This is a genomic window from Brachybacterium sp. NPDC056505, assembly GCF_042794925.1.
GTDB lineage: Bacteria > Actinomycetota > Actinomycetes > Actinomycetales > Dermabacteraceae > Brachybacterium > Brachybacterium kimchii.
The window spans coordinates 56323-113563 of record NZ_JBHTSV010000003.1; the positions used below are offsets into that span (position 1 = coordinate 56323).

The window sequence follows — 57241 nt, forward strand, 5'->3', positions numbered from 1 at the left end:
CGGTGATGCGGCCGCGTGTCCCTGCGAGCTCCTCGGAGCTGGGCAGGTGGGCGAGCTCGCGGTCCGCCGCGTCCTCGAGGACGGGGATGCCGGACGTGATGGTGGGGACCGCGCCGGTGATGGTCGGCACGTCGCCGGTGAGCGTGGGCAGGCCGCCGGTGGCGGTGCACGTGTATTCGGGGTCGCCGGGGCGCGAGGACACGGAGGGCCTTTCGAAGGGCATGCGGAGACGGGGAGGGGAAGGAGTCTGCGACCGCTCATCCCACGTGGGAGTGTCCGAGAAGCCTAGTCGCGCCGTTCCCCGCGCGCACCCTCCGTGCGGCGCCGTCTCATCGCTCGAGCACCGAGCAGCGCGGCGAGGGCTGCGATCGCCGCATACAGGGTCCCGAGCCCCGCCGCCGCGAGCCATCCGCTGTGCTCGTAGCCGACGGAGCCCAGCGCCGATCCGGCCGTCGCCCCCACGTAGTAGGCGGTGAGATAGAGGGCCGACGCGGTCGAGCGGGACGAGGCCGGGGCGAGGCGGGCGACCGTCGCCGAGGCGCTCGAGTGGCCGAGGAAGAACAGTGCCGTCATCAGGCCGAGGCCGACGACGACCCACAGCAGCTGGGAGGGCAGGGCGATCCAGTAGCCGGCGGCCACCGCGACCGCGGTGAGCAGCAGGGCGGGCACCAGCCCGATCCGGCCGACGATCCCGCCGGCCCGGGCCGAGGTGAGCGTCCCGAGCAGGTAGAGCAGGAACACGGCGTTCGCCGCGGCGGGGCCCAGCCCGAGCTCGGGCCCCTGGAGCCGGAAGCCGACGACGGTGTACGCGCTGTTGAACGCCGCCATCAGCGCGGCCCCGATCACGCACGCCGCGAGCACCCCGGGGATCGACAGCGACTCCCGGGCGGCGCGGAGCGTGCGGGCGACGGCCCGCTCCCCCGTCGCCTGCTCCCCTGCTGCCTGCTCCCCCGTCGCCGGCCGCCCCCGCGACCCGGCCGACGTCGAGCCCGCGCCCGCCGCCGCCCCGCGGGGACGCAGCAGCGCGACGCCCAGCCCGCACGCGAGGCACAGCACGGCCATCACGCCCATCGCCCAGCGCCAGGACGCGAACTCGGCGACGGCGCCGGGGATCAGACGCGAGCAGAGCCCGCCCACGGTGTTGCCGGCGAGGTAGATGCCGGTCGCGGCGGTGATGGCCTCGGGAGCGATCCTCTCGCCGATCAGGGCGAGCGCGCTCGCCGGCACCAGGGACACGGCGACGCCCTGCAGGAGCCGCGCCGCCACCAGCGACCAGAGCGAGGGCATGAGCGCGCAGGCCAGGCCGATCACGCCGGAGAGGACGAGGAACACGAGCATGCGGTGGAACAGCCCGCGGCGCAGGCCGACGGTGCTCAGCGGGATCATCCCGAGCGCCATGCCGAGCGTCGTCGCGGCGACGCTCCAGCCGGTCGCCGCCTCCCCCGCGCCGAAGCCCGCGCCGATCTGCGGCAGCAGGCCCTGCGTGTCGTACATGACGAGGAAGACCGCGAAGCCCGCGAGGAACACGGCGCCCACCACGCGGCGGTAGCCGGGCGAGCCCTGCGGATACGGGGCGGACGGGACGGGAGCGGTGTCGGCCGAGGTCATGAGGCGGCTGCCAGCGCCGCCTGGTAGGTCGGGTCCACGCGCTTGAGGAAGCGGATGACCGCGGCGGTGATCGGGATGACCGCGTACTGCACGGCCACCTTGTAGACGAAGCCCAGCACCGTGTACTCGGCCCAGTCGCCCACGCTCGTGATGCCGATCGCGGCGGCCGCGATCGTGCAGAAGAGGATGGTGTCCACGAGCTCGCCGGCGCCGCTCGCGGAGAACAGGCGGCCGATGAGACCCCGCTCCCCCGCTCGTCGCTTCATGCGGCTCATGATCAGGGAGTTCACGCTCTGCCCGGCGGCGAAGCCCACGAGGCCCGCGAGGACCACGATCCACACCGGGCCGAGCGCCATCTCGATGGCCTCCTGCTTGGCCAGCCCGTAGTCGTCGGGGAACGGGGGCAGGGCGATGATCACCTGGTAGCAGATCGCGGCGAGGATGTTCACGACGAAGCCCATGATGATCGCGCGCCGCGCCGCGCGCACCCCGTAGAGCTCCGTGATGATGTCCCCGACGATGTACGCCAGGGGGAAGAGGAAGAAGCCGCCGTCGGTGATGATGTCGAAGCCGATGCCCGGGATCGTCCCGAAGAAGACGCCCTTGGCGGCGCCGATGCCCGAGAGGATCACCACCGCGCACATGATCATGGCGAGGATGTCGTAGTGCGAGGAGCCCCGGTCGGCGTAGGCCACGCCGGCCGGGCGTCCAGACCGCTCGGGGCGCTGCGGGGTCTGCGCGCTCTCGGCGCGCGGGGTCGGGGCGGTGCTCATGCGGTCCCTCCGGGGGTCGGTGCGGGGCCGACGGATCAGTCGGCCGTCCGGCATTCTCCCCCGTCGGCGCCCCCGGCGCAGACAGCGCCCGCCATGCCCTCCTCGCCCGGCTGCAGGAACGCGCGCAGCGTGCCCAGGATCGTCGTCGATGCGAGGGCGGAGACGTCCTCGCCCTCGAGCTGCTCGCGTGTGATGAGGTCGATGAACACGCCGATCAGCAGCTGGGCGAGGTCCTCGAAGCCCAGCCCCTCGCGCGGGCCGACGCCGGGGGCGGTCGAGGCGAGGACCCCGGCGACCGTCGAGCGCAGCAGGCGGCGCTGGGAGACCAGCTCGTCGCGATCGGCCTGGGAGCGCAGGGAGTGGGTGACGGCCTCGGTGTGCAGCAGGCACCACTGCCGGCCGAAGGGGCGCATCGCCTCGAACAGGTCGAGCATGAGCGCGGCCTCCTCGGTGCGCGCGCCCTCGTCGGCCCCGTCGCCGGAGGAGGCGCCGGGGACCACGGATCCGAGCGGGCCGTGCGCGGCGCGCGCCTCGTCCACGCGCTCGTGCATGATCTGGATCACCTGCTGGGTCGCGAGCGCGAAGGCCGCCCGGAACACCTCGTCCTTGCTCGAGAAGTTCGAGTAGAACGCCCCGCGCGTGAATCCCGCGGCGCGCACGAGGTCGTCGATCGTCGCCCCGTCCAGGCCCTTCTCCGCGAACACCTGCACGGAGGCGCGCACCAGCCGCGACCGGGTGTTCTCCTTGCGGCGGGTCTCGTCCCCGGCGGGCACGTTCCCCAGGAGGTCCGGCACGGGGTCGACCACTTCCGGATGTCCAGCTTCCATGAGTAGCATCCTACCGATACATTCGTGTATCGAGCGGACTCTCTGCGCACCTCACGGTCGCCGCCCGTCGGCCCAGCCCATCGACACCGCCCGTCGACACCGTCCGTCGACATTCTCCGCCGGCCCGATCCGTCGGCCCCGCCCATCCTCTCCCCGCCGCCGAACGTCAGGAGATCCCTCCGTGTCCTCCACCCTGTACCGCCTCGGACGCGCGATGGCCCATGCCCGCTGGAAGGCCGTGGGCGTCTGGGCCCTGCTGCTGGTGGTCCTCGGCGGGCTCGCCATCGGCCTCGGCGGCTCCTTCTCGAGCCAGTTCGAGATCCCCGGCACCCAGGGCCAGGAGGGGCTCGACGAGCTCGCCTACCGCTTCCCGCAGATGAGCGGCACGAGCGGCCAGCTCGTGTTCCTCAGCGAGGACGGGAGGAGCATCGACGACCACGAGGCGCAGATCGACCGGGTCATGGACAAGGCGGCCGACGTCGACGGGGTCGAGGCGGCCCCCTCCCCCTTCGACGAGAACAGCCCCGGCACCCGCAACGACGGCGACACCGCGATCATCGGCACCGTGCAGCTCTCGGGCAGTCCCGGAGGCTTCGCCGACGGCGCCCTGGAGAAGCTCCAGACGATCTCCGACGACGGGAACTCCGGCGGTCTGCGCGTCGAGCTCGGCGGACAGATCCTGCAGAGCTCGGACATCCCGATGGGCTCGAGCGAGATCATCGGCCTGCTCGCCGCGCTCATCATCCTCGCGGTGACCTTCCGCTCCGTGGTGCCCGCCTTCGTGCCCATCGTGAGCGCCGTGGTGGGCGTCGGGGTCTCGATGCTCGCGGTGATGGCGCTCTCGGCCGGGATGGAGATCCCCTCGGTCACCATCTCGCTCGGCGCGATGCTGGGCCTGGCGGTGGGCATCGACTACGCCCTGTTCATCCTCTCCCGTCACCGCGGGCAGCTGAAACGCGGCATGGACGTCGTCGAATCGATCGGCGAGGCGATCGCGACCTCCGGCAGCGCCGTGATCTTCGCGGGCCTCACCGTGGTCATCGCGCTCGTCGGGCTCTTCGTCACCCGCATCCCCTTCCTCACCATCATGGGCATCGCGGCGGCGGCGACCGTCGCGCTCTCCGTGGTCGTGGCCCTCACCCTGCTGCCGGCGATCATGGGCTTGCTGGGCGAGAACCTGCGCCCCCGCCGCGTGCGTCGCCTGATGGCCGAGAACGGCGGCGCGCTGCCGGAGCCCGAGGAGGGTGAGGAGGGCGAGGGCAAGGGCTCCGCCTCGAAGCGCGCCGGCGGCAGCCGCTGGGTCCGCATCGTCACCAAGGTCCCGGCGCTCACGATCATCCTGGTGATCCTCGTGGTCGGCTCCCTCGCGATCCCGATCAAGGATCTGCGCCTGGGCCTCCCTGACCTGGGCACGGAGAAGCCCGACACCCAGGCCCGACGGACCTACGACCTGGTCGCGGACGAGTTCGGCGCCGGCTACAACGGCCCGCTGCTGGTCACCGCCGACATCATCAACTCCGACGACCCCCTCGGGGTCGTCGACGACCTCAAGAAGCGCATCGGCGACCTGCCGGACGTCGAGGAGATCCAGCTCGCGACCCCGAACGAGGGCGCGGACATGGCCGTGGTCGTCGTGATACCCGAGGGCTCCCAGACCGACGAGTCGACCTCCGACCTCGTGCGGACCCTGCGCTCCGACTCCTCGACCTGGGAGAAGGACCTGGACATCTCCGACGTCCGCGTCACCGGGCAGACGGCCGTCGCGATCGACATCACCGACCGCCTCTCCGAGGCGCTGCTGCCGTTTGCGGTGTTCGTCGTGGGGCTCTCCCTGATCCTTCTGATGGTCGTCTTCCGCTCGATCTGGGTGCCGATCAAGGCCTCGCTCGGCTACCTGCTGAGCGTCGGCGCGGCCTTCGGCGTCGTCTCGATGGTCTTCGAGTACGGATGGGGCAACGAGGCGCTCGACATCCACGTGGTGGGCCCGGTGATCGCGTTCATGCCGATCATGTGCATGGGCGTCCTGTTCGGGCTCGCCATGGACTACGAGGTCTTCCTCGTCTCCCGCATGCGCGAGGAGTACGTGCGCACGGGCGACGCCCACGGGGCGATCGAGCGGGGCTTCTCCGCGAGCGCACCCGTGGTCATCGCCGCGGCCCTCATCATGTTCTCCGTCTTCGCGTCCTTCGTCCCCGGCGGCGCGTACATGCTGCAGCCGATCGCGGTCGCGCTCGCCGTCGGCGTGCTCGTGGACGCCTTCGTGGTGCGCATGACGCTCGTGCCCGCCGTGCTCGCCCTGCTGGGCCGCTACGCCTGGTGGCTGCCGAAATGGCTGGAGCGCCTGCTGCCCGTGGTCGACACCGAGGGCGAGGGCCTGGGCGCGGTGCTCGAGCACCGGCGCTGGACCGAGGAGCACGGCGACATGGCGCTGCGCATGGAGGACACGATCGTCCCGCTCGTCGGCGAGCCCGGGGTGCTCGGCCCGCTCACCGGAGCGGTCGACCCCGGTGCGCTGCTGGTGGCCCGCAGCGCGGACGACGCCGCCCGCGAGACCTTCCTCGACCTCGTCTCCGGGCGCATCGCGCCGACCTCGGGCGTCTTCGCCGTGCACGATCGCCTCTCCCCCGCGGACACCGGCGCGATCCAGGCGCGCGTGCACCGCATCGGCCCCGGCGAGGACGTCGCCGGGCGGATCGCGCAGATCAGCCCGCGCCGCGCCGCGCGGGAGATAGTGGTCATCGACCTCGTCACCGACCTCGCCCACGCGAGCGTGATCACCCAGGGGCGCGCGGTGCGCACGCTCGAGGAGCTCATGCGCCAGGGCATCGCCGTGGTCACGGGATCCCGCGTGGACCTGGGCCTCGAGACCTCCCAGCCCGAGCAGACCGTCGTCGACGCCCTCGAGGACCCCTCCCGGCACGTCGCCCTGCGCGTGCACCGCAGCGCCTCCCGCGCCTCCGTCTCCGCCACGTCCTCGCATTCCGATTCCACCCCCGTCGTGGAAGGAGCCCACGCATGAGAACGCTCTCCCGCCACATCCCCTCCCTGGTCATCGTCCTGCTGCTGCCCCTGCTGGTCGCCGGCATCGGCATGTGGGCCCTGACCGGCCGCGTGGACAACATCGACCGGGTGCCGGCCGCCGTGGTGAACCTCGACGAGGGCGCCACCATGAAGGTCGACGGCAAGGACCAGGAGGTGCCGCTCGGCCGCACTCTCGCGGGCGCCCTCACCCAGCCCTCGACCGCGAAGGACTCGGATCAGCAGACCGGCTTCGACTGGCAGCTGACCTCGCAGGACGACGCGAAGGACGGACTGAAGGACGGCTCCTACTCGGCGATCATCGTGATCCCGAAGGACTTCTCGAAGAACCTCGCCTCGATCGGCTCGACGGACGCGGCGAAGGCGCAGGTCCAGGTGCTCACCGACGACTCCTCCGGGATGCTCGACGGACTCATCGGGAACGCGGTCGCCACGGCCGCCTCGCAGTCGATGGGAAGCCAGTTCACCGAGCAGTACCTCGATCAGCTGTACGTCGGCTTCAACGACATGCACGACAACTTCAAGGACGTGGCCGACAGTTCGGCGGACCTCTCCGACGGCGCCGACCAGCTTGATGACGGCGTGAAGAAGTCCGCCGACGGCACCCACGACCTCGCCGACGGCGCGGGCGACCTCTCGGACGGCTCCCAGGAGCTCGCCGACTCCACGCCCGAGCTCGCCGAGGGCGCGCACGGCGTCGCCGACGGCAACAAGAGCCTCGCGACGGGACTCGGCACCCTCGCCGACGGCACGGACTCGCTGTCGAGCGGCACGAGCGATCTGGCCGACGGCCTCGACGACCTCTCGGACGGGGCCGACGGGCTCGCGGACGGCACGAAGAAGCTCTCCGGCGGCCTCGACGACCTCTCCGACGGCTCCCGGGGCGTGGCCGACGGCGTGGGCGCCCTGAAGACCGGACTGCGCGGCGACGGCACGAAGAAGAACCCCGGCCTGGTCCCCGCGGCCGACGCGATCACCCAGGGCATCGCCGGCGACGGCACGAAGGAGAACCCCGGCCTCGCCGAGGGCGCGAAGCAGCTCGCGGACGGCGCCGAGCAGGTGGGCGACGGCGCGGACAAGGCCTGGAACGGGGACGGCACGGAGCAGAACCCCGGCCTGAAGGACGCGGGCGACGGACTGAGCGAGGGATCGGCGGGCGTCTCCGAAGGCGTCACGGCGATAGACACGGTCGTCAAGGGCACGGAGGCGGACCCCGAGCAGAGCCTGGATCAGGTCTCGAAGGGCGTGCAGAAGTACTGCGTCGATCAGGTCGACGCGGAGAAGTGCGCCACCGCGTCCGCGGCGCTGCAGAAGCAGACCGAAGGACTCGACACGGCTCTGGCCGGCGATGGCACGACCGATCTGAAGTCGGCGGCACAGCAGACCTCCGACGGCATCGACCAGTACACCTCGGGCGTCTCCCAGGTCTTCGAGGGCGACGGCACCGCGAAGAACCCGGGTCTGTCGGCGGGCGCGAAGCAGGTCGCGGAGGGTGCGGACACCTTCAGCACCCAGGTGCCCGATCTCGTCGACGGACTCCAGGAGTTCGACAAGGGCCTGCACGGCTTCGCCGGCGGCGTCGACGACCTCTCCGACGGTGCGACCAAGGTCGCCGACGGCACGGCGTCGAGCGCCGGGGGCGCGTCGGACCTCTCCGACGGCGCCACGAAGCTCGCCGACGGCACCGGCAAGAGCGCGAAGGGCGCGCATTCCCTCGCGGACGGCGCCTCGGACCTCTCCGACGGCGCGCGCTCGAGCGCGGACGGCGCGGACACCCTCGCGGACGGCTCCTCGAAGCTCGCCGACGGCACCGACCAGCTGGTCACCGGCACCCAGGGCCTCGCCGACGGCGCCTCCGGGCTGGCCGACGGCACCGAGAAGCTCGCCGACGGCAACGACAAGCTCGCCGACGGCGCGGACCAGCTCTCCGACGGCACCGGGAAGCTCTCCGACGGCCTCGCGAAGGGCGCCGACCAGATCCCGAGCTACACCAAGGGCGAGCGCGAGAAGATGTCGACGATGGGCGCCCAGCCGATCTCGACGTTCTCCTCGCGCGCGAACGAGGCCTCGGGCGCGGCCACCGCGACCTTCCCGTTCGTGGTGGCGCTGGCCCTGTGGCTGGGCGCCTTCGGCGCCTTTCTGCTGATGCCCGCGCTCTCCAAGCGCCTCCTGGACGGCGCGGTGCCGATGTGGAAGGTCGTGCTGCGCTCGCTCGTGCCCGGCCTGCTGCTGGCGGTCGTGCAGACCGTCGCGGTGCTCGCGGTGATCACGGCGATCGGGATCTCCCCGGTCTCGCCGCTCGCGGTGGGGCTCGTGTGCCTGGCGGGGGCGGTGATGTTCGCGGCCTTCCACCAGGCGCTGCTGGCCCTGCTCGGGGACCGGATCGGCAGGATCCTCTCGATCGTGCTGATGGTGCTGCAGGTGGTGGTGCTCGTGGGCATCCTGCCGCTGCAGACGGCCCCGGAGCTGCTGCAGTCGGTGAGCGGGCTGATGCCGATCACGATCGTCAGCCGCGGCCTCGTGCACGCCTCGCTCGGTGGATCCCTCACCTCGACGACGGCGACGCTGCTCGCGATCGCCGCCTGGTTCGTGGTCTCGGTGCTCGTCACCCTGATCGCCTCCCGGAACGCGCGCACGGTGAAGCCCGCGAAACCGCCGAAGCACGCGCGCGGAGGCGCCCACGCGGCGGCCTGAGCCCGTCGGTCCCGGGGCCTCCCGCTCTCAGTGGAAGTCCCGGGACCTCCCGGCGCCGGCGAGCTCGAGCACCTCGACCCCGTCGGCCACGAGGTTCACCGCCCCGGTGAGGTTCTCGACGATCCCGCGGATCACCACCGAGCGCGAGGTGCGCAGCACCGCCCGGTGCCGTGACCAGAACCCCTTCGAGCAGACCACGTTGAGGATCCCGGTCTCGTCCTCGAGGCTGAGGAAGGTGATGCCGCTGGCCGTCGCGGGCCGCTGGCGGTGCGTGATCACCCCGCCCACGCGGATGCGCGTGGAGTCCTCGGCCTCGCGCGCCCCGCGGATGGAGAGCACGCCCGCCTCCTCCATCTCCTCGCGCACGAGCACCATCGGGTGGTCGGCGAGCGTGATGCCCGTGGCCCAGGAGTCGGCGGCGGCGAGCTCGGCGTCGCTGAGCCCGGGCAGCATCGGCGCGTCGGCCCCGATGGCCAGGTGCGGCAGCACGTCGGGCGACTCCTGCGCCGCAGCGCCCGCGGCCCACAGGGCCTGCCGGCGCGAGGACGCGAGGGCGTCGAGCGCCCCGGCGGTCGCGAGCGCCTCGAGCTGACGGGCGCTGAGGCGCACCCGCCGCGCGAGGTCGCTGATGGAGGCGAAGGGCCCCTCCTTCTCGCGGGCGCTCACGATCTCCTCGGCCTTGTCCTCCCCGATCCCGCGCACCTGCGCCAGCCCCAGCCGGATCACCGGCCCCCGTCGCGCCGCCTCTCCCGTGACCTGCGGTCGCGCGGCGCGCAGGGCGTCCTTCTCCGGATCCGTCCAGCCCTCCGGGCCCCGGTGCCGCGCGGCCGGGCCCAGCACGTCCTCGTTGCCGGGCAGCGTGTACGCGCGATGGCCCGTCCCGTCCCCTGCGCCTCCCGTGTCCCCCGTGCCCCCCGCGTCGGTCTCGAGCCCGGTCTGCACCTCGGAGACGGTGACGTCGACCCCGCGGGTGAGGACGCCGTGGCGGCGGGCGTCGGCCACGAGCGACTGCGGGGAGTAGAAGCCCATCGGCTGGGAGCGCAGCAGCGCCGCGGTGAACGCGGCCGGGTAGTGGCACTTGAGGTAGGCGCTCGCGTACACGATGTAGGCGAAGGAGTAGGCGTGCGACTCGGGGAAGCCGTAGTTCGCGAAGGCGAGCAGCTTGCGCTGGATCGCCTCGGCGTCCTCCCCCGTGATCCCGTGGCGCGCCATGCCCGCGAACAGCTGGTCCGAGAGCGCGAGCATCTTCTCCGTGGACCGTTTGGAGCCCATGGCGCGGCGCAGCTGGTCCGCGAGCGCCGGGGTGAAGTCGGCGACGTCGACCGCCATCTGCATGAGCTGCTCCTGGAACAGCGGCACCCCGTAGGTGCGGCCCAGGGACTTCTCGAGCAGCGGATGCAGGTAGGTGGTCTCCTCCTCCCCCGTCCGACGGCGGATGTAGGGGTGCACGGAGCCGCCCTGGATCGGGCCGGGACGGATCAGCGCGACCTCGACCACGAGGTCGTAGAAGCACACGGGACGCAGCCGCGGCAGGGTCGCGATCTGCGCGCGGGACTCGACCTGGAAGACGCCCACGCTGTCGCCCGCGCACAGCATGTCGTAGACCGCCGGGTCCTCCTGCGGGAGGGTGCGCAGGCCGTGGTGCTCCCCGTGGTGCTCGGCCACGAGGCGCAGGCAGTGGTCGATCGCGGTGAGCATCCCGAGGCCCAGCAGGTCGAACTTCACCAGGCCCGCGTCGGCGCAGTCGTCCTTGTCCCACTGCAGCACGCTGCGGTCCTCCATCGCCGCCCACTGCACGGGGCAGATCTCGATCACGGGGCGGTCGGCGAGCACCATGCCGCCGGAGTGGATGCCCAGGTGGCGCGGCGCGTCGCGCAGACGGTGGGCGAGCTCGACGACGTCGGCGGGGATGTCGGCATCCGCGAGGGAGCGGAAGGAGCGCTCGATCCGCTTAGACCACGCGTCCTGCGTGCCGACGTCGTAGCCCAGCGCCCGCGCCGCATCGCGCACCGCGAGCTTCGCCCGATAGCTGATGACGTTGGCGACCTGGGCGGCGCACTCGCGGCCGTAGCGCTCGTAGACGTGCTGGATGACCTCCTCGCGGCGGTCGGAGGCGATGTCGAGATCGATGTCCGGTGGCCCGTCCCGCTCGGGCGCGAGGAAGCGCTCGAAGAGCAGGTGATGGCCGACGGGCTCGACGGCCGTGATCCCGAGCGCGTAGCAGACGGCGCTGTTGGCGGCCGACCCCCGGCCCTGGCACAGGATCTCCTCCTTCTCGCAGAAGGCGACGATCTCGCGGACGATGAGGAAGTAGCCGGGGAAGTGCAGGCCGGAGATGACCTGCAGCTCCCGGTCGATCTGCGCCCATGCCCCGGGGACCTGCTCCTCGTCGGCCGGCGCATCGGACCTGTCCGTCCCGTCGGCCCCGTCGGACCCGGAAGCCCCGCCCTTCCTGCCCGACCCGGGCCGCGGGCCGTAGCGCTCGCGCCCGCCCTGCTCGACGAGCTCGCGCAGCCAGCTGTCCTCGGTGTGCCCCGCGGGCACGGGGAAGGGCGGCAGGTCGGGGGCGAGCAGCTGCAGGTCCAGCGCGCACTCCTCGGCCATCCGCGCCGCGGCCGCGACCGCGTCGGGATGGCGCGGGAGCAGCTGCGCCATCTCCTCGCCGCTGCGCAGGTGGCCGGGCCTCGAGGGCAGGTGCGGATCGGCCTCGGCGAGGGACGTGCCCGCGCGCAGGGCGGCGTGGACGTCCACGAGGCGCGTGTCCGCGGGGCGGGCGCAGTGCGCGTTCGTGGTCGCCACGAGCGGCAGGGTGAGCTCGTCCAGACCTGTCTCCTCGCGCACGAGGCGCGCGCCCTGGGCGAGGGCGTCGTGGATCTCGTCGTCGAGCTCGTCCCCGCCGACCATGAGCTCGACGGCGACGTTCCCGTGCCCGTACAGCTCGAGCAGCCGGGCGATCTCGCGCTGCGCCGCGCGGGCCGCGCCCTCGCGGTCGCCGTCGGCCACGAGCGGGCGCACCGCCCGCAGCACCGCTCCCTTGCGGCAGCCGGTGAGCACGAGCCAGTGCCCCTCGCGGGCGATCCGGGAGAGCTCGGCGAGGCGGTAGCGGGGCGTGGCCTTCCGCCTGCTGTCGAGGTGGGCGCGCGCGATCGCGGCCGACAGCGCGCGGTACCCCTGCTCGTCGCGCACCAGGACCAGCAGGTGCTCGCCCTCCGGGTCGGGGACGCCGGTGCGCTCGGGCGAGAGCACGGGGGTGCTGCTCGCATGCTCGCTGCCGGGCTCGCTGCCCAGGGTGAGCTCGGCGCCGAGCACGGTCGCGAGGCCCGCCTCGCGCGCGGCGCGCGAGAAGCGGACCGCGCCGGGCAGGCCGTCGTGGTCCACGAGGGCGAGCGCGCGCAGCCCCAGCCGCGCGGCCTCGGCGACCATGTCCTCGGGGCTCGAGGCGCCGTCGAGGAAGCTGAAGTGCGAGTGCGCGTGCAGCTCGGCATAGGCGATGTCGGTGCCGGGGCGCCCGTCGGACGACGGGGCCGACGGGCCGGGCTCCCCCTCCCCCGGTTCCCCCGCCGGCGCATGCTGCGGGGGCAGTGCGCGCTCGGACGGCACGGGGCGGTCCGAGAGCAGAGCCTCGAGATCGTTCCAGGAGGGCGGGCCCAGGAACCAGCGGCTCATCGGGGCTCCTCCGCCACGGATCCCCTCGTCATGGATCCCCTAGTCATGGATCCCCTCCACGCTCCAGGCGCCCTCGCGGCTGAGCAGCACGAGGGCGCGGCCGGGCTCGATGACGACGGCGAGGCGGGCGGCGCGCCGGCCGTCGGGCCGCCACCAGCGCTCGTCGAGGACCGTGGGCGCCCCGTGGGCGAGCACGCGGTGGGCCCTGCCCGCGGCGACGCCGTGGCTCACGAGCGCCTCGATCCCTTCGGCCCCCGTGCTGCCCGCCCGCGGCACCTCGAGGACCGCGGGCGGGGCGCTCAGCAGGGCGCGGGCGGTGACCACGACCTCCGCGCCCTCCGCGTCCCGCAGCACCACGAACGGCGGGGTGCGCAGCACGACCGACGGCAGCGGGCGCGGCATCGACCCCGGCCACGGCCCGGGCCGCGCCGTCGGCCGCTCGCTGCGCCAGGGCACCAGCGCCACCTGCTCGGCGAGCAGACGGCCCCCGACCTCGACGGGGACGAGCACCGCCTCCTCCCCCGCGAGCCCCTGGGCGCGGGCGAAGGCGCGGCCGGCCCGCTGCGCGGCCTCCCCCGCGCTCCCCCACAGCGCCGGTGCGCCCTCGCCCGCGGGGAGCAGCTGCACGGGCTGGAGGGCGAGCCGCGTGATCTGCCCGGTCTGCTCGCCGCGCAGTCGCGCCCGGGTGATCCAGCCGTCGCACTGCCAGCGGATGCGGTCCACGACGTCGGCCGGGGACAGGGCGCCGTCGTGGCGCCAGGTGCGCTCCATCTCCTCGCCCGAGGCGGTGAGCGCGAGGATCCGCAGGCGCGTGCAGATCAGCCCGCGCGCGACGAGCATGCCGTGCAGCTCCTCGGCCATCGGCCGCGCCGCGAAGGCCGCCTGGTCCACGCGCACGAGCGGCGGGTCCAGGCTGCGCGCGACCTCGAGGGGCTGCGTGGGATGGTGCGCCTGGGGCGGGGTGGGCTCGCCCCCGCGCGCGAGCAGGTGCAGCTGGGCGACGTCGGGCCCGAAACGTGCGGCGACGGAGGTCGCGGGCAGGTCCGCGAAGTCCCCGAGGGTGCGGATGCCCAGGCGCTCGAGCAGGTCGATGACCTCGGCGAGGTCCACGCGGCGGGTGCGGTCGGCATCGGCCGCGGGCTGGTCGCGGTGCCCCCATCCGGGGCCGACGGGCGCGTCGCGCAGGGCGGCGATCGCATGCGGGCCCAGGTAGTCCCGGCTGCGGCCGGGGCGCACGATCCTGCCCGAGCGCGCCGCCAGGAGCGCGGCGAAGGGGCCGTCGGCGATGCCGACGACGGCGTCCCAGCCGGTGAGCTCGGCGACCGCGTCGACGATCGCCTCGGCGAGGGCCTCCTCCCCGCCGCGGTGGCGGGCGGGCCCGCGTGCGGACATCAGCAGCACCCCCGGGCGCAGCACGTCCACGCCCGCGGCGACGGTGTCCACGGCGGCCGCGACCAGCTCGAACAGGGCGCTCTCGTGCTCGACGTCGGCCTCGACCACGACGGCCTCGGGACACGCGGCCTGCGCGGCGCGGCGGCGCATCCCGATCCCGACGCCCACCTCGAGGGCGGCGGCATCGGCATGGGAGACCCGGTGGCGATCCATGACCACGACGGGAGCCGGCGCCCCCTCCTCCGCGACCCCGGCCCCGCTCCCCGCCCCGGCGGCCTTCTCCCGGGCGAGCTTCTCGCGCGCGGCGAGGAGCGGCCAGGCGGGGACGACGACGGCCGCGATGCGCGTCGCGGGCGGGGTGCCGCCGTGCTCCGCCTCGTCACGGTGCTCCTCCTCATCGACCTGATCCTCCTCGCCCGCGGGCAGGACCCCGGGCAGCAGGAGCTCGCTCCCGCTCATCCCGCCCTCCGGATCACGCGCAGCGGTGCGGGAGCGGCCTGGTCGGGAACGACCCGACCGGGATCGGCCTGGTCGGGCACGGCGACCTCGGCGAGGAGGCCGTGCACCTCGGGCAGCACCACGTCCACGGCGCGGCCCTCGGGGATCCCGCGCCCGGCGGCGCTCACCCGCAGGGTGCGCCGGCGCAGACGGCCGGTGCCCCGTCCCAGTCCCTCCCACGACTCCGCCTCGGCGCGCAGGTGCAGGTCAGCGCGGGCGACGGGGGCGGCGGCGAGGACCAGGGTGTCGTGCGCCCGCGCGCGATCGGTCAGGCTGCGCCAGAGGGAGGCCGTCAACCGCAGTCGCGGTCCGAGCACGAGCACGCCGACCCCGTCCACGAGCGCGGACAGCACCTGCGGCAGCTGCGGCATCTCCTCGACGGCGGTGGCCGGGGCGATCGCGAGGCGCTCGAGATCGAGCCCGGCGTCGCGCGCGGCGCGCAGGCCGAGGTCCGGCATGCCCGCGAGCGCGCACCAGCCGTCCTCCCCCGCCGCCGCGGCGGCCATCGCGAGCATCAGGGAGACCGAGCAGGAGCCGTCGACCGCGACCGTGCTCCCCGCGCGCAGGGATCCGTAGGGAGCGAGCGGGGCGAGCGGCGGGGGCAGGGGCACACGGCTGTGCTCGTCGGCCGCCTGGACCCGCGCGGTCCCCGCACCGGCATCGGACGCCGGGGCCCGACGGGACGCTCCCCCGGGACCGGCGGAGCCGACGATCCCCGTCGGCCCGCCGAGGCCGACGGGCTCGTCGGGCTCCGTCGTCCTGACGGCGGAGAACGCGGTGCGGTCGATCCTCCCGCCATGGCGCGCGGTGGTGCGCTCGGCGGCGCCGAGCGCGGCGCGAGCGCGGGCGAGCCGCTCCTCCTGAGTGCCTCTTCCCGCCGTCCTCGGCGGCGTCCTCTCCTCGTGCGGCGCCGATGCCTTCCCCTGCGTCGGCGCCTCGTGCATCTGCAGATGCGTGCTCATGCTCCACCTCCTCCTGTCCGGCCGTCACCCAAGATCGAACACGCGTTCGAATTCTACGCCCGCCCCGATGTGCCGGGGCGGGCGCGGTGGTCGCGCGAGCCTCGCGCTGCAGGGTCGTCGAGGAGTCTTGATCACCGGACCGACATCTGAACTGGAGTGATCCCTCTGTGCAGTGAGCCATATCACACTAGAACATGCGTTCGAGCACTGGTGCTCGGGCGGGTGATGGTGTTGCATGGAGGTATGGACATTTCGGGCACGATGCGGTGCATGCCGATGAGGGGCGGCGGGGACGACCCCCGCCGCACCCCTGGTCATGCCCGTCAGCTCGTGCTGCGCGATGCGCTCACGGAGGCCGAGCACGTGTGCGAGATGGTCGCGGCGGATGCGGCGCCCGGGAATGGGCTGGAGCTCCTCGACATCGCCCACGCGCTGGGAGAGCTCGCGAAGGGTCCGGACGGCCCCTTCGGCGCCGCGGACGCCGACCTCACGGCCTTCGAGCTCTCCGACACCCTCGCCGCCTTCGAGCAGCTGCGCTCAGCCCTCGGCGCGCTCGAGATCCGCGTGACCACCGCCCTCGACGAGCGTCTGCGCGAGGAGGACTCGGCACAGGGCGTCGCCGAGCGCGATCACGGGCGCCGCACCGCCGGGGAGATCCGGATGGCGTCACGGGTCTCCCCCGCCATCGCCTCTGCGCGGCTGCACTCTGGCAGGCGGCTCGTGCGGGACATGCCGCGCATGTTCGAGGCGCTGGCCGACGGGCGCATCGGACTCGATGCCGCCCACGCGATCGGGCGCAGCAGCGGCCCGCTCCGGCCGGAGCAGCGGGGGGAGGTCGATCGGATCATCGCCTCGCGCGAGCCCGATCTCGACGGCGCCTCACCGGCTCAGTGGGGCCGGGAGGTCTCGGCCCTCGCTCAGCAGCTCGACCCCCGGGGCGAGGACGGGCGCCACGTGCGGGCGCGCATGCAGCGCGGCGTGACGGTCACGCCGGGGCCGCACGGCATGGGGCACGTCCACGCACATCTCCCGGCGCTCGACTGCGCCGCGATCCAGCGCAAGCTGACCATCGAGGCGCAATCGCTCAAGGCCCAGGGGGACACACGCGCCCACGCGCAGATCATGGCGGACCTCTTCTCCGACACCCTGCTCGGGGGCGATGAGCAGATGGACCCCGTGCACCTGGAGGTCGGCGTCGTCATCACGGAGCGCACTCTGATCGCGCCGGATCACGGCGACCCGGCGATGATCGAGGGCTACGGAGTGGTGCCGCCGCGCACCGTGCGCGACGAGATCGTCCAGCGGCTCCCCCGCCCCGAGCGCGACGCCCCGCAGAGCGCACCCGCAGAGAGCGCACCCGCACAGGACATGCCCGTCACGGCCGACGCGACGCCGGAGGACCGCCGAACGCTCACCGACGACGACCTGCTCTCGCCGCAGGAGCCCGCGGAGACCGCCGCAGCGGACCCTTTCGACGAGGAGTCCCGGCTGACGCTCCGGCGTCTGTTCACCCATCCCGCTTCCGGCGAGCTCATCGCCATGGAATCCCGCGCCCGGGCGTTCCCCGCCAGGCTCGGGTACCTCGTCCGGCTCAGGGACTTCCGCTGCGCGGGGCCCTACTGCGCGTCCTCGATCCGCCAGATCGACCACATCCAGCCCCATGCGCAGGGCGGTGCGACCAGCGCCGACGACGGGCAGGGTCTGTGCGCCCACTGCAACAGCACCAAGGAGCTCCTCGGGACGGCCGAGAGAGCCGGTGAGGAGACGGATCCGCACCGCGTGCACTGGAGATCGAGGCTCGGACGCACCGCCACGGTGTCGCCGAGCCCGCTGGCAGGGTTGCCGCCGGGCGGCCCTCCCGTCGAGGCCCCACCACCCGGCATGACCCCTCCGGGCACGCCGCCATCGGCCGTGCCCCCGACAGCCATGACCGCACCCGAGGACGATGCGTCCGACGGGGAACCGGCCCTGCTCCCGCCGATCCACCGGATCGAGGACCTGCGCTGGGAGCGCGACCGCCGACGCGCCGCGGGGATCCGCGACGAGGAGCGGCGGCCCGACATACGCAGTGCGTGAGCAGCCCGCGCACTGACGCGCGCCCGAAGCGCCCCGACCCGCCGCGCGAACGGCCCTGTCCCCGTGCCCACCCGCCCCGTAACCTGGCCGGAACCATTCCGAGGAGGAGCGAGACATGCGTGCACTGGTGCTGCAGAAGAAGGGCCGGATGGGGATCGAGGACGTCCCCTCCCCCGGCGCCCCGGGACCCGGGGAGGTCCGGATCGCGATGCACACGGTCGGGATCTGCGCCTCCGACGTCCACTACTGGACCGAAGGCCGCATCGGCCCCTTCGTCGTCGAGGCGCCGATGATCCTCGGGCATGAGGGCGCGGGCACCGTGGCAGAGCTCGGCGAGGGCGTCACGGGCTTGTCCGTCGGCGATCGTGTCGCGATGGAGCCGGGCGTCCCCGATCCCGCCTCGCGGGCGACGCTCGAGGGCCGCTACAACGTCGACCCGGCCGTGCGCTTCTGGGCGACCCCGCCGATCGACGGCTGCCTCGCCGAGGAGGTCGTCCACCCCGCCGCCTTCACCTACCGCCTGCCCGATGCCCTCAGCTTCGCCGAGGGCGCGCTCATCGAGCCCTTCGCCGTCGGCATGTTCGCCGCGACGAAGGCGCAGATCAGCCCAGGGGACGTCGTCGCCGTCATCGGCAGCGGGACGATCGGCATCATGACCGCGCTGGCCGCACGCGCCGGCGGGGCGAGCCGGGTGTACATCAGCGACGTGCAGAGCGCGAAGCTCGGACTGCTCGACGGCCTCGCTGGCATCATCCCGGTCGACGCCACCCAGGAGGACCTCGGCGAGCGGGTGCGCGCGGAGACCTCGGGATGGGGTCCGCAGGTCGTGATCGAGGCCTCGGGCGCCGCCCCCGCGTACAAGGGACTGTGGACGGTCCCCGCACCGGGCGGACGCGTGGTGCTCGTCGGCATGCCCGTCGAGCCCGTGGCCTTCGACGTCGCCACGGCGCAGAGCCGCGGGATCTCGATCGAGACGATCTTCCGCTACGCCAACGTCCACCAGAAGGCCATCGATCTCGCCGCGAGCGACGCCGTGGATCTGGGCCGCTTCGTCACCGAGACGTTCGCGTTCGAGGACTCGGAGAAGGCCTTCGAGCGCTTCCTCGAGGGGCGTCCGACGGACGTGAAGCTGCAGATCGCGTTCTGACCGGAATCGCTCCCTGACCGGAATCGCTCCGACCAGCGCCGATCCTTGTGGAGGAACGGTGGTGTGGATGACCGGGAGGGGCGCGGGGAGCACGGAGCCATGCTTGCCGCATGCTCTATCGACTCGGATTCTGGCTCGGCCCCGCCCCCTCTGATCCCATCGACGCCTGCGCCGCCCTCAACCAGCACATCTTCGCCGCCGATCACGCCTGGGGCGAGACCGGCACGGCGGTGCCGCCGGTGCCTCGGATCGCCGCCTTCGTGCGGGAGGCGCTGCGGCGATATCCCCTCGACGAGGGCGACGAGGGCGGTGAGGGCGGTGATGCCGCGGGCGGCGGGCAGGGCATCCCCATCTGGAAGTACACCGACGTCGAGGCGTGCGCCGCGGGCCAGGCATTCCATGCGAACCTCACCGGACTGGGCGCCGAGATCGCACGGGACGACCTCGCGGAGCTCGCCGCATCGCTCGACATCAACGCCTTCGACCTCGTGCAGCACAGGATCCTCCCCGACCGCCGTCCGGGTGCCGCGCCCGGCGAGCAGCACCCGCACCCGGACGTGCTGCCTCCGTTCCTCGCCCGGGAGGAGCGCGACGACGTGGGGACGGGCGGACCCCTCAGAAGCGGGACCGGAGGAGAGGCGCGGGACTTCCTCGCCCTCGAGCGCGCCGCCTACTCCCCTGGTGCTCGTGTGTGCGACGGGCCCGAGCGCGCGCAGGAGGCGCTCGGACTGTACGGCGTCGAGATCCCCCAGCGCACCGGGGCGAGGCCGCTGTTCTGAATCGGCAGCTCCCCCGGCAGACCTCGAAACGCCTGGACAGCACGCTCGACGAGTGCTTGCCTCGCTCCATGGACACGAGCGATCCCATGGGCACCTATGACCCCACGGGCACCTACGACGAGACCCGGCGCGCATGGGACGCCGCCTCCTACAAGCATGTGCGCGAGTACGAGAGCCTGCTCGTCGAGGCGCGCACGGCACGTCTGCTGCCGTGCGAGGAGCGTCTCCTCAGCGGGCTCGTCGAGCATGCCGAGGTGATCCACCCGCAGAGCGGGCACGGCATCGACGACCACGCGCTGCTGCGCCTCGGCGCCGCCTCGGTGCTGGGCGTCGACTACTCGCCGACAGCGGTGACGGCGGCGCAGCGCCGGGCCGACGAGCTGGGCGTCGCCGCGCGCTACACCGTCGCGGAGCTCCCGGACACGGGCCTCGATCCCGCGTCCGCCGACCTCGTCTACACGGGCAAGGGCGCGCTGATCTGGAACGAGGACCTCGGGGCGTGGGCGACGGAGATGCACCGGCTGCTGCGGCCCGGCGGCCACCTCTTCGTCCACGAGTCGCACCCGCTCGTGCCGCTGTGGACGTGGGACGCCGATGCGCCGCGCGTGAGGGAGGACCGCGGCTATTTCGCGTCCCGCCACGTCAACGACACCTTCCCCGCTCGCGGGGCAACCGAGCATCAGCGCACGCTCGCCGGGACCGTGATGGCGATCGTGCGGGCGGGCTTCGTCCTCGAGCAGCTCGAGGAGCATCCGGAGCCGTTCTGGCGACCCGACGACGCGGAGTCCGCGGCGGCCTGGGACGGTCGCCTCCCCAACAGCTTCAGCCTGCTCGCGCGCCGCGGCAGCTGAACAGCGGGAAGCGGGTCGAACGAGGGTCTCAGCCCGCCCTGACGGCCGCCCGTCGCTGCCAGAACACCACGGCGCTCGCGGCGGCGACGTTGAGGGAGTCGACCGCGCCGCTCATGGGGATGACCACGTGCTCGTCGACCGCCTTCAGGGTGGACGGCTCGAGGCCGTGGCCCTCGGCGCCGAGGACGAGCGCGACCTTGCGGCCGGCACCCAGGACCACCTCGTCGAGCGCCGTGGCCTGCTCGGTGAGCGCCAGGGCGAGCACGTCGAAGCCGGCGTCGTGCAGCAGGTCGACGCCGTCGTGCGCCGTGTCCTCGCCCGGGGGATGCGGCGCATGCGGCCAGGCGCCGAGCCGCGTCCACGGCACCTGGAAGACGGTGCCCATCGAGACGCGGAGGGAGCGGCGGTACAGGGGATCCGCGCAGCGCGGGGTGACGAGCACGGCGTCGACGTCGAGCGCGGCGGCCGAGCGGAACATGGCGCCCACGTTCGTGTGGTCCACGATGTTCTCGAGCACCGCGACCGTGCGCGCCGTGCTCAGCAGCTCCGCGGCGGTCGGCAGCTCGGGCCGCTGCATGGCCGCGAGCGCTCCGCGGTGCAGGTGGAACCCCGTGAGGGACTCGAGCAGGGACTCCTCGCCCACGAACACCGGCACCTCGGGGAAGCGCGTGAACAGGGGCGCGAACTGCTCCACCCAGCGGGAGGACATGAGGAAGGAGCGCGGGACGCAGCCGGCGTCCATCGCCCGCTCGATCACGTGGAAGCTCTCCGCCATGAACAGCCCGCGCTCGACCTCCATGCTCGCGCGCAGCCGCACGTCGGTCATGCGCAGGTAGTCGTCGAGCCGAGGGTCTTCGAGCGTCGTGATCGGGACGATCTGAGGGCCGGGGGCTTCGGTGGTCCCGGGGCCCTCCGGGGCCGATGCTCCCATCTCAGTCCAGCTGCACGGAGCGGGCGCTGAAGCGCTCGCCGTGGCGCTCGACCACCAGCGGCAGCCCGAAGGTGCGCGTGAGGTTCTGCGAGGTGAGGGTCTCGTCGATCGGACCGGCGGCGACAGCCTTCCCGTCGCGCAGCAGCAGGGCGTGCGTGTACCCCGGCGGGATCTCCTCGACGTGATGGGTGACCAGCACGGTCACCGGGGTCGCCGGATCCTTCGCGAGGCGCGCGAGATTCCGCACGAGTTCCTCGCGGCCGCCCAGGTCCAGACCCGAGGCGGGCTCGTCCAGGAGCAGCAGCTCGGGGTCGGTCATGAGGGCGCGCGCCGAGAGCACGCGCTTGCGCTCCCCCGTGGAGAGGGTGCCGAAGGCGCGGCCCTCGAGGTCGAGGACGCCGAAGGCGTCGAGCAGCATGCGCGCACGGTCGAGGTCGAGGTCCTCGTACACCTCGCGCCAGCGGCCGACGACCCCGTAGCCGGCGGTGACCACCACGTCGAGGACCTTCTCGTGCCCGGGGACGGTGTCGGCGAGCTCCTGGCTCGCGAGGCCGATGAGGGGCCGCAGCTCGAAGACGTCGATCCTGCCCAGGCGCTCGGCGAGCAGTTCGACCGCGCCGGAGGTGGGGTGCATGCGGGAGGCGAGCAGGCGGATCATCGTCGACTTGCCGGCCCCGTTGGGGCCCAGCACCACCCAGCGCTCACCCTCCCCGATGCTGACGGTGAGCCCATCCAGCAGGTTCCTCCCGCCACGGCGGACGACGACATCGGTGAGTGCAGCAGCCTCGGACATGGCTGAAAGCCTATCGGCTCCGGGACCGACGCCCGTGCAGCGACCCGACCCGACCCGACCCGACCCGGCCCGAACGCAGGCCCGAGCGTCGTCCCGACCCTCGATGCGTCGCGACCGTCGACGCGCCCCGACCGCCTGCCCGATCTCCGGAGAACCCGCTCGCCCCGGTGAGGGGGACGGTAGGGTGCCCGGGGCCGCGGACGCCGTGCGCGGCGCCGATCCCCTGATCCCCCAGATCCCTTCTCTCCCCCCCCCGACGCGAAGGAGCGCCACCATGGCACATCCCGACCCGGCCGCCGACCCGTCGGCCCCGATGCCCCGCCAGGAGTCGTCGACGCCGAAGCGCCGACGGGTCAGCCCGCACTTCCTCTACATCGCCGTGATCGTCGCGGTGCTCGCGGGCATCGGGTTCGGTCTCGTCGCGCCGGAGACGGCCGCCTCGTTCAAGATCCTCGGCGACCTCTTCGTCTCCCTCATCAAGATGATGATCGCGCCGATCATCTTCTGCACGATCGTGCTCGGGATCGGCTCGGTGCGGAGTGCGGCGACGGTCGGCCGCATCGGCGTCCTCGCCCTCGTCTACTTCCTCGTCATGTCCACGTTCGCCCTCGCGATCGGGCTGGTCGTCGGCAACATCCTGCAGCCCGGGCAGGGACTCACGATCCCCACGGACGGCGACGTCAGCAAGTACGTGAAGGACGCCGAGGAGGCCGGCGGGCTCGCCGACTTCGTCGCCTCCATCATCCCCGAGACCCTCGCGAGCTCCCTCACCGAGGGCTCCGTGCTGCAGGCGCTGCTCGTGGCGCTGCTCGTGGGCTTCGGCATCCAGGGCGTGGGCGGACGCACGGCCGAGGTGGCCCTCGAGGCCGTCGAGATCGCGCGACGCGTCATCTTCCGCGTGCTGATGATGATCCTCTGGCTCGCCCCGATCGGTGCGTTCGGGGCGATGTCCGCCGTGGTGGGCTCCTCGGGCGTGGGCGCCGTGTGGGAGCTCGTGAAGCTCATGATCGGCTTCTACATCACGTGCATCATCTTCGTGGTCGGCATCCTCGGCTTGGTGCTGTTCGCCGTGGCCCGCGTGAACGTGTTCTCGCTGCTGAAGTACCTGGTCCAGGAGTTCATCCTCATCGTCGCCACGAGCTCCTCGGAGTCCGCGCTGCCCACGCTGATGGCGAAGATGGAGCACATGGGCGTGAAGAAGTCGACCGTCGGCATCGTGGTGCCCACGGGCTACTCCTTCAACCTCGACGGCACCGCGATCTACCTGACGATGGCGTCGATCTTCGTGGCCGACGCCATGAAGATGCCGATGACGATCCCCCAGCAGATCGGTCTGCTGGTGTTCATGATCATCGCCTCGAAGGGCGCCGCGGGCGTCTCCGGGGCGGGCCTCGCGACGCTCGCGGGCGGTCTCGCGGCGCACCGGGCGGACCTCGTGCCGGGCGTCGCGGTGATCGTGGGCATCGACCGCTTCATGTCCGAGGCGCGTGCGATCACGAACTTCGCGGGCAACGCGATCGCGACCGTCGTGATCGGCACGCTCACCCGGACGATCGACCGGGAGCGCGTCACCGAGGTGCTCTCGGGCCGGGTCCCCTTCGTCTCGGCCGACGAGATCGAGACCGAGGACGCCCAGCACGTCGTCGCCGAGGAGGGCGGGCGCTCGTAGACTGACCGGGCCCGATCCCGGCCCTGCGAAACAGGAGGCCGCCGTGCCCCACCGTCCCGTGTCCCTGCGCGCCCCGAAGGGCTCCGTCGCCGCCTCGGAGATCGCCGCCGCGATCGACGCGCTGCTCGCCGACGCCGCGGCCGACGGCGCGCCGAACGTCGAGTTCCCCGCCGAGGTGCTCGCGGCCGCCGAGGCGGCGGCCGGCGCCTGGCGCGAGGGCGCCGACGCCCATGCGGACGCGACCGACGTCCCCTTCGTGACGCTCGACCCGGCGACCTCGACGGATCTCGACCAGGCCATGCACCTCGAGCGCACGGAGGACGGCTATCGGGTGCGCTACGCGATCGCCGACGTGCCCCTGTTCGTCGCCCTGGACTCCGTGCTCGACGCCGAGGCCCGCCGCCGCGGCGAAACCGTCTACCTCCCCGACCGCAGGATCCCCCTGCACCCGACGGCGATCTCCGAGGGCGCGGCCTCGCTGCTGCCGGACCAGGCGGCCCCCGCGTTCGTGTGGGACCTGCGCTTGGACCGGAGCGGGACGGTCACGGGGACGTCGCTCGGCCGGGCGGTCGTCCGCTCGCGCGAGAAGCTCGCCTACGACGCCGTGCAGGACGGGATCGACGCCGGCGACGGCCACCCGATGATGCTCCTGCTCCAGGAGATCGGCGCCCTGCGCACCCGGAAGGAGGCCGAGCGCGGCGGCGCGAGCCTCAACATCCCCGAGCAGGACGTCGAGGCCGACGGGGACCGCGTGCGCCTGACCTGGCGCAGCATCCTCCCCATCGAGGACGCGAACGCGCAGATCTCGCTCATGACCGGCATGGCCGCCGCCGATCTCATGATCCGCGGGGGTGCGGGCATCCTGCGCACGATGCCGCCCGCCCCCGAGGAGAACGTCGAGCGCTTCCGCCGCCAGGCCGCGGCCCTCGGCGTGCCCTGGTCCGAGGACCTCGACTACGGCGCCTTCCTGCGCACCCTGGACTGGCACGATCCCCGCCATCTCGCCCTGCTCAACCAGGCCGCGTCGCTGTTCCGCGGCGCCGCCTACGCGGCCTTCACCCACGCCGACGAGCTCCCGGAGGACGCCGAGCAGGCGGCCCTCGGCGCGCCCTACGCCCACGCGACCGCGCCCCTGCGCCGGCTCGTCGACCGCTTCGTGCTGCTGACCTGCCTGCACCATGCGCGCGGCGAGGAGGTGCCGCCCGCGCTCACGGCGGCGCTCCCCCTGATCCCCGAGATCATGCAGGCCACGGGCTCAGTGGCGGGCAGCCTCGAGCGCCGTGCCCTGGACCTCGTGGAGCGCACCGCGCTCGGCGGGCTCGTCGGCGGGACCTTCGAGGGGACGATCATCGACCGTCGCGGGGGCGAGAAGCACGACGCCGAGAAGCGCGACACCGAGAAGCAGGACGCGGGGACGTCTCCGGTCCGTGTCGAGGTGCAGCTCCTGGATCCGCCCGTCACGGCCTGGGTCGAGACCGACGGCGAGCTCGGCGGGACTCTGCGCGTCCGGCTCGAGGCGGTCGACGTGGCAGGAGCGGGAGCGCGGTTCGTGCCCGTCGGGGTCGACGGGGCCACTGCGGGCGCAGCGGGCGAGGAGTCCGCGTCATGAGCTCCCTGCCCGAGCACGACGAGACCGGTGCGCGGCCCGATCCCGAGGCTCTCGCGCTGCCGCGCGCCGCGGCGCTCGTGCTGTGGAGCGCCGCCTATCTGCGTGGGGACATCGGCCCCGACGACGCGGCGGTGCTGTCCCAGGGCAGCGGGCACCGGCAGACGACCGGTGGCGGCGAGGACCTCTTCGACTGGATGACGGGGCTGCGCCGCCTGCCGCTCGCCCAGGTCCACCTCGTGCTCCCGGTCGCAGGGCGCATCGCGGGGCTCGTCGGCCCGCCCGAGGCCGTCGCCTCCGCTCTCGAGGCCGAGCAGGCGATCGTGGTGAGCGCGGCCGGGATGGCCGACCACACGCTCGTCCCGCTCACCGACGCGCTCGGACCGGACGGCACCCGCGGGACCCTCGTCTCCTGGCGGCGGGTCCCCGCGCGCGGCGGCGCCCCCGCACCCGTGCCGAGCGCCGGAGGGGCCCGGGACCAGTTCCTGCGGTCACTGCAGCGCGCGGCCTCGGGCACCGTCGAGCTCGACCTCGTCCCCGAGGAGGCGATCGGGCTGCAGGCGCTGCCGGCGACCTGGACCTCCGTGCCACTGCCGCGGCACGTCGGCCCCGCGGCCGAGCATCTGCTGACGCTCGCCGCGCGCACCCTGCTGCTCGCCGATCAGGAGCTCGACACCGGATCCGCGCTCACCCGCGGCCTCGGCGAGGAGACCGAGCGCCGCGAGGTGCTGCGCGACCTGCGCGACGGGGCGCGCGACGCGCTCACCGAGACCATCGGCCTCGTGATCGCCGACGAGCTCGGCTGACGCGCGGGCCCATGGCCGCGGCGCGTCAGCTCCGCGCCGCGTGCTCCTGCAGCACCGTCTCGTAGACCTCGAGCGTGCGCTCGGCGATCGCCGTCCACGAGAAGTGCTCGGCGGCGCGGCGACGTGAGGCCGCACCCATCTGTCGGGCGCGCTCGGGGTCTCCGATCATGCGGGTGAGGGCGCCCGCGAGATCGGCGACGAAGCGATCGGGGTCGAGCGGGGTCCCGGTGCCGTCCTGCGCCTGTTCGAGGGGCACCAGGTACCCGGTCTCCCCGTCAACCACGACCTCGGGGATGCCGCCGGTCGCGCTCGCCACCACCGGGATCCCGCACGCCATGGCCTCGAGGTTCACGATGCCCAGCGGCTCGTAGATGCTCGGGCACACGAAGGTGGTCGCGTGGCTGAGGATCTGGGTGAGCTCGCCGCGCGGGAGCATCTCCGAGATCAGGTGCACGCCCTCGCGCGTGGACTGCAGCTCGGAGACCAGGGAATCGACCTCGGCGGCGATCTCCGGGGTGTCGGGAGCGCCCGCGCACAGCACGACCTGGGCCTCCGGCGGCAGCTCTCGCACCGCGCGCAGGAAATAGGGCAGGCCCTTCTGGCGGGTGATCCGGCCCACGAACACGATCATCGGGGCGTCGGGGTCGATCCCCCGGGAGGTCAGGGCGTCGGTCGCGGGGTTCGGCTGCCAGGTGTCGATGTCGATCCCGTTGTGCACGACATGTACCTTCTCGGGATCGACGCTCGGGTAGGAACGCAGGATGTCCGCGCGCATTCCGGCGGAGACCGCGATGACGCCGGCGGCGCCCTCGTAGGCGGTGCGCTCGACGAAGGAGCTCAGCGCGTAGCCGCCGCCCAGCTGCTCGGCCTTCCACGGGCGCAGCGGCTCCAGCGAGTGGGCGCTCAGCACGTGCGGCACGCCGTGGAGCAGGGAGGCGAGGTGTCCCGCGAAGTTCGCGTACCAGGTGTGGGAGTGCACGAGGTCGGTGCCCGCGCAGTCCGCGGCCATGGGCAGGTCCGTGCCCATGGTGCGCAGCGCCGAGTTCGCCCCCTCGAGGTCCGCGGGAGCCTCGTAGGCCGTGGTGTCCGCCTCCTCGCGGGGCGCGCCGAAGCAGCGCACCTGGACCTCGATGTGCTCGCGCAGCACCCGGGTGAGCTCGGCGGCGTGCACGCCCGCTCCCCCGTAGATCTCCGGCGGGTACTCCTTGGTCAACAGGTCGACGCGCATGGGCTCCTCCTGGTCTGCGGGGCGGGATGGTCTGCGGGGCGTGGTGGTCCGTGGGGCGTCCGGCCCGGGAGCGACGGGACGTCTCGCCTCGGGCGACGGGACGATCGGCGGTCCGGTGTGTGAGTGCCCCCACATGGGCATTATGCTCGGTTCATGTCTACCGTGCTCGCCATCGTTCTTGCCGGGGGCGAGGGCAAGCGGCTGATGCCGCTGACCCTCGATCGTGCGAAGCCGGCCGTCCCGTTCGGGGGCATCTACCGGCTCATCGATTTCGCCCTGTCCAACATCGTCAACTCCGGGTACCTGCGCATCGTCGTGCTCACCCAGTACAAGTCGCATTCGCTCGACAAGCACATCGCCTCGACCTGGCGGATGAGCTCCCTGCTGGGGAACTATGTGGCGCCGGTGCCCGCCCAGCAGCGCATGGGCAAGCACTGGTACCGCGGCAGCGCCGACGCGATCTACCAGTCCCTGAACCTCATCGAGGAGGAGAAGCCGGACTACGTGGTGGTGGTCGGCGCGGACCACGTGTACCGCATGGACTTCTCGCAGATGGTCGATGCCCACATCGCCTCCGGGAAGGCCTGCACGGTCGCCGCGATCCGCCAGCCCCTCGAGGAGTCGGACCAGTTCGGGGTGATCGAGACCGATCCGGCCTCGCCCGAGGTGATCTCCCGCTTCGTCGAGAAGCCGAAGGAGACCGCCGGGCTCGCCGACGACCCCAGCCAGGTCCTGGCCTCCATGGGCAACTACGTCTTCACGGCCGACGCCCTCGTCGAGGCCGTGACCGAGGACGCGGAGAACCCCGATTCCGCCCACGACATGGGCGGGGACATCGTCCCCTACTTCGTCGACCAGGGCGAGGCGGGCGTCTACGACTTCATCCGCAACGACGTGCCCGGCTCGACCGACCGCGACCGCGACTACTGGCGCGACGTCGGCACGCTCGACGCCTTCTACGAGGCCCACATGGACCTCATCTCGATCCACCCCGTCTTCAACCTCTACAACGAGAAGTGGGCGACCTTCGCGGGCACGCGCAACGTGCCGCCGGCCAAGTTCGTGCACGCCGGGCCGGGCCGCGTGGGCTCGGCCGTCGACTCGATCGTCTCGCCCGGGGTGGTCGTCTCCGGCGCCCAGGTCTCGAACTCGGTGCTCTCCCCCGGGGTGCGCCTGCACTCGTGGTCGAGCGTCTCCGACTCGGTGCTCATGGACGGCGTCTCGGTGGGCAGGCACTGCCAGGTCCACCGGGCGATCATCGACAAGAATGTGGTGATCCCGCCCCGCACGCAGATCGGGCTGGACGCCGAGAAGGACCGCGCCCGCGGCTTCCACGTCACCGAGTCCGGTCTCACCGTGATCGGCAAGGGAGTCGTCATCACCCCGACGTGATCCCCGACCGCCCGCGCCGAGCAGCTGTCGGGGAGGCGTCGGGCGCCCGACGGGACCGAGTCCGACGAGACCGAGGAGAGCGTTGAACCAGTCCCCCGAGATCCCCACGACCCCGTCGGCCCCCGGTGCGCACGCCACTGCTCACCGCGCCCCCGCGCGGGCACTGCTGGTCAGCGACGTCGACTCGACCTTCCTCACCCAGGAGGTCATCGAGCTGGTGGCCGAGCATGCGGGCGCCCGCGAGCAGGTCGCGGAGGTCACGACGCGCGCGATGCGCGGTGAGATGGACTTCACCCAGTCCCTGCACGCGCGGGTCGCGACCCTCGCGGGGCTCCCCGTGAGCGTGCTCGCCGAGGTCCGCGCGGCGCTCGTGCCCACCCCCGGTGCGCTCGAGCTGGTGGAGCGATGCCGCGCGGCGGGCGTGGTGACGGCGCTGGTCTCCGGCGGATTCCACGAGGCGATCGACGAGCTCGCCGCCTCGGCCGGGATCGACCACGTGCTCGCGAACCGCTTCGAGGTCCGGGAGGACCGCCTCACCGGGCGGGTGAGCGGGCCGATCGTCGACGCGCAGACCAAGCGCCGCACCCTCGAGGAGCTCGCGGCGCGCCACGGCGTCCCGATCGAGCGGACGGTCGCCGTCGGCGACGGCGCGAACGACGCGCCCATGGTGCGCGCCGCAGGCATCGGCATCGCCTTCCGCGGCAAGCCCGCGCTCGTCGATGTCTCCGACGTGCACCTGGAGGGTGAGAGCCTGCTCGACGTGTGGCCGCACCTCGAGAGGATCCTCGAGCGCGACTGAGGGACCCGGCCCCTCAGCCGCGGACGACGGTGTGCAGCGTGAGGGACTCCTCCCCCAGGTCCGACCAGTGCGGGACGCTGCCCGAGAGCACGCAGAGCGCGCCGGTGGGCAGACCGATCCGGGTCTGGGCGACGGATCCGGGGTCGGAGTCCTCCGCGGCGAGGCCGTGCGTGAGCGAGGCCATGGTCGGCTCGTGGCCGATGACCATCACCACGTGCTCGGCGTCGTCGGTGGCGCGGACGAGGTCCAGCACCTCCGCGGGGCCGCCCTCGTAGATCTCCGGGAGGAAGTCCACGGTGCCGTCGAAGCCGGGCATCGAGGCGAGCACGCTCTCCCAGGTCTCCCGCGTGCGCACCGCGTCGGAGACGAGGACGCGCGTGGGCCGCACGCCCTGCGACTCGAGGTACTCGCCGGTCATCCGGGCCTGCGTGCGGCCGCGGTCTGTCAGCTCCCGCTCATGATCCGGATCCTGCGCGCTGTCCGCCTTGCCATGGCGCATGAGCAGGAGCAGGCGACTGTCGGGGTCGGAGGGCATCGGGTCGAGTCACGCCTTCTGTCTGGAGTGTCCGGTGGCAGGGGTCGCAGGTGCGCCGGACGCGCGGTCGCTGCGGGACTCAGTGTCCCATGCCCAGGCCGCCGTCGACAGGCACGACGGCGCCGGAGATGTAGGACGCGTCATCGCTCGCGAGGAAGGCCGTCACTCGGGCGACCTCGGCGGGTTCGGCGAAGCGGCCGGCGGGGATCTGCGAGAGGTAGTTCTTCTGCAGGTCCTCGGGCAGCGAGTCGGTCATGTCGGTCGCGATGTACCCGGGGGCGACGACGTTCGCGGTGATCCCGCGCGAACCGAGCTCGCGCGTGATGGAGCGCGCGATGCCCAGGAGGCCGGCCTTGGACGCCGCGTAGTTCACCTGCCCCGGCGAGCCGAGCTGGGCGACCACGGAGCTGATGAGGACGATGCGGCCCTTCTTCTTGCGCATCATCGACTTGATCACCCGCTTCACGGTGCGGAAGGAGCCCGTGAGGTTCGTGTCCACGACCTTCTCGAAGGACTCGTCGCTCATGCGCAGAAGCAGCTGGTCGTCGGTCATGCCGGCGTTGGCGACGAGCACCTCGATGGGGCCGTGCTCGGCCTCAGCCTGCTTCACCGCGGCGTCGAGCGAGTCGCCGTCGGTGATGTCCGCGGTCACGGTGAGCGTGCCCTCGGGGCCCTCCTGGCCCGAGCGCGAGGTGATCGCCACGCGGTCTCCGCGGCGCACGAACTCCTCGGCGATCGCGCGGCCGATGCCGCGGTTCCCGCCCGTGATGAGGACGCTGCGGGGTTCCGTGCTCTCGAGGGACATGCGTGGTGCTCCTTGCTGTGCGGGATGATGCGGATGCTGTGGGTGACGCGGGGCGCGCGCGAGGGCGGCCGGGGACGGCCGGTGCTCTAGCATACGTAGGGACCAGTGCACGGGGATCCGCCACACGCGGTCCCGGCAGGACGTACAGCATCCCTTCCGGAAGGTTCCTCCCTGATGGCTTACCGCTTCAACCCCCCGCCGAACTGGCCGATCGACGAGGAGGGCTGGACGCCGCCGCCGGGATGGCAGCCCGACCCCGCCTGGGGGCCGGCCCCCGAGGGATGGAACTTCTGGGTCGCCGACGAGGCGCCGCAGGCCCCGACCCAGCAGGCGGGCGAGGATGCGCACGTGCAGTCCGGCCCCGATGACGAGGCGACGCGGGTCGCCGGCGCCGCGTCCGCACAGGACACGTCCTCGGAGCAGGGCGCCGCTGCGGAGCAGGGGGCCGACAGCGGAGCGGGCACCGATCCCGAGGCGACGTCGTCTCCCGAGACCGCCGTGTACACGGGCCCGAGCGACGAGGAGACCTCCGCGGCGCTCGCCGGCTCGGCGCCGTACGAGAGCGCCGAGCCCGAGAACGACGAGACCGGTCGGGCCGCGGCCGAGGCCGCGCAGGACGAGCGGTCGGACGGCGCGCGCGCCGCGGGCGAGCAGGCTCCTGCTGGTGCTGCTGATCCTGCTGCCGAGGAGCCGGTGTCCGCGTACGGCCAGCAGCCTCCGGCCGCCCCCGCGTACGGGGCTGCCGCCGAGGACGGCGCGGCCTCGCAGCCGGCGCAGGGCTACGGCTCCCAGGACCAGGCGGAACAGGGGTACGGCCAGGGATCGCCCGCGCAGGGATACGGCCAGGACCCGCACGGCTACGGCCAGCCGTCGCCCGCGCAGGGATACGGCCAGGGATCGCCCGCGCAGGGATACGGCGCCGGCGACCAGCAGGGTCAGGGATACGGCGCGCAGGACCAGCAGGGTCAGGGATACGGCGCGCAGGGGTACGGCGCCCAGGGCGCACCGGCGTACGACCAGGGCGGGGCTGCCCCGAGCCAGGGGTCCCCGGCCTACGGGCCCTCGTCGGCCGGGGCCTACGGATCGCCCGATCCCGGCCCCGCGAGCGATCCGCAGGCCCAGTGGTCGACCGTGCCGAACGCGGCGGAGCCCGCGAAGAAGGGCGTCATCGCGCGGTTCTGGTGGATCGGCTGCATCGTGCTGCTCGTTCTCGCGATCGTCCTCGTCGTCCTCGGCATCTTCGCGGTCCGCGCGCTCGGAGGCTCGGACGACCCGAGCCCCTCGGCCGGGGCGACCACCAGTCAGGACGCAGCCTCCGAGGATCCCTCGCAGTCCGGGTCCGTGAGCGAGGACGCCGAGCCCACCGTCACCCCGTCGGTGCTGCCCACCGTCGACCCGTCGGCGAAGGAGATCGACGTCGTCGGTCCCGAGGGCAAGGGGAAGGTCCAGGTGTCCATGGAGTGGAAGAACGCCGAGGATCTGGACACGCAGTATGAGATCGATGACGCGAAGTACGGCCCCTACCTCGTGGTGACCACGCACCTCGAGGTCACCGAGGGCACGATGGACTGGGCGAACTGGGACTACTCCGTGGAGACCCCGTACGGCGGCACGGTCCAGTCCGACACGAACACCTACGCGCTGAAGAACTCCGGGATCGAGGGCAACAGCCCCTACGAGTTCTCCGAGGGCGACGAGTACTCCATGACCATGCTCTTCGCAGTGAAGCGCGCGGGCGGCAACAAGCTCGTCATGGACTCCGGAAGCGACACCTACAGCTGGGACATCAAGAAGTGACCTCGTCCTTCAATCCGCCACCCCACTGGCCGGAGCCGCCCGAGGACGGCTGGCTCCCGCCGGAGGGGTGGCGCCCCGACCCCGGGTGGGGTCGGGTGCCCGCCGGATGGCGGGTCTGGATGGACCGCACGCGGGCAGGGGGCGCCGAGGACGGCCCTCTGCTCCTCTCCGAGGACGTCCCCGCGAGCGGTGCCCGCGTGCGCCGCCGCATCCCCAGCTATCCCGTGACGGTCATGAACCCCGGGATCTGGTCGGAGAACCAGCTCGAGCACGAGGACTACGGCTTCCCGGAGCCGGCCGAACGCCGCGCGCGGCCCCGACTGCGCCTGGGCATGACGATCGTGGCGACCGTGGTCGGCCTGCTGATCGCCGCCGGCACCGCGGTGCTCTTCGTGCAGCTCATGCACTACGCCAGCGACTCCCTGCCCGCGACGTCCCTGCCCGCGACGTCCCTGTCCACAGCTTCCCAGCCCGCCGCGCCGGCCGCCCCCACGGCCCCGACGTCCCTCGCCGAGGTCACGACCGCCGCATGAGAATGGTCCTGAAGATCCTGCGTCGCCTCTTCGCCCGCGACGCCCTGGGCGCCGTCCTCGGCGTCATCCTCGCCGCCGCCGTCTGCATCGGCCTCGGCTTCTGGCAGTGGCACCGCTTCGAGGGAAAGCGCGAGAACGCCGACGTCATCGAGACCAACTACAGCGCCGCGCCCGTCGGCCTGGACAAGGTGCTCCCCTCCCCCGGCACGCCGCTGGCCTCCTCCGACCGCTGGAAGCAGGTCGAGCTGACCGGCAAGTACTGCACCCAGCCCGACTGCCTGCTGTGGGTGCGCAACCGTCCGCTCTCGGACTCGGTGGGCTTCTGGCAGCTCGTCCCCTTCACGACCGACCAGGGCACGCTCCTCGTCGTGCGCGGGTGGGTGGACGGCGCCGAGACCTCCTCCACGCCTGCGAGCGAACCGCCCGTGCCCGAGGGCCGCACCACCATCGTGGTGCGCATGCGCGTGGTCGAGCCGACCCTGGAGAACCGGCGGAACCCCCCGGGACAGGTCCAGACCGTCACCCCCAGCGCGATCGCCCCCGAGCTCCCCGATCTCGGCGGCAGCGTCTACACGGGGGCCTTCGGCGAGCTGGTCTCGGAGGACCCGTCGGTCAGCCCGATGCCCCACGTCCTCGAGGAGCCCGACACGAGCCTCGGCCCGCACCTCTCCTACGCCGTGCAGTGGTGGCTGTTCGCGGCCTTCTTCCCCATCGCCCTGGTGGTGCGCACGCGCCGCCAGATCCTCGACGAGGAGAGCGGGGACGACGAGAGCGGCGGCGAAGGCGGCGGCGAGGACGGGACCCGGAGCGGACCGGCGGAGACGACACGGGAGGCCGCGACCACCGCGCCGCGGGCGGCCTCCGCCGAGCTGCGCAGGGCGCGCCCGCGCACACAGGACGAGGAGGAAGAGGATGAGCTCCTGGACCACGGACGCCGCTGAGCACGGACGGTTCCTGCCCGGGCCGCGACCGCGGCGCATCGCCCACCGCGGGCTCGCGCTCGACGGCGCCGAGAACACGCTGCGCGCGTTCTCCGACGCGCTCGACGCCGGCGCCGACATGCTCGAGACCGACACCCGGGCCACGGCCGACGGGGTCGCCCTCGCCGTGCACGACCGCGACCTCACGCGCATCGCGGGCGACCCCCGGAGCATCGACGTCCTGCATGAGAGCGACCTCGAGGGCATCCGGGTCGCCGGGAGCGAGCCCCTCGCCCGACTCGAGGACGTGCTCGGGAGCTTCCCGGACGTCCCGGTGAACATCGACGTCAAGGACGAGGCGGCCGTCCGCCCGGCGGTCGAGGCGATCACCCGCACCGGCGCCGCGGGGCACGTGTGCGTGACGAGCTTCCGCGGCGCCGTCGCCTCGCGCGCCGTGCGCGAGGTGCGGGGCGTGACGGGGGTGACTCCCGTGCGCAGCCCGTCGCGGGAGGTGATCGCGGGCTTCGTCCTCGCCCGGGCGCTCGAGCTGCCCGATCCCGCGCTGCGCTCCCTGCTGCGCCCCTACGGCGCCCTGCAGGTGCCCGTCTCCCAGTCGGTGCTGCGCATCGTCACGCCCGCGAACGTCGCCGCCGCCCATCGCGTCGGCTGCGAGGTGCAGGTGTGGACGATCGACGAGACCGCGCGGATGAGGGACCTGCTCGCGATCGGCGTCGACGGCATCATCACCAATCGCGTCGATCGCCTGAGCGCCGTGCTCGACGGGACGGAGCCGCCGACCGGCGACGTGATGTGACCCACGCCGCGGCCCGGGAATGTTCCGTGCCCACGGGACGTTCTGGTCACTGTCGCGCCGCAGTGCGCGTGCGACCGCCGCCCCCGGAACCGTCAGGAAGGCACCATCGGATGAACAGCCGCAGCCTGCGAGGAACCCGCCTCGGATCCTTCAGCATGGAGACCGACGAGAACGTCCTCGCCGCCCCGCGCCAGGAGGCCGTCTACGACTGCCCCAACGGCCACACGATCATCCTCCCCTTCTCCGTCGAGGCCGACGTCCCGGCGATCTGGGAGTGCCGCTGCGGCAACACCGCCGTCCTGCGCGACCACGAGAAGCCCGAGGCGAAGCCGGGCAAGCCCCAGCGCACCCACTGGGACATGCTCCTCGAGCGCCGCAGCGAGGAGGATCTGCAGGTGCTCCTCGATCAGCGCCTCGACCTCCTGCACGCCGGCAAGCTGCATCAGCGCCGGAACCTCTGAACCACGGGCCCTGCGCCCGGCGGCTGCGCGCCGCATCCATGAGAAGGGCCCCGCGACCGTCATCGACGGCTGCGGGGCCCTTCTCGTGATGCGGCGGCGCGGCGCCTCAGTCCTGGGTGATCAGCGGCGGGCCGTCCGGTGACTGGCCGGACGAGGCGCCGCCGGAGGGCTTCTGCGGCGTCACCACGATCTCGCCGTCGATCACGCCTCCCGAGCTGCGCCGGAAGAGGACGCGGTGCGCGGCGTCGCCGCCACCGGACAGGCCCAGTCCCTCGACCGTGCGGCGCTGGACGGGCGTGAGCAGCAGGATGATCCCGACGATGTCGGTGAGGACGCCCGGGAAGAAGAAGCACGCGGCGGCCAGCACCGTGAACGCGGGGCGGCTGAGATGCTTCTGCACGTCCCCCGTGCCGCGCACGGCCCGCCACAGGGAGCGCGCGCGGGAGAGGGACTGCTGGCCCGCGGCGATCAGCAGGGCGACGCCCACGATCCAGCCCACGACGATGATGAGCAGCGACCACCACAGCGAGGACTTCACGCCGATGAGGATCAGCAGCGCGATCTCGATGATGCCCAGCACGAGCGCCGCATAGGGCAGCAGCGCGGCCAGCCTGGAGCGCCCGCCCGACGGCGGACTGCCGTGCGACGCGCCGGTGGACGAGCCTGCGGAGGAGCCGCTGGTCGAGCGGCCGCTGGACGAGGAACTGCTGGGAGACGAGAAGGTGGAGCTCATGGGATCACCTGCCGGACGGGAGCGAACTCTCACGTGATGCGTGGCGACCAGGGTATCGGAGCAGGGTGAGGAGCTGCTGGGAGCGGCGCTGCATCCCCCACCAGGTGACCTTCACGAGGGCTTCGCGCACGATCGCCGAGCTCATCTTGCTGGCGCCCTCGGTGCGCTCGTCGAAGTCGATGGGGACCTCGCGGACGACGGCGCCGCGCGCCGCGGAGCGCCGCGTCATGTCGACCTGGAAGCAGTAGCCCTGGGACGCGGGTCCGGACTCGACCAGGATCCGCGCGAGCGGGGCGCGGTAGGCGCGGAAGCCCGCGGTGGCGTCGTGCACCTGCAGCCCCAGGGCGAGGCGCGCGTAGACGTTCGCGGCGCGGGAGAGCAGCAGGCGGCGCAGCGGCCAGTCGTGGACGCGTCCGCCCGGCACCCATCGTGAGCCGATCGCGAGGTCCGCCCCGCCCTCGACCGCGTCCAGGAGGCGCGGGAGCTGCTCGGGCCGGTGGGAGGCGTCGGCGTCCATCTCCACGAGCACCTCGGTGCCGCGCTCGAGCCCCCAGCGGAAGCCCGCGAGGTAGGCGGGGCCGAGGCCCTCCTTGCCCGCGCGGTGGAGGACGTCGACCTGCGGGTCGTCCTGCGCGAGGGTCTCGGCGAGCTCGCCGGTGCCGTCCGGGGAGGCGTCGTCGACCACGAGCACGTGGGCGTCCGGGACGGCCGCCCGCAGACGCGCGAGGGTCGAGGGCAGGGTCTCGCGCTCGTCGTAGGTCGGGATGACGACGAGGACCCGGGCGCTCACCGGGAGCTCCCGCCGCGCGCGGCGGCGCGCTCGCGGCGGCGCATCGCGGGGGCGACGGCCCGGCGTCCGCCGGCGCCGGCGAACAGCACGCCCGCGATCGCGAGGGCGGAGAGCACGATCTCCGGCCAGCGGCCGGCCGCGACGGCCGGCGTGATCCCGGTGCGCAGCGGCACCTCGCCGATCACTGATCCCTGCGTCCAGTGGTCCTGGTAGTCGAGGGTGCGGCCCTCGGGGGTGAAGATCGCGCTCTGGCCGACGGTCGAGACGTGCACGACGCTGCGGCCGCTGACGACCGCGAACACCTTCGACTCCGCGACCTGCTGGATCGCCTCGTCGGAGTCGCCGAACAGGGCGTTGTTGGACTGCACCACGATCACCTGGGCGCCGTCGTCCACGACGTCGTCCACGAGGTCCTGGTAGGCGATCTCGAAGCAGATGAGCACGCCCACGCCGTGCCCGTCGACGTCGAAGACGCCCGGCTGCGTGCCCGCCTTCATGTCGGAGGAGACGAGGTCGACCTTGTCGCTCAGGGTGCGGAAGAACGAGCGGTAGGGGATGTACTCGCCGAAGGGCACCGGGTGGCGCTTGGCGTAGACGCCGGCGACGGTGCCGTCCGTCGTCCACAGCAGCGAGTTGTTGTACCTGCCGCCGTCGTCCGTGGGGGTCTGGGTGCCGACCATGATCGGCGCCTGGGCGTCCTGCGCGGCGGCGGTGATCGCCTGGCCGCGGGAGGCGTCCGCGCGCGGGTCCCAGCCGGTGGAGTCCTCGGGCCAGACCACGAGGTCCAGCTGCCCGCCGTCCTCACGCACCTGCTGGACGGCGTCGGCCGTGGCAGTGAGCTGGTTCGGGAAGATCTCGGAGGGCATGGCGAGGCTCTCCGGGTCGATGGGCGGCACGTTGCCCTGGACGCCCGCGATGGTCATCGAGCCGTCGTCCGACGGGGCGGGGTTCTTGGGCAGCGGGACCACCATGGTGCCGATGACGACGCCGACGACCGTCGCCATCGGCCACACCCCGCTGAGCCCCCTGACGCCGCGATGGCGCCGGCCCAGCAGGGCGAGCGCTCCCCCGCACAGGAACTGCGCCAGCAGGGCGACCACGAAGGACAGACCGGCGGTGCCGATCCACGGGCCCAGGTTCAGCAGCGGCGAATCGCTGAGGGCGAAGGGCACCGAGCCCCAGGACAGCCCGCCCCAGGGGAAGGTCGAGCGCAGGGTCTCGACGGCCACCCAGAGCGCGGCCAGCACGATCCCGGAGCCCAGCCCGATGCCGCGGCGCACCAGCACCGCGCGCGCGGCGAGCCCGTAGAGGACGATGTAGAGGGCCTCGAAGGCGCCGAGGGCGAGCCACGGGGCGGGGCCCGCGTAGGTCTTCGCCCAGATGGTCAGGGGGACGAAGAAGGCCAGCCCCCAGAGCAGGGAGGCCAGGGCCGCGACGTGCCAGCGCCGCGTGAGCACGCACGCGTTGAGGGCGGCGATCGCGAAGGGCAGCAGCATCCACAGGTCGTAGGGCGGGAAGGCGGCGAGGGCCCCGAGGCCGCCGAGGACCCCCAGCACGAGCGCCGCGAGCACGGGCGTGGGCGCCACCTGGTCGCGCGGGGTGCGCACGCCGCGCCGCACCGCCGGGTGGGCGCCGCGGGCCCCGCTCGTGGTCCGTGTCATCAGCCGAGGGCCCCCGGCACGTCGTGGACGATCTCCCCGCGCACGAGCGTGCGCAGCGCCCGCGGCGCGCCCTCGGTGAGGTCGGGGAGCATGGGGGTGCGCGAACGGGGGTCGACGGACCAGGCGTTGGTGCGGATGTCCGAGGAGTGGACGGTGAAGTCCCAGGGCTCCCACACCACGAGCGTCGCCTCGACGCCGAGGTTCAGGGCACCGGGATGGGGCACGTCCAGCAGCCGCAGGCCCGCGCGCGTGGAGGCGAGGAACGCCGCCCGGTCGCTGATGCGCTGGGCGGGATCCCCGCCGTGGGCGGCGGCGCGCACCCAGCTCCACGGGTCCAGGGCGTCCTCGGCCCCGAGCGAGCCGAAGGCCAGCGGGACGCCCTGCGCACTGAGGTCTTTGAGCGGCAGCGGCTCGGCGACGGGGCTCAGCACGCGCATGCCCTCGCGCGTCCCCGCGCTCCCGGGGACGGCCCCGGTGATGCCGCGGGAGGCCGCGGCGGCGCGCCAGTCGTCGTCCACGGCGGCGCCGTCGGGCGTGGGCAGGCAGTCGACGAATCCCGGGGTGAGCAGGCAGCCGGTCGCGTCGATGCGGCGCGCGCGGGGGTGGAGGCCCTCCGCGGTCTCCGTCGGCCCGATCCATGCCACCACTCCCCCGGAGACGAGGACGGCGGAGGCCTCCGGATCCTGCGTGGAGTAGACGACGACGCCGGTGAAGAGCACCTCGTCCTGCGCGGAGGTCGACGGGGCATCGGTGCCGGGCGCGGTCATGACCGGGGTACTCCTTGCGGACGTGGTGGGAGCGGGCGGGCTCGTGGCGGAGGCGGCGGGCTGGCGGGACGGACGCGGCGCGGGGTCATCGCTCCATCTCCTGGGCGACGAGGCCGCGGCGCACGCCGACTATGGCATCCCTGGCTGAGAGGGAGACGTGGGGTGAGTCGGTGAGCTGCTCGAGCAGGTCCACGACCTGCCGGCAGTGGCGGACGAAGTCCCCCGGGGTGAGATCCGCGTCCTGGAGGGCGGCGGCGAGATGCTCGCCGCTCGCCCAGCGGTGCATGATCGCGCTGATCGCAGGATCGGGCGCCGCCGTGGGGTCGACGCCGTGGCGCTCCTCGGCGGAGCGCAGGCCCTTCGCCACGTGCTCGGTCGCGACCAGGGACGCGTCGAAGCGGGCGCCGGGAGGCAGCTCGGGCGCCTGCGGGGAGTCGCGCCGGGCCTCGTAGGTGCAGGCGGAGACCATCGCGGCGAGCTCCGCCGGGCGCAGCTCGTCCCAGGCGCCGCGCTCGAGGCACTCGGCGACCAGCAGGTCGCGATCCGAGAACAGTCGGCGCAGGCGGAGGCCGCGCTCCGTCGGCCGCAGGCCGCCGTCGGGAGCCTCGGCGAGGTGCCCGAGCTCGGTGAGCAGGGCGATCAGACGATCGAACTGGCGGGCCAGCGACGAGGTGCGGCCCTCGATGCGCCGCTGCACGGAGGCGAGGTCCTTCTCGGCGCGGCCGAGGCGCTGCAGCCACCGCTCATGGGCCTCGAGCTCGGGGCACGTGTGGCAGGGGTGGGCGCGCATCCGCTCGCGGAGCTCGATGAGCTCGGGATCCTCCGCGGCGGTCGACGGGGAGCGCCCGGCGAGACGACGGACCTCGGCGCGCGCGTCGTGGTCGTGCCCGGCCAGGCGCTCGCGCAGGGCGGCGGCGGTGTCCTTGCGGACCTTCGCCGACCCCATGCGGTCGGGCCGCGGCAGGCGCAGGGTGTCGATGACCGCGGGAGGGCTGGGCACGTCCCCGGGGCGGAGGCTGCGCGCGCGGCCCTCCGTCGTGAGCACGTCGACCTGCGGGCCGCCGAGGACCTCGCGGTCCACGTCGAGCACGACCGCGTACCCCTGGCGCCTGCCGCCCGGGAGGGCGATCACCTCTCCGCGGCGCAGGGCGCGCAGCGCCTTCAGGGTGCGATCGCGATCGCCGGCGGAGCGGCGCCAGGAGAGGGTCTTCTCGCGCTCGGTGATGCGGCGCCGGATCTCCGCGTACTCCCCCAGGTCTCCGCGCTCGCACACCGCCGCCTCGCGGTAGGAGGCGGCGGTGTCCTCGAGCTCGCGGGCGCGGCGGGCCAGACCCACCACGCTGCGATCGCTCTGGAACTGGGCGAAGCTCATCTCGAGGGTCTCGCGGGCCTGCTCGAGATCGAAGCGGCTCAGCAGGTTGACGGCCATGTTCGCCGTCGGGTGGAAGGCGGAGCGCAGCGGGAAGGTCCGTCGGGAGGCGAGGGAGGCCACCGCCGAGGCGTCGAACCCGGGGGCGGCGACGACGATCGCGTGGCCCTCCACGTCGATGCCGCGGCGGCCCGCCCGCCCGGTGAGCTGCGTGAACTCCCCCGGTGTGAGGTCGGCGTGCTCGACGCCGTTGAACTTCGTGAGCTTGTCCAGGACGACCGAGCGCGCGGGCATGTTGATGCCGAGCGCGAGGGTCTCGGTGGCGAAGACGACCTTGATCAGGGCCTCCTCGAAGAGGTCCTCGACGCAGGCCTTCAGCAGCGGGAGCATGCCGGCGTGGTGGGCGGCGAAGCCGTTCTCGGCGGCGCGGCGGAACTGGGCCAGGTGCAGGATCTGCTCGTCCTCGACGCCGATCACGGACAGGCGCTCGTCGAGGATCGCGCGGATGCGGGTCCGCTCGGAGTCCGTGGTCAGGCGCACGCGCGACTGGTCGAGTCGGCGCACGGAGGCGTCGCAGCCGGCGCGGGAGAAGATGAAGAAGATCGCGGGCAGCAGGCCCTCGTCGTCCAGGATGGCGACGATCTCCGACTGCCGCGGCGGCCGCGGCAGGTGCGGCGCGTGGCCGGTCTCGCCGCGGCTGCTGCCGCGGTGTCCTTCCCCGCCGTGACGCCCGTCGCCGCCGTGCCGGTCGTGGCCGCGCGGGCGGTGGCGTCCGCGGGTGCCCCGGCGGTCGCTGCGCCCGCGGCCCCCGTGGCCCCTGCCGGCGCGGCCTCCGCCGCCGTGCTCTCCATGCCCTCGGTGACCGCCGGAACCGCCGCGCGCTCCCCCGCGCCGGCCGTCGACCGGGGCCGAGAGCGACGAGACCTGCTCGAGGTCGGGGTTGATCTCGCTGCGACCGCGGGCTCCCGGGCCGTGGGAGACGACTCTCTCGCCGTCCTCGTCGACGAAGAGGTCCATGAGCTCGGTCCCCACGAGCACGTGCTGCCACAGCGGCACCGGGCGGGTCTCGGAGACGACGATCGCGGTGCTCCCGCGCACCTCCTGCAGCCAGGTGCCGAACTCCTCGGCGTTCGAGACGGTGGCCGAGAGCGCGACGAGCTGCACGGAGCGGTCGAGGTGGATGATGACCTCCTCCCAGACCGGTCCGCGCAGCCGATCGGCGAGGTAGTGGACCTCGTCCATCACGACGAAGCCGAGGCCGTCGAGCAGCGGCGAGCCCGCATAGAGCATGTTGCGCAGCACCTCGGTGGTCATCACGACCACGTCGGCCTCGGGGTGCAGGCTCACGTCGCCGGTGAGCAGGCCGACCCTCTCGTGGCCGAGCCATGCGCGCAGCTCGTCGTGCTTCTGGTTCGACAGCGCCTTGATCGGGGTCGTGTAGAAGACCTTGCGCCCCTGGGAGAGGGCGAGGTGGACCGCGAACTCGCCGACGATGGTCTTGCCGGCGCCCGTGGGCGCCGCCACGAGGACGGAGTCGCCGTGCTCGAGGGCCTCGCAGCCGTCGACCTGGAAGGGGTCGAGGGCGAAGTCGAAGCGCTCGCGGAACACGGCGAGCTCGGTCCCCTGGCGCCGCTGCTCCGCGCGGAACCGGGCGTAGGCCTCCGAGGGCGAGCTCATCATGCCCTCCCTTCCGCGTGGGGGAGGTCGGCGAGGATGCGCACCGCCCCCGGGAGGACCCGGGCGCGCACGGGGAGCTGGCTGCGCGGCTCGCCGTCGGCGAAGGCTCGCAGGAGCATCGGCTCCCGCAGGCCCAGCCGGATCTCGCGGACCTGCCGCACGGTGAAGACGGAGAGGTCCGTGTGGGTACCGCGGAAGACCCGGGGGAAGAAGCGCACGAGCCCGCCGCGACCGAGGCCGGAGACGATCGCGAGGTCGAGCAGGCCGTCGTCGACGCGGGCGTCGGGAACCAGGCGCATCCCGCCGCCGAAGATCCCCGTGCTGCACAGGGTCATCAGGCTCGCGTCGATCTCCTCGCGAGGGCCGCCGTCGACCTCGATCCAGTACGGCAAGGGCCGGAACGAGGCCAGCTCGCGCATCACCCCGCCCGTGTAGCGCAGGCGCGGCGAGAGCCGGGAGGAGTTCGCGCGGGCGTTTACGAGCGCGTCGAAGCCGAGCGACACGTTGCCCACGGCGATCGTCGGGGCGCCGGCCGGATGCCCGTCCTCGACGTCCGCCCGGAGCTCGATGGCGTCGATCGTCACCACGGGCCGCGAGAGGGCGTGCAGGAGGTTGCGCACGGACGCCTCGACATCGGTCTCCTCCAGACCCAGGGCACGCGCGAAGTCGTTGCCGCTCCCCGCGGGCACGACGCCGAGGCGCACCGCGGTGTGCGCGACGATCTCGGCGCCGAGCGCCACGGTGCCGTCTCCTCCCACGACGACGAGCGCAGTGAGGGTCTCGCGGACCTCCATGGCGCGGGCGCGGGCGACGGCCGCGCTAGACGCGGTGAGCTCGACGACGGAGATGCCGGCGATCCGCAGGAGGTGGGCGACCTGGCGCCCCGTGCGCTGGGCGGCGCCGTGGGCGGCGGACGGATTCGTCAGCAATCCGATCCGCAGGCGGCTCACCGGTCGTCGTCCTCGTCGAGGGACGACGGCCCGTCGATCGACTCGGGGGCGTCGTCGATGCTGCTCGCCTGCTCGTCGTCGAGCTCGGTGCCCTCCCGTTTGGCGCGGCGCCTGTCGTTCCAGAAGCTGACCGCGACGGCGGCGAAGTAGAGGGCCACCATCGGCAGGGTCATCCCGATCATCGTGAACGGATCGGGCGTGGGCACCATGACCGCCGTGAAGGCGAAGCAGAGGAAGACCACCCAGCGCCAGGCCTTGAGCATGCTGCGGCCCGAGAGGATCCCCAGGAAGTTCAGCAGCACGAGGACCACGGGCAGGTCGAAGGCGACGCCGAAGGCCAGCATGGTCTTGATGAACAGCTTGAGGTAGTCGCCGAAGTTCAGGTTGGCGGTGACGGCCTCGCTGTTCGGGGCGAAGCTCAGCAGGATCGGGATCGCCTTGTCCATGATCCAGTAGCCGGCCACGCAGCCGATGAAGAACAGCGGGATCGCGGAGCCGAAGAAGCCGATCGCGTAGCGACGCTCGGTCTTGTGCAGACCCGGGACGAGAAACATCCAGATCTCGTAGATCACCACGGGCGCGGAGAGGATCAGGCCGATGTACGCCGAGATCTGGAGCTTCGTGCTGAGGAAGTCCCCGGCCTTCGTGTAGCTGATCCGCGCGTCGAGGTTCGGGTTCAGCACCTTCGCCGCGTTGAACGGCCGCTGCAGGAACGAATACACGAAATCGAAGGCGAACCAGCCGACGACGGAGAGGAGCAGGATCGCGACCGCACAGACCACCAGGCGGTTGCGCAGCTCGATGAGGTGCTCGTTGAGGGCCATGCGGCCCTCGGGATCGCGACGACGCCTCGTCTTCGCCGACGACTTCGACGAGCCGCGGCCCCGGCGAGCCTTCGCGGGCTCGGCGGCCTCGTCGGAGGTCTGGTTCTGCGCCACGGGCGATTCGTCCTTCCGGCATCGAGGGTCCGGGCGCCTGGGACGCCCGGACCCGTCAGATCATGCGGGCTCGCGCTGGGAGCGGGAGCCGCGAGGAGACAGCGAGGAGAGCAGGAGCTCAGTCGCGACGGTAGTCGTCCTCGGGCCGGTCCTGTGCGCGCACCGCGTCGCGGTCGCGCTCATCGCGCGGATCGTAGGCCCGGTCCCGGTCGTCGCGCCCGGAGCGCTCGTCACGCGCGTCGGCGGAGCCGCGCGCGTCCCGCTCGTCCCGACGGTCGCGGCTCGAGCGGTCGCGCCGATCTCGGGGCTCCTCGTCCTGCTCGTCCTCGGCCTCGTCCCCGCGCAGCTCGTCGACCTCGCTCTTGAAGATGCGCATCGACTTGCCCACGTTGCGCGCCAGGCTCGGGAGCTTGCCCGCACCGAAGAGAAGCAGCACCACCAGGACGAGGATGATGATGTGCCAGGGCTTGATCGCACCCATGGTCTTTCCTTTCGTCGGGGCCGCGGCGGGAGGCGGCCTCAGTATCGTCCCACAGCGGGACTGTATGGAGTCCGTGGAGCGGGGACGCGCAGTCCGCGGCGACGCCGCCAGGGCGCTGCGCACGCTCGAGGGTTCAGCCTACCGACTGCCCGTCGGCGTGACGCTCAGCACCGCCCCAGGAAATGGTCACGATCTCATCTCTCACCTCGCGCGGCGAGACCACCTCGGCCGCTCCGGCCGCCTCGATGACCGCGTCCACGAGGGCCGCCCGCACGGGACTGCCGAGCCGGGCGAAGACGCTGCCCCCTTCGAGGTCGCGGATCTCCTCGGCCTCGAAGGCCTCCGCGATCCAGAGGCCGCCGGCCTCCACGCGCAGCCAGACATGGCCGTCGACCCGGCCGCTGCCCGTGGCGGGGACCGCGGAGGAGGCGGGATCCCGGGCCGTGCTCTCGGCCCGCGGACGGGAGAGCGGCGCATCCTCGTCGAGGATCTCCACGATGCGGTCGAGGCGGAAGCGGCGCTCCTCCCCCGCCAGCTCGCAGGCCGCTCGCACGTAGGTGCGGGAGCCGACGGTGAGCAGCTCGAGCGGATGGATCCGGCGCACCGTGGTGCCGGGCGCCGCAGGAGGCGAGTAGCGGATGACCAGCGGCCCCTGCGCGCCGATCGCGTCCTGCACGGCGTCGAGCACCGCGGTGCGGCGGTCGGCCCCGGGGACGGACGGATCCTGCGTCCCGGCGGGAACGGCGGGAACGGCGGGGGCGACGGGGGCGACGGGGGCGACGGGGGCGCCGGGCGTCTCGCCCGTGCTCTCGTCTCCCTCGCCCAGGTGGGCGGAGAGCTTGCGGCGGGCCGACTCCACGAGGGCCGCCTCGGAGCCGGCGGCGGGATCGAGGGTCGCCAGGCCCGCGAGCAGGGCGGTGGTCTCGGGAACGCTGAGCTGCAGGGGCCGGCGCAGGGCGTCGGCGTTGCGCACGCGCACGAGGCCCGAATCCCATTCGGCCTCGATGAGATCCTCCCAGCCGGTGCCGAGGTCCCCGCACACGAACAGCACCTGGAGGTCCTCGATGACCTGCTCGGTGGAGACCGCGAACTCCTCGGCGACCTGCTCGAGCTCGACCTCGCCGCGGCTGAGCACGTAGGAGGCCTCGCCGATGAGCCGCGAGAGATGGTCGGTGCCGCTCGCGCTCACGCGGATGCGCGGACCGCTGCGCACGCTCGCGCGCTCCAGGGCGGCCAGATCGGGCGCGTCCTCGTGGCTGCGGGCGATCTGGGTGAAGATCCCTGCGAGCTCGCGGCGCCAGGGCGCGGGCTCGAGCAGCGCGATCCAGCGGGACTCGGCGAGGACGAGGCGCCGCACCTGGGCGCGGGCGGCCTCGGACAGCACGAGCTCTGGCGCGTCGAGCGGGGCGCCGAGGCGGTCGCGCAGCGCGAGCGCCTTGAAGGGCTCGACGGCCAGGCGGGCCGCGGACTGCTCGCTCGCCGAGTCGGAGCGGTGCAGGGCCTCCTCGATCGAGGTGTGGGCGGGCCGCTCGGCGCTCGCCCGGCCCTTCACGCGCGGATAGGTCTCGATGCGGGAGGCGCGGAACAGCCGAGGGGCATCGCGGTCCGCGTCGTGCCCCCACAGGTACCAGCGGCCCTCGTGGACGGCGACGACCCACGGCTCCACCGTGCGCTCGGCCAGGCGCCCGTCGGCGGTGCGGTAGGAGAAGACGACCCGTCGGCGCTGGGTGACGGCCTCGAGCAGCGGCGTGAGCACGGGCAGCGACTCGAGCGCGCCGCGGGGCGTGCGGCGCAGGAGGTCGGGATCGGCCTCGATGCCCAGGCTCAGCAGCTTCGCGCGCACGCGGCGCGCCGCTCCCCCGGCGGCGGCGTCGTCCCAGGCGCGGCTCGCGGCGAGGAGCACCGTGTACTCCTCGGGCGTCACGTCGAGGGCGTCGCCCTCGCCGCCCGCGATCCGGTAAAGCACGCGCGACTCGTCCCACGGGTCCCGCTCCGAGACCAGGGGCAGCCCGAGCTCGAGGATCGCGGCCTTGTCCCGCTCGAACATCTTCTCCGCCGCGTCCGCGCTCTCGGCGTTCGCGTAGTCGGGGATGACGTCGAACAGCTGGGCACGGTCGATCCGGGACCGTGACCCGATGGTCATGATGACGTTGAGCAGTCGTTCCACACCTCGAGCAGCCACCGCACCACCGTATCCGCCCACTCGCTACGCTGGCCGCATGCTGCAGTGGGAGCGAGGGCGTGTCCTCGAGGTGAGCGCGCCCTGGCGGGGCGTCCAGATGCTCCGGGTCGCCCGGACCGATGAGCCCGTGGAATCCGAGGGCGAGGCGTCGGCGGACGGTCCGAGCACCGTGCCGGCCCTCTCGTACCCCGAGCTCGTGGGGGAGATCGCCGAGGGCGAGGACGTGCTGCTGAACGCCAATGCGCTGCGGCGCGGACTCGGCACCGGCGGACAGGCGCTCGTGGTCGCCCGCACCGGGGAGCTCCCGGAGGCGCAGCAGCCGACGGGCCACATGGTCAAGGCCCGCTACACCCCGATGCAGACCCTCGTCGACGCGCTCGACGATCCCGGGTCCCCCCACCGCGCGGCCCTCGAGACGACGCACGACCTGGACGGCATGCCGGTGGTGCTCGCGGACCTCCACTCCGCCCTGCCCGCGGTCGTCGCCGGTGTGCGCGCCCAGGCGCCGGAGGCGCGGATCGTCTACGTGATGAGCGACGGCGCGGCGCTGCCCGCCGCCTATTCGCGCACGGTCGCGCGCCTGCGCGAGACCGGGGACCTCGTCGCCTGCATCAGCGCCGGCCAGGCGTTCGGCGGGGACCTCGAGGCCGTGACCGTGCACACCGCGCTGCTCGGCGCGAAGGCCGTCTGCGGGGCCGACGTGGTGGTGGTCGCGCAGGGGCCGGGGAACCTCGGGACCGGCACCGACTGGGGCTTCTCCGGGATCCAGGCCGCCGAGGGGCTCCATGCCGCCGCGGTGCTGGGCGGCCGAACCGTCGCCGCGCTGCGGGTCTCCGGGGCCGACGCCCGCTCCCGCCACCACGGCGTCTCCCACCACAGCCTCACCCTGCTGGGGCGGGCCGCGCTGGCCGCGGCCGACGTGCCCGTGCTCCCGGCGGAATCCGACCGCGATACCGATCCAGAGGACACCGCTTTCTCGCAGTACGTGAGGCAACAGCTGGAAAGGGGCGTTGTCGAGCCCGCCCTGACGCGAGGGATCGGGCACCGCATCGTGGACGTCCCGCGGGCGGGCCTGCGCGAGGCGCTCGACGACTCCCCCGTCGGCCTGAGGACGATGGGACGCGGGATGGAGGAGGACCCGTGGCCCTTCCTCTTCGCGGCCGCCGCCGGCCGCCACGCGGCCCGGCTCGCGGACCCCGCGGGCCGCTGAGGCTCACCGAGGTCCGCGCCGCAGAGCGCCTCCGGAGGGGATCAGCCCTTCGCGGAGCCCCCGGAGCCCTCGGCACCCGAGCGCTCGGCGATCATGCCGGCGAGGCGGCGCGCCGCCGTCATGCCCTTCTCGCCGTCGGTGCGCTGCACGGCCATCACCGAGAGCGTGTCGCCGTCGGCCAGATCGAGCTTCGCCCACGGGTCCCCGGGCGGGAAGACCACGCCGATGATCTCCGCCCACTCGAGCTCGCGCGTCGCCATGAGGTTCCGCACTACGAGCCGGTCGGCGTGCGCGGTCGCGCGCACGGAGCCCTCCCGGTGGCAGAACCAGAGCACGGCCAGGCCGAAGGCGAGGAAGCCGACGGTGTCCGCGAACCCGAAGTGGGTGAGGAGGGACAGGCCGATCGCGGCGAGCATCACCACGGAGCCGATCACGTAGGCGACGACGCGCGTCACCCGCGGCCGCAGGACGACCGTGCCCTCGGGCCCGTCGGGCGCGCTGATGCTCATGCGCTCACATCCGGCAGGCCTGGATCGCGGTGACGAGGATCGCGCGGGCGCCCACCTCGTACAGCGCGTCCATGACCTGGTTGGTCTCGGAGACAGCGACCATCGAGCGCACGGCGGACCATCCGCTGCGGTGCAGCTCGGACACCGTGGGCGCCTCGAAGCCCGGGGTGACCGCGACCGCGCCCTCGAGCTTCTCGGTCGGGATGTCATAGTCGATCAGCACGTACTCCCGCGCGACGAGGACGCCGCGGACTCGGCGCACGAGCACCTCGAGGGTGTGCGCGGCGTCGTCGTCCAGCGTGAGCCCGGGCCGGGAGAAGAGCACGGCCTGGCTCGTCATGATGGGGTCGCCGAAGACGGAGAGCCCTGCCTGGCGCAGGGTGGTGCCGGTCTCGACCACGTCCGCGATGACGTCGGCGACGCCCAGGCGGATCGAGCTCTCCACGGCGCCGTCGAGGTGGACCACCGTCGCCTCCACGCCGTGCTCGGCGAGGTGGTCCTCGACGAGGTTCTCGTACGAGGTCGCGATGCGCGCCCCCGCGAGTCCGCCGAGGTCGCGCTCCTCGCCCGCCTGGGCGGCGAAGCGGAAGGTGGAGTGCGCGAAGCCCAGGGGCAGGATCACCTCGGCCGCGGTGCGCGAGTCGGCGAGCATGTCCTGCCCGGTGATGCCGACGTCCACGGTCCCCGATCCCACGTAGACCGCGATGTCGCGGGGGCGCAGGAAGAACAGCTCGACGTTGTTGGGCTCGTCGACCAGGACGAGTTCCTTGGCGGTGCCGCGGCGGCGGTAGCCCGCCTCGGAGAGCAGGGCGGCGGCGGGTTCGGACAGGGCGCCCTTGTTGGGCACGGCGATGCGGAGCACGGGATTCCCTTCGGCGGAGGGGCGGCGGGAGGACAGGGCGGTCTGCGGGACGGATCTGCAGGGGCGGGCCCTCACAGATGTCGGTAGACGTCCTCGAGCGTGATGTCCTTGGCGATCATCATCACCTGGAGGTGGTAGAGGAGCTGGGAGATCTCCTCGGCGGCGGCCTCGTGCGACTCGTGCTCGCAGGCCATCCAGACCTCGGCGGCCTCCTCGACGATCTTCTTGCCGATGGCATGCACGCCGGCGTCCAGCTCGGCGACCGTGCCGGACCCCTCGGGGCGATCGGCGGCCTTCTGGGTCAGCTCGGCGTGCAGCGACTCGAAATCCTTCACGGCACCAGGGTATCGGTCGATGGCGGTGCCAGGGCGCGCCATCTCAGCGGGGGCGGCGGGGTGCGGCCTCGGGTGCGCGGTCACGGACGGGGACGTCGGCCGACGGTGGGATCCAGATGGGCGGTCTCGACGGTCACCGCGCGGTCCTCGCGGGTCCGCACGCGCCACCAGACGAAGAACCCGGTGAGGGTGAACAGCCCGTAGAAGACGTACATGAGACCGCTCGCGTAGTAGCCCGCGGAGAACAGCAGGGGCACGCCGACCACGTCGACCGCGACCCAGATCAGCCAGAACTCGACCCAGCCCTTGGCCATGCCGAAGGTCGCCAGGAGGCTGCCCATGAAGATCCAGGCGTCGGCCCAGACCGGCTCGTAGGAGCCGAGCGCGCGGAACAGCGGCGTGAGCGCGGCGGTGCCGCCGACGAGGACCACGACGAGCAGGGCGCGCGTGCCCCATCCGGCCCATCGGGGCTCGACGGCGGTGCCCCCGCCGGTGCGCGCGGAGTGCCAGCGCCACCAGCCGTAGATGCTGGTGACGATGAACATCACCTGACGGCCGGCCTGGCCCAGGAGGTCGACGGGGTTCGGAGTGCCGAACACGCTCCCGAGGAACACGGTGAGCAGCAGCAGGTTGCCGATGATGCCGATGGGCCACGCCCAGACCTTCCGGCGCATGCCGCCGAGGGCGCTGAGGAGCCCGAACACGTTGCCCACGACCTCGCGCCAGAGCAGGAACTGCCCTCCGGCGAACTCGATCTTCGCGTTGAAGAGCCACTCGATGACTCCCATGACCACTGCCTTCCGCTCGGGGCGACGAGCGCGGGGAGCGGGGTCCGGCAGGCGGGCGCGCGCCCGGATGCGCCGGGCCGCGGCATGCAGGACGTGCGCCTCTCATCCAGGCTGTGACTGTCGGTGCCGGAGTTCCACCGGCTCCACCGTCCTGCACGGGCAGGACGGGTCGCGGACTATGACCGCCGGCTCGGATTTCCACCGACCCCGGAGCACGTCACCGTGGTGACGAGGAGACTCTAGCCCGTTCCCAGGTCACGGCGGGTTCCGGTGTGTCCCGGAGGACATCCGCGTTCACGCTGCGGGGTCGCTCCCCAGGAGCGCCCGGGGACGGGGCCGGGCTCCTGCGCTCAGTGGCCGTGGCTGCTCGCGAGGGTGCGCAGGGAGTCGATCTCGGAGGCCGCGTCCTGCGCGCGGTAGATGGCGGAGCCGGCGACGAACACGTTGGCCCCCGCCTCGGCGCAGCGCTCGATGGTCTCGCGGTTCACTCCCCCGTCGACCTGGATCGAGACCTCCAGGTGCGCGTCGCTGATCGCCTTCCGGGCGCGGCGGATCTTCGGGAGCATGGTCTCCAGGAAGCTCTGGCCGCCGAAGCCGGGCTCGACGGTCATCAGCAGGAGCATGTCGAACTCGCCGATGATGTCCAGCAGCGGCTCGACGGGCGTCGCCGGGCGCAGGGCGACCCCGGCGCGGGCGTTCTTCGCACGCAGCTCGCGGGCCAGGCGGATGGGGGCGCTCGCGGCCTCGAGGTGGAAGGTCACCGAATCGGCGCCGGCCTCGGCGTAGGCGGGGGCCTCGCGGTCGGCGTCCTCGATCATGAGGTGGGCGTCCACCGGGATCGGCCCGTGGCGGACGATCTGGGAGACCATGTCCACGCCGAAGGTGATGTTCGGTACGAAGTGGCGGTCCATGATGTCGACGTGGACGCTGTCGGCGCTCGCGATGCGATCGAGCTCCTCGCCGATGCGCATGAAGTCGGCGTTAAGGATGCTGGGGTGGATGAAGGCGGAATCGGTCGAGTAGGTCACGGGTGCGTCCTCTCCTCGGAGGTGTCTGCGGGCTCGGGCGTCTCGGGCAGGCGGCGCAGGAGTGCCAGGAACATCGCGTCGGTGCCGTGCACGTGCGGCCACAGCTGCACGCTCGGGCCCTCGCCGAGCTCCGTCCCCTCGAGCGCCTCGGGGAGCAGCCCCGCGCGGACGGCGGGGCGGGCGTCGAGCTGCTCGACGTCGTCGCGGCGACGCAGCACGTCCTTGACCACGAGCAGGGTCTCGGCGACGTGCGGGGAGCAGGTCACGTAGGCGATCACTCCCCCGGGCCCGGCCGCGTCCAGGGCGCTGGCCAGCAGGTCCCGCTGCACGCGGCCCATCGAGCCGACGTCCCCGGGGCTGCGGCGCCAGCGCGACTCCGGCCGACGGCGCAGCGCTCCCATGCCGGTGCACGGCACGTCGGCCAGCACGCGCGAGAAGCGACCGGGCATCTCGGCGCCGACCTTCGTGCCATCTCCCTCGCGGACCTCGGTCTCGGCGCCCGCCTCGGCGAGCGTCGCGATCGCGCGGCGCACGAGGTCGACGCGGTGGGGCTGCAGCTCGACCGCGAGCAGATCGGCGTCGCGCTCGAGGGCGAGCCCCGCGAGCAGGGCCGTCTTGCCGCCCGGGCCCGAGCAGAGGTCGAGCCAGTGGTGGTCGGGCCCCTGAACGAGGTCGTCGGCGCCGAGGCCGAGGGCGAGGGCCATCAGCTGGGAGCCCTCGTCCTGCACGGCGGCGCGCCCCTCGGCGACGGGAGCGGCCCCGCCCGGGTCGCCGCCGGGCCACGAGGCGGCGAAGACGCTGAGGCGACCGGGCTCGGCGCCCGCGGCGGCGAGCTCCTCGGGATCGGTGAGACCGGGGCGCATGACCAGGGAGACCGAGGGCGCGGCGTTCTGCGCGGCCAGCAGGTCGTCGATCTCGGAGCGGTCCCGGCCGTGGGCCGCCAGGGCGTCGGAGAGGGCGCGCACCATCCACACGGGGTGCGAGTGGGCGACGGCCAGGTGCCCGATCTCGTCCTGCTCACGGTCCGGGGCGGCCTCGGCGACCCAGGTCGGCAGGTCCTTCTCCCCGACCCGGCGCAGCACGGCGTTGACGAAGCTCGCGGCGCCCGCGCCCACCCGGGAGCGGGCGAGGGCCACGGTCTCGGAGGTCGCGGCGTGCGGGGCGACGCTCATGTCCAGCAGCTGGTACGCGCCGAGCCGCAGCACGTCGCGCACCGCCTCCTCGACGTCGTCGAGGGAACGGTCGATGCACAGCGCGAGGATCGCGTCCAGGCGGCCCTGGGCGCGCAGGGTGCCGTAGAACAGCTCGGTCGTGAACGCGGCGTCGCGACCGTGCAGGCGGGCGCGGCGCAGCTGGTGCGGGAGGGTGAGATTCGCGTAGGCGTCGTCCTCATGGACCGCGCGCAGAGCGTCGTAGGCGACGGTGCGGGAGCTCGTGGTGCTGCGGCGGCGCTCGGACGGGCGCTCCTGGGACCAGCCGCGGCGGGGGCCTCCCCGCCCGCGGGACCCGGAGCGCTCGCGGCCCTTGGCGTCGCGGCCGGCGCCGTGGTGGCCGTCGCGCCGGTCGTCCCGGCGATCGCCGTGGTCACGCCGGTCCCGGTTGTCGGGCCGGCCCCGTCCCTGGTCCTGGTGCGGGTTCATCGGGTGCTCTCCTGCTCGTCGGCGGGACGCTCGGCTGGATCGTCAGCGGAATGGTCTGCGGCGCCGAAGGCGGCGCCCTCGGCGAGGCCCGCGCCGCGGGCCCAGTCCGCCGCGCGCATGGCGCGACGCCCGGCGGGGGCGAGCTGGGCGAGGGCGAGGGGCTCGCTGCCGGTGCCGATCAGCAGCTGCCGGCGCGTGGCGTGCAGCCGGCCGGGCGCCAGGGGCGGGGCCTCGGTGCGCACGGGCTCGACGCCCAGCACCTTCATCCGCTCGCCCTCCCAGGTGGTCCACGCTCCGGGGTGCGGGCTCATGCCGCGGATGCGGGCGGAGACCTCGGGGGCGGGAAGGCTGAGGTCGAGCTCGGCCTCGGCGGGCGTGAGCTTGGCGGCGCGGGTCGCGCCCTCCTCGCTCTGCTGGACCGGGCGGGCGGTGCCGTCGGCGAGGGCGTCGAGGGTCTCGACCAGGAGCGGAGCGCCGTCGACCGCCATCCGGTCCAGGAGGGATCCGGCGGTCTCGAAGGGGTCGATGGCGACGTCCCGGGTCGCGAGCACGGGCCCGGTGTCCATGCCCTTCTCGAGCAGGAAGGTGGTCATGCCGGTGCTCTCCTGCCCGGCGAGCACCGCGCGCTGGGCGGGGGCCGCTCCACGCCAGGCGGGGAGCAGCGAGAAGTGCAGGTTCACCCAGCCGCGCGGGGGGATCGCGAGCGCGGCCGGAGGGACCAGGTTCCCGAAGGCGACGACGGCCGCCGCCTCGACGTCCAGGTCGCGCAGCTGCGAGAGGACGTCCTCCCCGCGCAGCGAGTCCGGGGAGAGGACGGGGACCCTCGTCTCCTCGGCGAGGACGCGGACGGGGCTCGGTCGCAGGGTCCGGCCGCGGCCCGAGGGGGCGTCGGGACGGGTGAGCACGGCGACGACCTCGTGGGGCGAGTCGAGCAGCGCGCGGAGCGAGGGGACGGCGACCTCAGGGGTGCCGGCGAAGAGGATGCGCATGATCAGCCATTCTACGGGCGGGGGGTCAGAACACGTCGGGCGGATCGAGGCGCACGCGCAGGGAGCCCGGGTCCTTGTGCGCGCTGCGGGCCGCGATGCCGGCGCGGAGGGCGTCGGCGAGCTCGCGCGAGCGCTCGACGGCGAGGCGCAGCACCGCGCGCGAGCGGATGCGGTCGTCCTCCTCGGGGACGTCGACGGGCCCGAAGACGTCCGTGCCGTCAGGCAGGGCGGTCTGGGCCAGGAAGGAGCGCACGGCGGGCCGGTCGCCGACGACCTCGGAGACCTTCGAGACCGGGGGGAGATCCAGGGCGCGGCGGTCCTCCATGACCCGGTCGAGGAAGACGCTCGAGCGGTGGGCGACGAGATCGCGGATCGCGGGGAGGGTCGAGGTGCCGACGATCAGCACGCGCCCTCTCTCGGCCTGGGGCCGCACGAGGGCGATCGCGTTCGACCAGCGGCGCACGGCCTCGATGTCGGCGTCGTAGGCGGCGCGGGCGAGCATCGCGTCGGCATCGAGCAGCAGGGCGGCCGCGAACCCTCCGGGCGGCGCGGGCTCGGCGCCCGGGGTCGCGACGACGATCGCCCCGTCGGGCACGTCGTCGTCGGGGACCGGGCCCTGGGCCCCGCCGGCGACCCGGAAGGGGGCGTCGGGGAAGGCGCGCCGCAGCTCCTCGGCGGTGCGGGCGGAGCCGATGACGAGGGCCCTCACCTGCGTGCGCGAGCACTCCGGGCAGCGGTAGGCGTCCTCGCGGCGCCCGCACACGGTGCACTGGAGGCCGCCGCCGCGCCCGCGCAGCACGAGCGGCGCGGCGCACTGGGGGCAGCGGCAGCGGGTGCCGCAGAAGGTGCAGGCGACCGCGGGGACGTAGCCGGAGCGCGGCACCTGCACGAGCACGGGACCGCGGGCCATCCCCTCGCGCAGCACGCGCATGGCCTGCTGGGGCATGCGGGAGCGGCCGCTGGGACCCTCCCTTTCGCGCAGGTACTCGTCCATGGCCTCGATGTGCGGGCGCACCGCCGTGAGCGGCGCGGGCACGGGCGGCAGCAGGTGCAGGTAGCCGGTCTCGGCGAGGAACAGGGTCTGCGGGTCCAGGGATCGGCTGACCAGCAGCAGGGCGCAGTGCTCCTGGGCGGAGCGGGACTGCAGGATCGTGCGCAGGTGCGGGTACGGCGCGCGGGGCTCGACGAGGAGGTCGTCGGCCGGATCGAGGCAGATCGCCAGGGCGAGGTCCGCGACGGGGGCGAAGGCGGCCGAACGGTTGCCGATCACCACCCGCGAGGCGCCGCGCAGGATCCGGCGGAAGGCGCGGTAGCGCTTCTCGGGCCCGTCGGCGCTCGTGAGCACCTCATGGGCGATCCCGTGCGACTCGAGACAGCGATGCAGGCGCTGCACATCGCGCTGATCGGGCGCGATCACGAGGGACCCGGCTCCGTCCGGGAGCGACTCGATCGCCTGGGCGGTCAGATCGTCCCAGGAGTGGGCGGGCTCCAGGACGACGGCGGCGCGGGGCACGGGGCCCTGCGGGGCGCCGGCGCGGGAGACCAGCGCGGGGAGTCCCGCATAGGCGGTGAGGAGGTCGTCGGCGGGAGCGGCCGACGCTTCCTCCTCCCCCGCGTCGGGCTCCTCGGCGGGGACGGGATCCTCCGGGGACGCGCTCGCCTCCGTGCTCTCCTTCTCCTCCGCCGCGCGATCGGCCTTCTCCGCACGGGCGTGGCGCGGCGGGATCGCGAGCCGGAGCACGTCCCCGACGCTCCCCGCGCACCTCTCGGCGACCTCCTCGCACACGCGCAGCATGTCCGGGGAGATCACCACGTCCTCGGAGACGAGGCGGGCCAGGGGCGCGAGCGGGCGGTCCGTGCTCGCCCGAGCACTGCGTGCGAGCACGATGCCGTCGTGCTCCCGCCCCGAGAAACGGACCTTCACACGCATGCCGGGGCCCGCCGCGTCCAGGGTCGCCGGCACCGCGTAGTCGAAGGGACGGTCCAGATGGGGCAGCACGCCGATCAGCCGCACGGAGGCGACGGGATCGTGGCCGGCGACCGCGAACCCCGCCGTGGTGCGCGGTCGCGAGGACGGCGCAGGGGCGGGATCGGCGGCAGGGGCAGGCGCCTCGAACAGACCCTCCTGCGCATCACGGGTCACGAGGGCGTCAGCGCGAGTGGACGGCCACCAGGTCGCACACGAAGATCAGCGCCTCCCCCGGCGCGATCACGGGCGGCGCGCCGCGGTCGCCGTAGGCGAGCGAGGACGGGATCTCGAGCCGGCGACGGCCGCCCACGCGCATCCCCTGCACGCCCTGGTCCCAGCCGCTGATGACCTGGCCCACGCCCAGCTGGAAGCGCAGCGGCTCGCCGCGGTTCCAGGAGGCGTCGAACTCGTCACCGGTCCCGTGGGAGACGCCCACGTAGTGCACGTCCACGACGTCGCCGGCCTTCGCCTCGGGGCCCTCGCCCTCGATCTCGTCGACGATCACCAGCTCTGTGGGCGCCTCGGTGCCGGGGAACTCGATCTCGGGCTTGCTGCGGTCCATGGTGTCCTCCTGGTCGGTGGGAACGGCGGGATGGGGATGCGCCCGGGGGCGTCGGGAGAGCTGCGCGCGGTGGCGCGCGGGCTCAGGAGTTCTTCTGCGTGGGGGCCGCGTCGAGGACGTCGATGACGAACACGAGGGTCTTGCCGGCGAGCTCGCCGCCGGACTTCTCGTCGGTCCCGTACGCGTCCTTCGGCGGGATCACGAGCATCACCTGGCTGCCGATGGGCAGTCCGGTGAGGTGCTCGTCCCAGCCGGTGATGACGTCGCCCTGGCCCTGGGTGAAGCCGAACGGCACCTTCCGCTCCCACGAGGAGTCGAACTGCTTGCCGTCGTCCCAGGTCCATCCGGTGTACTGCATCACCAGGTGGTCGCCCTTCCGGGTCTTGTCGCCCTCGCCCTC

Annotated in this window: 48 protein-coding genes and 1 riboswitch (2 of these 49 running past the window's edge); of the genes, 17 read left to right on the forward strand and 31 right to left on the reverse strand. The window is 73.3% G+C overall.

All coding sequences use genetic code 11. From position 1 onward, the window contains the following. The 4 genes from ACFQ53_RS03200 to ACFQ53_RS03215 all read right to left on the reverse strand — a co-directional run. A protein-coding gene (locus ACFQ53_RS03200; RefSeq protein WP_377855228.1) for a multidrug effflux MFS transporter crosses the window boundary here: on the reverse strand, positions 1 to 202 show its 5' end (the start). The gene continues 1181 nt to the left of window position 1, outside the view; 202 of the gene's 1383 nt are visible here — the first part of the coding sequence; the start codon lies at positions 200 to 202; its stop codon lies beyond the left edge, outside the window. A gap of 83 nt (positions 203 to 285) precedes the next feature. Further along, entirely contained in the window at positions 286 to 1608 is a 1323-nt protein-coding gene (locus tag ACFQ53_RS03205; protein WP_377855232.1) for an MFS transporter, read from the reverse strand. Beyond that, positions 1605 to 2381 carry a queuosine precursor transporter gene (locus ACFQ53_RS03210; protein ID WP_377855235.1) on the reverse strand — a complete coding sequence of 259 codons (777 nt, stop codon included), beginning with the start codon at positions 2379 to 2381 and terminating at the stop codon, positions 1605 to 1607. The genes ACFQ53_RS03205 and ACFQ53_RS03210 overlap by 4 nt, the downstream gene beginning before the upstream one ends. Positions 2382 to 2416: 35 nt before the next feature. Continuing rightward, complete coding sequence (locus ACFQ53_RS03215) at positions 2417 to 3208, reverse strand: TetR/AcrR family transcriptional regulator (RefSeq protein WP_377855237.1); 792 nt, start codon at positions 3206 to 3208, stop codon at positions 2417 to 2419. 181 nt (positions 3209 to 3389) lie between these two features. On the opposite strand from ACFQ53_RS03215, the gene ACFQ53_RS03220 reads away from it, so the two are divergent. After that, the gene (locus tag ACFQ53_RS03220) at positions 3390 to 6227 is read left to right on the forward strand and encodes an MMPL family transporter (RefSeq protein ID WP_377855240.1); all 2838 of its coding nucleotides are present in this window, start codon (positions 3390 to 3392) and stop codon (positions 6225 to 6227) included. Then, the gene (locus ACFQ53_RS03225; protein ID WP_377855243.1) at positions 6224 to 8941 is read left to right on the forward strand and encodes a YhgE/Pip family protein; all 2718 of its coding nucleotides are present in this window, start codon (positions 6224 to 6226) and stop codon (positions 8939 to 8941) included. Before ACFQ53_RS03220 ends, ACFQ53_RS03225 begins: the two co-directional genes overlap by 4 nt. A gap of 27 nt (positions 8942 to 8968) precedes the next feature. Here ACFQ53_RS03225 and ACFQ53_RS03230 read toward each other — a convergent pair whose 3' ends face one another. From ACFQ53_RS03230 to ACFQ53_RS03240, 3 genes are read right to left on the reverse strand one after another with little or no spacing between them, the layout of a single operon-like run. Next, the gene (locus tag ACFQ53_RS03230) at positions 8969 to 12607 is read right to left on the reverse strand and encodes an error-prone DNA polymerase (protein WP_377855246.1); all 3639 of its coding nucleotides are present in this window, start codon (positions 12605 to 12607) and stop codon (positions 8969 to 8971) included. Positions 12608 to 12646: 39 nt separating this feature from the next. Further along, entirely contained in the window at positions 12647 to 14458 is a 1812-nt protein-coding gene (locus ACFQ53_RS03235) for a DNA polymerase Y family protein (RefSeq protein ID WP_377855249.1), read from the reverse strand. Then, positions 14455 to 15459: a hypothetical protein gene (locus tag ACFQ53_RS03240; RefSeq protein ID WP_377855252.1), complete on the reverse strand. Its 1005-nt coding sequence runs from the start codon at positions 15457 to 15459 to the stop codon at positions 14455 to 14457. The genes ACFQ53_RS03235 and ACFQ53_RS03240 overlap by 4 nt, the downstream gene beginning before the upstream one ends. 270 nt (positions 15460 to 15729) lie before the next feature. On the opposite strand from ACFQ53_RS03240, the gene ACFQ53_RS03245 reads away from it, so the two are divergent. From ACFQ53_RS03245 to ACFQ53_RS03260, 4 genes are all read left to right on the forward strand, one after another. Beyond that, the gene (locus ACFQ53_RS03245) at positions 15730 to 17535 is read left to right on the forward strand and encodes a DUF222 domain-containing protein (RefSeq protein ID WP_377855255.1); all 1806 of its coding nucleotides are present in this window, start codon (positions 15730 to 15732) and stop codon (positions 17533 to 17535) included. Positions 17536 to 17650: 115 nt separating this feature from the next. After that, positions 17651 to 18682: an NAD(P)-dependent alcohol dehydrogenase gene (locus ACFQ53_RS03250; protein ID WP_377855258.1), complete on the forward strand. Its 1032-nt coding sequence runs from the start codon at positions 17651 to 17653 to the stop codon at positions 18680 to 18682. A gap of 110 nt (positions 18683 to 18792) precedes the next feature. Continuing rightward, positions 18793 to 19461: a hypothetical protein gene (locus ACFQ53_RS03255; RefSeq protein ID WP_377855261.1), complete on the forward strand. Its 669-nt coding sequence runs from the start codon at positions 18793 to 18795 to the stop codon at positions 19459 to 19461. 68 nt (positions 19462 to 19529) lie between these two features. Continuing rightward, a complete protein-coding gene (locus tag ACFQ53_RS03260; protein WP_377855264.1) occupies positions 19530 to 20312 on the forward strand; it encodes a class I SAM-dependent methyltransferase in 783 nt (260 codons plus the stop codon). 28 nt (positions 20313 to 20340) lie between these two features. Here the strand turns inward: ACFQ53_RS03260 and ACFQ53_RS03265 are convergent, their stop codons facing one another. Further along, complete coding sequence (locus ACFQ53_RS03265) at positions 20341 to 21243, reverse strand: TrmH family RNA methyltransferase (protein WP_377855267.1); 903 nt, start codon at positions 21241 to 21243, stop codon at positions 20341 to 20343. A 1-nt stretch (position 21244) separates the two neighbouring features. Next, positions 21245 to 22036, reverse strand: coding sequence for an ABC transporter ATP-binding protein (locus ACFQ53_RS03270; RefSeq protein ID WP_377855270.1), 792 nt, complete (start codon positions 22034 to 22036; stop codon positions 21245 to 21247). Between the two features lie 274 nt (positions 22037 to 22310). Here ACFQ53_RS03270 and ACFQ53_RS03275 point away from each other — a divergent pair, with 274 nt between their 5' ends. The 3 genes from ACFQ53_RS03275 to ACFQ53_RS03285 are packed head-to-tail and all read left to right on the forward strand — an operon-like array spanning position 22311 to position 26117. Next, positions 22311 to 23705, forward strand: coding sequence for a cation:dicarboxylate symporter family transporter (locus ACFQ53_RS03275; RefSeq protein ID WP_377855273.1), 1395 nt, complete (start codon positions 22311 to 22313; stop codon positions 23703 to 23705). Between the two features lie 43 nt (positions 23706 to 23748). Further along, entirely contained in the window at positions 23749 to 25314 is a 1566-nt protein-coding gene (locus tag ACFQ53_RS03280) for an RNB domain-containing ribonuclease (RefSeq protein WP_377855276.1), read from the forward strand. Further along, entirely contained in the window at positions 25311 to 26117 is an 807-nt protein-coding gene (locus ACFQ53_RS03285) for a hypothetical protein (RefSeq protein ID WP_377855279.1), read from the forward strand. The genes ACFQ53_RS03280 and ACFQ53_RS03285 overlap by 4 nt, the downstream gene beginning before the upstream one ends. A gap of 25 nt (positions 26118 to 26142) precedes the next feature. On the opposite strand, the gene glgA is transcribed toward ACFQ53_RS03285, so the two are convergent. Then, positions 26143 to 27345, reverse strand: a complete 1203-nt coding sequence (glgA, locus tag ACFQ53_RS03290) for a glycogen synthase (protein ID WP_377855282.1) — start codon at positions 27343 to 27345, stop codon at positions 26143 to 26145. Between the two features lie 153 nt (positions 27346 to 27498). Between glgA and glgC the strand changes: the two genes are divergently transcribed. Next, positions 27499 to 28737: a glucose-1-phosphate adenylyltransferase gene (gene glgC / locus ACFQ53_RS03295; RefSeq protein ID WP_377855284.1), complete on the forward strand. Its 1239-nt coding sequence runs from the start codon at positions 27499 to 27501 to the stop codon at positions 28735 to 28737. An 82-nt stretch (positions 28738 to 28819) separates the two neighbouring features. Further along, positions 28820 to 29536 carry a phosphoserine phosphatase SerB gene (gene serB / locus ACFQ53_RS03300; protein ID WP_377855287.1) on the forward strand — a complete coding sequence of 239 codons (717 nt, stop codon included), beginning with the start codon at positions 28820 to 28822 and terminating at the stop codon, positions 29534 to 29536. Positions 29537 to 29549: 13 nt separating this feature from the next. On the opposite strand, the gene ACFQ53_RS03305 is transcribed toward serB, so the two are convergent. Both ACFQ53_RS03305 and ACFQ53_RS03310 read right to left on the reverse strand, forming a co-directional pair. Further along, a complete protein-coding gene (locus tag ACFQ53_RS03305) occupies positions 29550 to 30071 on the reverse strand; it encodes a histidine phosphatase family protein (protein WP_249480182.1) in 522 nt (173 codons plus the stop codon). Between the two features lie 79 nt (positions 30072 to 30150). Continuing rightward, entirely contained in the window at positions 30151 to 30876 is a 726-nt protein-coding gene (locus ACFQ53_RS03310) for a beta-ketoacyl-ACP reductase (RefSeq protein ID WP_249480181.1), read from the reverse strand. Between the two features lie 174 nt (positions 30877 to 31050). Between ACFQ53_RS03310 and ACFQ53_RS03315 the strand changes: the two genes are divergently transcribed. From ACFQ53_RS03315 to ACFQ53_RS03335, 5 genes are all read left to right on the forward strand, one after another. Beyond that, positions 31051 to 32673, forward strand: coding sequence for a hypothetical protein (locus ACFQ53_RS03315; protein ID WP_377855290.1), 1623 nt, complete (start codon positions 31051 to 31053; stop codon positions 32671 to 32673). A gap of 119 nt (positions 32674 to 32792) precedes the next feature. After that, positions 32793 to 33206 carry a hypothetical protein gene (locus tag ACFQ53_RS03320; protein ID WP_377855293.1) on the forward strand — a complete coding sequence of 138 codons (414 nt, stop codon included), beginning with the start codon at positions 32793 to 32795 and terminating at the stop codon, positions 33204 to 33206. Then, on the forward strand, positions 33203 to 34147 hold the full coding sequence (locus tag ACFQ53_RS03325; protein WP_377855296.1) for an SURF1 family protein: 945 nt from the start codon (positions 33203 to 33205) through the stop codon (positions 34145 to 34147). The genes ACFQ53_RS03320 and ACFQ53_RS03325 overlap by 4 nt, the downstream gene beginning before the upstream one ends. Further along, complete coding sequence (locus tag ACFQ53_RS03330; protein WP_377855299.1) at positions 34119 to 34940, forward strand: glycerophosphodiester phosphodiesterase family protein; 822 nt, start codon at positions 34119 to 34121, stop codon at positions 34938 to 34940. Before ACFQ53_RS03325 ends, ACFQ53_RS03330 begins: the two co-directional genes overlap by 29 nt. Before the next feature lie 110 nt (positions 34941 to 35050). Further along, on the forward strand, positions 35051 to 35401 hold the full coding sequence (locus ACFQ53_RS03335; protein WP_152352953.1) for an RNA polymerase-binding protein RbpA: 351 nt from the start codon (positions 35051 to 35053) through the stop codon (positions 35399 to 35401). Between the two features lie 106 nt (positions 35402 to 35507). On the opposite strand, the gene ACFQ53_RS03340 is transcribed toward ACFQ53_RS03335, so the two are convergent. The 9 genes from ACFQ53_RS03340 to ACFQ53_RS03380 all read right to left on the reverse strand — a co-directional run bounded on the left by ACFQ53_RS03340 (position 35508) and on the right by ACFQ53_RS03380 (position 46949). Next, positions 35508 to 36134 carry an FxsA family protein gene (locus ACFQ53_RS03340; protein ID WP_377855302.1) on the reverse strand — a complete coding sequence of 209 codons (627 nt, stop codon included), beginning with the start codon at positions 36132 to 36134 and terminating at the stop codon, positions 35508 to 35510. Between the two features lie 4 nt (positions 36135 to 36138). Beyond that, complete coding sequence (locus ACFQ53_RS03345; RefSeq protein WP_377855305.1) at positions 36139 to 36924, reverse strand: polyprenol monophosphomannose synthase; 786 nt, start codon at positions 36922 to 36924, stop codon at positions 36139 to 36141. Continuing rightward, complete coding sequence (gene lnt / locus ACFQ53_RS03350; RefSeq protein ID WP_377855308.1) at positions 36921 to 38585, reverse strand: apolipoprotein N-acyltransferase; 1665 nt, start codon at positions 38583 to 38585, stop codon at positions 36921 to 36923. The genes ACFQ53_RS03345 and lnt overlap by 4 nt, the downstream gene beginning before the upstream one ends. Next, positions 38585 to 39352 carry a hypothetical protein gene (locus tag ACFQ53_RS03355; RefSeq protein WP_377855311.1) on the reverse strand — a complete coding sequence of 256 codons (768 nt, stop codon included), beginning with the start codon at positions 39350 to 39352 and terminating at the stop codon, positions 38585 to 38587. The genes lnt and ACFQ53_RS03355 overlap by 1 nt, the downstream gene beginning before the upstream one ends. Positions 39353 to 39437: 85 nt before the next feature. Beyond that, on the reverse strand, positions 39438 to 42398 hold the full coding sequence (locus tag ACFQ53_RS03360) for a DEAD/DEAH box helicase (RefSeq protein ID WP_377855314.1): 2961 nt from the start codon (positions 42396 to 42398) through the stop codon (positions 39438 to 39440). Further along, positions 42398 to 43348, reverse strand: a complete 951-nt coding sequence (locus tag ACFQ53_RS03365) for a diacylglycerol/lipid kinase family protein (protein WP_377855317.1) — start codon at positions 43346 to 43348, stop codon at positions 42398 to 42400. The genes ACFQ53_RS03360 and ACFQ53_RS03365 overlap by 1 nt, the downstream gene beginning before the upstream one ends. Next, entirely contained in the window at positions 43345 to 44286 is a 942-nt protein-coding gene (tatC, locus tag ACFQ53_RS03370) for a twin-arginine translocase subunit TatC (protein ID WP_377855320.1), read from the reverse strand. The genes ACFQ53_RS03365 and tatC overlap by 4 nt, the downstream gene beginning before the upstream one ends. Positions 44287 to 44404: 118 nt before the next feature. After that, the gene (gene tatA, locus ACFQ53_RS03375) at positions 44405 to 44767 is read right to left on the reverse strand and encodes a Sec-independent protein translocase subunit TatA (protein ID WP_377855323.1); all 363 of its coding nucleotides are present in this window, start codon (positions 44765 to 44767) and stop codon (positions 44405 to 44407) included. A 133-nt stretch (positions 44768 to 44900) separates the two neighbouring features. Beyond that, the gene (locus ACFQ53_RS03380; protein ID WP_377855326.1) at positions 44901 to 46949 is read right to left on the reverse strand and encodes a WYL domain-containing protein; all 2049 of its coding nucleotides are present in this window, start codon (positions 46947 to 46949) and stop codon (positions 44901 to 44903) included. 37 nt (positions 46950 to 46986) lie between these two features. On the opposite strand from ACFQ53_RS03380, the gene ACFQ53_RS03385 reads away from it, so the two are divergent. Then, on the forward strand, positions 46987 to 48159 hold the full coding sequence (locus ACFQ53_RS03385) for a DUF3866 family protein (protein WP_377855329.1): 1173 nt from the start codon (positions 46987 to 46989) through the stop codon (positions 48157 to 48159). 41 nt (positions 48160 to 48200) lie between these two features. Here the strand turns inward: ACFQ53_RS03385 and ACFQ53_RS03390 are convergent, their stop codons facing one another. From ACFQ53_RS03390 to ACFQ53_RS03435, 10 genes are all read right to left on the reverse strand, one after another. Then, positions 48201 to 48668, reverse strand: a complete 468-nt coding sequence (locus tag ACFQ53_RS03390) for a PH domain-containing protein (protein ID WP_377855332.1) — start codon at positions 48666 to 48668, stop codon at positions 48201 to 48203. 4 nt (positions 48669 to 48672) lie between these two features. Beyond that, positions 48673 to 49530, reverse strand: coding sequence for an ATP phosphoribosyltransferase (hisG, locus tag ACFQ53_RS03395; RefSeq protein WP_377855335.1), 858 nt, complete (start codon positions 49528 to 49530; stop codon positions 48673 to 48675). Positions 49531 to 49601: 71 nt separating this feature from the next. Continuing rightward, on the reverse strand, positions 49602 to 49865 hold the full coding sequence (locus ACFQ53_RS03400) for a phosphoribosyl-ATP diphosphatase (protein WP_152352942.1): 264 nt from the start codon (positions 49863 to 49865) through the stop codon (positions 49602 to 49604). Between the two features lie 80 nt (positions 49866 to 49945). Continuing rightward, complete coding sequence (pnuC, locus tag ACFQ53_RS03405; protein ID WP_377855340.1) at positions 49946 to 50653, reverse strand: nicotinamide riboside transporter PnuC; 708 nt, start codon at positions 50651 to 50653, stop codon at positions 49946 to 49948. 90 nt (positions 50654 to 50743) lie between these two features. After that, positions 50744 to 50872, reverse strand: a riboswitch (FMN riboswitch). A 131-nt stretch (positions 50873 to 51003) separates the two neighbouring features. After that, positions 51004 to 51681 carry a ribulose-phosphate 3-epimerase gene (gene rpe, locus ACFQ53_RS03410; RefSeq protein WP_377855343.1) on the reverse strand — a complete coding sequence of 226 codons (678 nt, stop codon included), beginning with the start codon at positions 51679 to 51681 and terminating at the stop codon, positions 51004 to 51006. Beyond that, complete coding sequence (locus ACFQ53_RS03415) at positions 51678 to 53321, reverse strand: RsmB/NOP family class I SAM-dependent RNA methyltransferase (RefSeq protein ID WP_377855346.1); 1644 nt, start codon at positions 53319 to 53321, stop codon at positions 51678 to 51680. The genes rpe and ACFQ53_RS03415 overlap by 4 nt, the downstream gene beginning before the upstream one ends. Further along, positions 53318 to 54310 (reverse strand): methionyl-tRNA formyltransferase, encoded by a 993-nt coding sequence (fmt, locus tag ACFQ53_RS03420; protein WP_377855349.1) that lies wholly within the window; start codon positions 54308 to 54310, stop codon positions 53318 to 53320. Before fmt ends, ACFQ53_RS03415 begins: the two co-directional genes overlap by 4 nt. Before the next feature lie 25 nt (positions 54311 to 54335). Continuing rightward, complete coding sequence (locus ACFQ53_RS03425; protein WP_377855352.1) at positions 54336 to 56453, reverse strand: primosomal protein N'; 2118 nt, start codon at positions 56451 to 56453, stop codon at positions 54336 to 54338. A 7-nt stretch (positions 56454 to 56460) separates the two neighbouring features. After that, complete coding sequence (locus ACFQ53_RS03430) at positions 56461 to 56841, reverse strand: FKBP-type peptidyl-prolyl cis-trans isomerase (protein WP_249480161.1); 381 nt, start codon at positions 56839 to 56841, stop codon at positions 56461 to 56463. 82 nt (positions 56842 to 56923) lie between these two features. Then, positions 56924 to 57241 carry the final stretch of an FKBP-type peptidyl-prolyl cis-trans isomerase gene (locus tag ACFQ53_RS03435; RefSeq protein WP_249480160.1) on the reverse strand. The gene runs 687 nt beyond the window's last position, so only the last 318 of its 1005 coding nucleotides appear in the window; its start codon lies off the right edge, out of view; it ends in the stop codon at positions 56924 to 56926.

Coding starts and splice junctions, on each gene's coding strand:
- ACFQ53_RS03245 (WP_377855255.1), top strand. CDS start 15,730: ATGCCGATGAGGGGCGGCGGGGACGACCCCCGCCGCACCCCTGGTCAT.
- ACFQ53_RS03270 (WP_377855270.1), bottom strand. CDS start 22,036: ATGTCCGAGGCTGCTGCACTCACCGATGTCGTCGTCCGCCGTGGCGGG.
- ACFQ53_RS03235 (WP_377855249.1), bottom strand. CDS start 14,458: ATGAGCGGGAGCGAGCTCCTGCTGCCCGGGGTCCTGCCCGCGGGCGAG.
- ACFQ53_RS03315 (WP_377855290.1), top strand. CDS start 31,051: ATGGCTTACCGCTTCAACCCCCCGCCGAACTGGCCGATCGACGAGGAG.
- ACFQ53_RS03305 (WP_249480182.1), bottom strand. CDS start 30,071: ATGCCCTCCGACCCCGACAGTCGCCTGCTCCTGCTCATGCGCCATGGC.
- ACFQ53_RS03230 (WP_377855246.1), bottom strand. CDS start 12,607: ATGAGCCGCTGGTTCCTGGGCCCGCCCTCCTGGAACGATCTCGAGGCT.
- ACFQ53_RS03325 (WP_377855296.1), top strand. CDS start 33,203: ATGAGAATGGTCCTGAAGATCCTGCGTCGCCTCTTCGCCCGCGACGCC.
- ACFQ53_RS03215 (WP_377855237.1), bottom strand. CDS start 3,208: ATGGAAGCTGGACATCCGGAAGTGGTCGACCCCGTGCCGGACCTCCTG.
- ACFQ53_RS03275 (WP_377855273.1), top strand. CDS start 22,311: ATGGCACATCCCGACCCGGCCGCCGACCCGTCGGCCCCGATGCCCCGC.
- ACFQ53_RS03285 (WP_377855279.1), top strand. CDS start 25,311: ATGAGCTCCCTGCCCGAGCACGACGAGACCGGTGCGCGGCCCGATCCC.
- ACFQ53_RS03355 (WP_377855311.1), bottom strand. CDS start 39,352: ATGACCGCGCCCGGCACCGATGCCCCGTCGACCTCCGCGCAGGACGAG.
- ACFQ53_RS03225 (WP_377855243.1), top strand. CDS start 6,224: ATGAGAACGCTCTCCCGCCACATCCCCTCCCTGGTCATCGTCCTGCTG.
- ACFQ53_RS03260 (WP_377855264.1), top strand. CDS start 19,530: ATGGACACGAGCGATCCCATGGGCACCTATGACCCCACGGGCACCTAC.
- ACFQ53_RS03205 (WP_377855232.1), bottom strand. CDS start 1,608: ATGACCTCGGCCGACACCGCTCCCGTCCCGTCCGCCCCGTATCCGCAG.
- ACFQ53_RS03360 (WP_377855314.1), bottom strand. CDS start 42,398: ATGAGCTCGCCCTCGGAGGCCTACGCCCGGTTCCGCGCGGAGCAGCGG.
- ACFQ53_RS03265 (WP_377855267.1), bottom strand. CDS start 21,243: ATGGGAGCATCGGCCCCGGAGGGCCCCGGGACCACCGAAGCCCCCGGC.
- ACFQ53_RS03340 (WP_377855302.1), bottom strand. CDS start 36,134: ATGAGCTCCACCTTCTCGTCTCCCAGCAGTTCCTCGTCCAGCGGCCGC.
- lnt (WP_377855308.1), bottom strand. CDS start 38,585: ATGACACGGACCACGAGCGGGGCCCGCGGCGCCCACCCGGCGGTGCGG.
- glgA (WP_377855282.1), bottom strand. CDS start 27,345: ATGCGCGTCGACCTGTTGACCAAGGAGTACCCGCCGGAGATCTACGGG.
- ACFQ53_RS03240 (WP_377855252.1), bottom strand. CDS start 15,459: ATGAGCACGCATCTGCAGATGCACGAGGCGCCGACGCAGGGGAAGGCA.
- ACFQ53_RS03430 (WP_249480161.1), bottom strand. CDS start 56,841: ATGGACCGCAGCAAGCCCGAGATCGAGTTCCCCGGCACCGAGGCGCCC.
- tatA (WP_377855323.1), bottom strand. CDS start 44,767: ATGGGTGCGATCAAGCCCTGGCACATCATCATCCTCGTCCTGGTGGTG.
- ACFQ53_RS03250 (WP_377855258.1), top strand. CDS start 17,651: ATGCGTGCACTGGTGCTGCAGAAGAAGGGCCGGATGGGGATCGAGGAC.
- glgC (WP_377855284.1), top strand. CDS start 27,499: ATGTCTACCGTGCTCGCCATCGTTCTTGCCGGGGGCGAGGGCAAGCGG.
- ACFQ53_RS03390 (WP_377855332.1), bottom strand. CDS start 48,668: ATGAGCATCAGCGCGCCCGACGGGCCCGAGGGCACGGTCGTCCTGCGG.
- ACFQ53_RS03415 (WP_377855346.1), bottom strand. CDS start 53,321: ATGAACCCGCACCAGGACCAGGGACGGGGCCGGCCCGACAACCGGGAC.
- ACFQ53_RS03335 (WP_152352953.1), top strand. CDS start 35,051: ATGAACAGCCGCAGCCTGCGAGGAACCCGCCTCGGATCCTTCAGCATG.
- ACFQ53_RS03210 (WP_377855235.1), bottom strand. CDS start 2,381: ATGAGCACCGCCCCGACCCCGCGCGCCGAGAGCGCGCAGACCCCGCAG.
- ACFQ53_RS03255 (WP_377855261.1), top strand. CDS start 18,793: ATGCTCTATCGACTCGGATTCTGGCTCGGCCCCGCCCCCTCTGATCCC.
- pnuC (WP_377855340.1), bottom strand. CDS start 50,653: ATGGGAGTCATCGAGTGGCTCTTCAACGCGAAGATCGAGTTCGCCGGA.
- ACFQ53_RS03320 (WP_377855293.1), top strand. CDS start 32,793: ATGGACCGCACGCGGGCAGGGGGCGCCGAGGACGGCCCTCTGCTCCTC.
- ACFQ53_RS03310 (WP_249480181.1), bottom strand. CDS start 30,876: ATGTCCCTCGAGAGCACGGAACCCCGCAGCGTCCTCATCACGGGCGGG.
- ACFQ53_RS03385 (WP_377855329.1), top strand. CDS start 46,987: ATGCTGCAGTGGGAGCGAGGGCGTGTCCTCGAGGTGAGCGCGCCCTGG.
- fmt (WP_377855349.1), bottom strand. CDS start 54,310: ATGCGCATCCTCTTCGCCGGCACCCCTGAGGTCGCCGTCCCCTCGCTC.
- ACFQ53_RS03330 (WP_377855299.1), top strand. CDS start 34,119: ATGAGCTCCTGGACCACGGACGCCGCTGAGCACGGACGGTTCCTGCCC.